57 protein-coding genes (2 of these 57 cut by a window edge) are annotated in these 55661 nt (G+C 63.2%); 18 read left to right on the forward strand and 39 right to left on the reverse strand.

The genetic code is table 11. The features are described 5' to 3' along the window. On the reverse strand, positions 1-402 hold the beginning of the coding sequence (locus tag JQ609_RS02230; protein WP_212271867.1) for a sulfatase-like hydrolase/transferase. Its footprint begins 1266 nt before the window's first position; the window shows 402 of its 1668 coding nt (coding positions 1-402); its start codon is at positions 400-402; its stop codon lies off the left edge, out of view. Between the two features lie 108 nt (positions 403-510). Here JQ609_RS02230 and JQ609_RS02235 point away from each other — a divergent pair, with 108 nt between their 5' ends. Then, positions 511-1326 (forward strand): bifunctional 2-polyprenyl-6-hydroxyphenol methylase/3-demethylubiquinol 3-O-methyltransferase UbiG, encoded by an 816-nt coding sequence (locus JQ609_RS02235; RefSeq protein WP_212271868.1) that lies wholly within the window; start codon positions 511-513, stop codon positions 1324-1326. Between the two features lie 34 nt (positions 1327-1360). Here the strand turns inward: JQ609_RS02235 and JQ609_RS02240 are convergent, their stop codons facing one another. From JQ609_RS02240 to JQ609_RS02260, 5 genes are all read right to left on the reverse strand, one after another. Beyond that, positions 1361-3274, reverse strand: a complete 1914-nt coding sequence (locus JQ609_RS02240) for a diguanylate cyclase (RefSeq protein ID WP_212271869.1) — start codon at positions 3272-3274, stop codon at positions 1361-1363. Positions 3275-3502: 228 nt separating this feature from the next. Further along, complete coding sequence (locus JQ609_RS02245; protein ID WP_212271870.1) at positions 3503-4786, reverse strand: cystathionine gamma-synthase family protein; 1284 nt, start codon at positions 4784-4786, stop codon at positions 3503-3505. Positions 4787-5041: 255 nt separating this feature from the next. Next, positions 5042-5230 carry a hypothetical protein gene (locus JQ609_RS02250; protein WP_212271871.1) on the reverse strand — a complete coding sequence of 63 codons (189 nt, stop codon included), beginning with the start codon at positions 5228-5230 and terminating at the stop codon, positions 5042-5044. 122 nt (positions 5231-5352) lie between these two features. Further along, complete coding sequence (locus tag JQ609_RS02255) at positions 5353-6117, reverse strand: hypothetical protein (RefSeq protein WP_212271872.1); 765 nt, start codon at positions 6115-6117, stop codon at positions 5353-5355. Between the two features lie 160 nt (positions 6118-6277). Next, positions 6278-7582 carry a sorbosone dehydrogenase family protein gene (locus JQ609_RS02260; protein ID WP_212271873.1) on the reverse strand — a complete coding sequence of 435 codons (1305 nt, stop codon included), beginning with the start codon at positions 7580-7582 and terminating at the stop codon, positions 6278-6280. A 310-nt stretch (positions 7583-7892) separates the two neighbouring features. Here JQ609_RS02260 and JQ609_RS02265 point away from each other — a divergent pair, with 310 nt between their 5' ends. Further along, positions 7893-8879, forward strand: a complete 987-nt coding sequence (locus tag JQ609_RS02265; protein ID WP_212207029.1) for a DUF808 domain-containing protein — start codon at positions 7893-7895, stop codon at positions 8877-8879. Positions 8880-8910: 31 nt separating this feature from the next. Here JQ609_RS02265 and JQ609_RS02270 read toward each other — a convergent pair whose 3' ends face one another. Both JQ609_RS02270 and JQ609_RS02275 read right to left on the reverse strand, forming a co-directional pair. Continuing rightward, complete coding sequence (locus JQ609_RS02270) at positions 8911-9987, reverse strand: HlyD family secretion protein (protein ID WP_212271874.1); 1077 nt, start codon at positions 9985-9987, stop codon at positions 8911-8913. After that, positions 9984-10502 (reverse strand): MarR family winged helix-turn-helix transcriptional regulator, encoded by a 519-nt coding sequence (locus tag JQ609_RS02275; protein ID WP_212271875.1) that lies wholly within the window; start codon positions 10500-10502, stop codon positions 9984-9986. The genes JQ609_RS02270 and JQ609_RS02275 overlap by 4 nt, the downstream gene beginning before the upstream one ends. A 44-nt stretch (positions 10503-10546) precedes the next feature. Here JQ609_RS02275 and JQ609_RS02280 point away from each other — a divergent pair, with 44 nt between their 5' ends. Together JQ609_RS02280 and JQ609_RS02285 are read left to right on the forward strand one after the other, a co-directional pair. Then, the gene (locus JQ609_RS02280) at positions 10547-12103 is read left to right on the forward strand and encodes a DHA2 family efflux MFS transporter permease subunit (RefSeq protein ID WP_212271876.1); all 1557 of its coding nucleotides are present in this window, start codon (positions 10547-10549) and stop codon (positions 12101-12103) included. Between the two features lie 232 nt (positions 12104-12335). Beyond that, entirely contained in the window at positions 12336-12479 is a 144-nt protein-coding gene (locus JQ609_RS02285; protein ID WP_212271877.1) for a hypothetical protein, read from the forward strand. Positions 12480-12575: 96 nt separating this feature from the next. Here the strand turns inward: JQ609_RS02285 and JQ609_RS02290 are convergent, their stop codons facing one another. Together JQ609_RS02290 and JQ609_RS02295 are read right to left on the reverse strand one after the other, a co-directional pair. Next, on the reverse strand, positions 12576-12779 hold the full coding sequence (locus JQ609_RS02290) for a hypothetical protein (RefSeq protein ID WP_212271878.1): 204 nt from the start codon (positions 12777-12779) through the stop codon (positions 12576-12578). A gap of 302 nt (positions 12780-13081) precedes the next feature. Then, a complete protein-coding gene (locus JQ609_RS02295; protein WP_192737943.1) occupies positions 13082-14644 on the reverse strand; it encodes a 2-isopropylmalate synthase in 1563 nt (520 codons plus the stop codon). Between the two features lie 781 nt (positions 14645-15425). Between JQ609_RS02295 and JQ609_RS02300 the strand changes: the two genes are divergently transcribed. Further along, positions 15426-15875, forward strand: coding sequence for an MgtC/SapB family protein (locus tag JQ609_RS02300; RefSeq protein ID WP_212207021.1), 450 nt, complete (start codon positions 15426-15428; stop codon positions 15873-15875). A 102-nt stretch (positions 15876-15977) separates the two neighbouring features. After that, positions 15978-16235 carry a hypothetical protein gene (locus tag JQ609_RS02305; protein WP_192737945.1) on the forward strand — a complete coding sequence of 86 codons (258 nt, stop codon included), beginning with the start codon at positions 15978-15980 and terminating at the stop codon, positions 16233-16235. Positions 16236-16272: 37 nt separating this feature from the next. Here JQ609_RS02305 and JQ609_RS02310 read toward each other — a convergent pair whose 3' ends face one another. Genes JQ609_RS02310 through JQ609_RS02335 form a run of 6 tightly spaced genes read right to left on the reverse strand, consistent with a single transcriptional unit; the run spans position 16273 to position 21898 of the window. Further along, positions 16273-17205 (reverse strand): polyphosphate kinase 2 family protein, encoded by a 933-nt coding sequence (locus tag JQ609_RS02310; RefSeq protein ID WP_212207020.1) that lies wholly within the window; start codon positions 17203-17205, stop codon positions 16273-16275. Next, on the reverse strand, positions 17202-18203 hold the full coding sequence (locus tag JQ609_RS02315) for a branched-chain amino acid ABC transporter permease (protein ID WP_312014663.1): 1002 nt from the start codon (positions 18201-18203) through the stop codon (positions 17202-17204). Before JQ609_RS02315 ends, JQ609_RS02310 begins: the two co-directional genes overlap by 4 nt. Then, positions 18200-19081 (reverse strand): branched-chain amino acid ABC transporter permease, encoded by an 882-nt coding sequence (locus JQ609_RS02320; RefSeq protein WP_192737948.1) that lies wholly within the window; start codon positions 19079-19081, stop codon positions 18200-18202. The genes JQ609_RS02315 and JQ609_RS02320 overlap by 4 nt, the downstream gene beginning before the upstream one ends. 13 nt (positions 19082-19094) lie before the next feature. Beyond that, a complete protein-coding gene (locus JQ609_RS02325; RefSeq protein WP_212000239.1) occupies positions 19095-19799 on the reverse strand; it encodes an ABC transporter ATP-binding protein in 705 nt (234 codons plus the stop codon). Positions 19800-19801: 2 nt separating this feature from the next. Further along, positions 19802-20569: an ABC transporter ATP-binding protein gene (locus JQ609_RS02330; protein WP_212207016.1), complete on the reverse strand. Its 768-nt coding sequence runs from the start codon at positions 20567-20569 to the stop codon at positions 19802-19804. Between the two features lie 18 nt (positions 20570-20587). After that, positions 20588-21898 carry an ABC transporter substrate-binding protein gene (locus JQ609_RS02335; protein WP_212271879.1) on the reverse strand — a complete coding sequence of 437 codons (1311 nt, stop codon included), beginning with the start codon at positions 21896-21898 and terminating at the stop codon, positions 20588-20590. A 256-nt stretch (positions 21899-22154) separates the two neighbouring features. On the opposite strand from JQ609_RS02335, the gene JQ609_RS02340 reads away from it, so the two are divergent. Beyond that, complete coding sequence (locus JQ609_RS02340; RefSeq protein ID WP_212271880.1) at positions 22155-22976, forward strand: FadR/GntR family transcriptional regulator; 822 nt, start codon at positions 22155-22157, stop codon at positions 22974-22976. Positions 22977-23001: 25 nt separating this feature from the next. Here the strand turns inward: JQ609_RS02340 and JQ609_RS02345 are convergent, their stop codons facing one another. Next, entirely contained in the window at positions 23002-23712 is a 711-nt protein-coding gene (locus JQ609_RS02345; RefSeq protein WP_212271881.1) for an NUDIX hydrolase, read from the reverse strand. 43 nt (positions 23713-23755) lie between these two features. After that, on the reverse strand, positions 23756-24784 hold the full coding sequence (locus JQ609_RS02350; protein WP_212271882.1) for an ABC transporter substrate-binding protein: 1029 nt from the start codon (positions 24782-24784) through the stop codon (positions 23756-23758). Positions 24785-24995: 211 nt separating this feature from the next. Between JQ609_RS02350 and JQ609_RS02355 the strand changes: the two genes are divergently transcribed. Further along, a complete protein-coding gene (locus JQ609_RS02355) occupies positions 24996-25445 on the forward strand; it encodes a cupin domain-containing protein (RefSeq protein WP_192737955.1) in 450 nt (149 codons plus the stop codon). A gap of 159 nt (positions 25446-25604) precedes the next feature. On the opposite strand, the gene JQ609_RS02360 is transcribed toward JQ609_RS02355, so the two are convergent. From JQ609_RS02360 to JQ609_RS02370, 3 genes are all read right to left on the reverse strand, one after another. Then, positions 25605-26906 (reverse strand): MFS transporter, encoded by a 1302-nt coding sequence (locus JQ609_RS02360; protein WP_249127565.1) that lies wholly within the window; start codon positions 26904-26906, stop codon positions 25605-25607. A gap of 78 nt (positions 26907-26984) precedes the next feature. Beyond that, complete coding sequence (locus JQ609_RS02365; protein WP_212207009.1) at positions 26985-27770, reverse strand: ABC transporter permease; 786 nt, start codon at positions 27768-27770, stop codon at positions 26985-26987. Beyond that, entirely contained in the window at positions 27770-28594 is an 825-nt protein-coding gene (locus tag JQ609_RS02370) for an ABC transporter ATP-binding protein (RefSeq protein WP_212207006.1), read from the reverse strand. The genes JQ609_RS02365 and JQ609_RS02370 overlap by 1 nt, the downstream gene beginning before the upstream one ends. A 239-nt stretch (positions 28595-28833) precedes the next feature. Between JQ609_RS02370 and JQ609_RS02375 the strand changes: the two genes are divergently transcribed. From JQ609_RS02375 to JQ609_RS02395, 5 genes are all read left to right on the forward strand, one after another. Next, on the forward strand, positions 28834-29973 hold the full coding sequence (locus tag JQ609_RS02375; protein WP_212271883.1) for a hypothetical protein: 1140 nt from the start codon (positions 28834-28836) through the stop codon (positions 29971-29973). A 142-nt stretch (positions 29974-30115) separates the two neighbouring features. Then, entirely contained in the window at positions 30116-30916 is an 801-nt protein-coding gene (locus JQ609_RS02380) for an ATP-binding cassette domain-containing protein (protein WP_212271884.1), read from the forward strand. Further along, positions 30913-32472 carry an ABC transporter permease/substrate-binding protein gene (locus JQ609_RS02385; RefSeq protein ID WP_212207003.1) on the forward strand — a complete coding sequence of 520 codons (1560 nt, stop codon included), beginning with the start codon at positions 30913-30915 and terminating at the stop codon, positions 32470-32472. The genes JQ609_RS02380 and JQ609_RS02385 overlap by 4 nt, the downstream gene beginning before the upstream one ends. A gap of 42 nt (positions 32473-32514) precedes the next feature. Beyond that, positions 32515-33402, forward strand: a complete 888-nt coding sequence (locus tag JQ609_RS02390; protein ID WP_212271885.1) for a dienelactone hydrolase family protein — start codon at positions 32515-32517, stop codon at positions 33400-33402. A gap of 17 nt (positions 33403-33419) precedes the next feature. Further along, positions 33420-34352 (forward strand): DUF1932 domain-containing protein, encoded by a 933-nt coding sequence (locus tag JQ609_RS02395; RefSeq protein WP_212271886.1) that lies wholly within the window; start codon positions 33420-33422, stop codon positions 34350-34352. Between the two features lie 184 nt (positions 34353-34536). Here the strand turns inward: JQ609_RS02395 and JQ609_RS02400 are convergent, their stop codons facing one another. Together JQ609_RS02400 and JQ609_RS02405 are read right to left on the reverse strand one after the other, a co-directional pair. After that, positions 34537-36204: a sulfatase-like hydrolase/transferase gene (locus tag JQ609_RS02400; protein ID WP_312014789.1), complete on the reverse strand. Its 1668-nt coding sequence runs from the start codon at positions 36202-36204 to the stop codon at positions 34537-34539. A gap of 101 nt (positions 36205-36305) precedes the next feature. Next, the gene (locus JQ609_RS02405) at positions 36306-38018 is read right to left on the reverse strand and encodes a sulfatase-like hydrolase/transferase (RefSeq protein WP_212271887.1); all 1713 of its coding nucleotides are present in this window, start codon (positions 38016-38018) and stop codon (positions 36306-36308) included. A gap of 589 nt (positions 38019-38607) precedes the next feature. On the opposite strand from JQ609_RS02405, the gene JQ609_RS02410 reads away from it, so the two are divergent. Continuing rightward, positions 38608-38802: a hypothetical protein gene (locus tag JQ609_RS02410; protein WP_212271888.1), complete on the forward strand. Its 195-nt coding sequence runs from the start codon at positions 38608-38610 to the stop codon at positions 38800-38802. A gap of 145 nt (positions 38803-38947) precedes the next feature. On the opposite strand, the gene JQ609_RS02415 is transcribed toward JQ609_RS02410, so the two are convergent. After that, positions 38948-39172, reverse strand: a complete 225-nt coding sequence (locus JQ609_RS02415) for a response regulator (protein ID WP_212271889.1) — start codon at positions 39170-39172, stop codon at positions 38948-38950. A gap of 283 nt (positions 39173-39455) precedes the next feature. On the opposite strand from JQ609_RS02415, the gene JQ609_RS02420 reads away from it, so the two are divergent. Next, on the forward strand, positions 39456-40151 hold the full coding sequence (locus JQ609_RS02420) for a Crp/Fnr family transcriptional regulator (RefSeq protein WP_212271890.1): 696 nt from the start codon (positions 39456-39458) through the stop codon (positions 40149-40151). A 30-nt stretch (positions 40152-40181) separates the two neighbouring features. Here the strand turns inward: JQ609_RS02420 and JQ609_RS02425 are convergent, their stop codons facing one another. The 3 genes from JQ609_RS02425 to JQ609_RS02435 all read right to left on the reverse strand — a co-directional run bounded on the left by JQ609_RS02425 (position 40182) and on the right by JQ609_RS02435 (position 41462). Further along, the gene (locus tag JQ609_RS02425) at positions 40182-40424 is read right to left on the reverse strand and encodes a hypothetical protein (RefSeq protein ID WP_212271891.1); all 243 of its coding nucleotides are present in this window, start codon (positions 40422-40424) and stop codon (positions 40182-40184) included. Between the two features lie 11 nt (positions 40425-40435). Then, positions 40436-40618: a hypothetical protein gene (locus JQ609_RS02430; protein ID WP_212271892.1), complete on the reverse strand. Its 183-nt coding sequence runs from the start codon at positions 40616-40618 to the stop codon at positions 40436-40438. A gap of 145 nt (positions 40619-40763) precedes the next feature. Further along, positions 40764-41462 carry a TetR/AcrR family transcriptional regulator gene (locus JQ609_RS02435; protein WP_212206996.1) on the reverse strand — a complete coding sequence of 233 codons (699 nt, stop codon included), beginning with the start codon at positions 41460-41462 and terminating at the stop codon, positions 40764-40766. A gap of 111 nt (positions 41463-41573) precedes the next feature. Here JQ609_RS02435 and JQ609_RS02440 point away from each other — a divergent pair, with 111 nt between their 5' ends. Then, positions 41574-42197: a ferric reductase-like transmembrane domain-containing protein gene (locus JQ609_RS02440; protein ID WP_212271893.1), complete on the forward strand. Its 624-nt coding sequence runs from the start codon at positions 41574-41576 to the stop codon at positions 42195-42197. A 33-nt stretch (positions 42198-42230) separates the two neighbouring features. Here JQ609_RS02440 and JQ609_RS02445 read toward each other — a convergent pair whose 3' ends face one another. Together JQ609_RS02445 and JQ609_RS02450 are read right to left on the reverse strand one after the other, a co-directional pair. Beyond that, a complete protein-coding gene (locus tag JQ609_RS02445) occupies positions 42231-42470 on the reverse strand; it encodes a hypothetical protein (RefSeq protein ID WP_212271894.1) in 240 nt (79 codons plus the stop codon). A gap of 7 nt (positions 42471-42477) precedes the next feature. Continuing rightward, positions 42478-43329: an SDR family oxidoreductase gene (locus JQ609_RS02450; protein ID WP_212271895.1), complete on the reverse strand. Its 852-nt coding sequence runs from the start codon at positions 43327-43329 to the stop codon at positions 42478-42480. A gap of 570 nt (positions 43330-43899) precedes the next feature. On the opposite strand from JQ609_RS02450, the gene JQ609_RS02455 reads away from it, so the two are divergent. Continuing rightward, the gene (locus JQ609_RS02455) at positions 43900-45039 is read left to right on the forward strand and encodes a DUF2336 domain-containing protein (RefSeq protein WP_212271896.1); all 1140 of its coding nucleotides are present in this window, start codon (positions 43900-43902) and stop codon (positions 45037-45039) included. A 148-nt stretch (positions 45040-45187) separates the two neighbouring features. Here the strand turns inward: JQ609_RS02455 and ilvC are convergent, their stop codons facing one another. From ilvC to miaA, 8 genes are all read right to left on the reverse strand, one after another. Beyond that, the gene (gene ilvC, locus JQ609_RS02460; protein WP_192737974.1) at positions 45188-46207 is read right to left on the reverse strand and encodes a ketol-acid reductoisomerase; all 1020 of its coding nucleotides are present in this window, start codon (positions 46205-46207) and stop codon (positions 45188-45190) included. Positions 46208-46353: 146 nt separating this feature from the next. Then, positions 46354-46956 (reverse strand): LysE family translocator, encoded by a 603-nt coding sequence (locus tag JQ609_RS02465; protein WP_212206991.1) that lies wholly within the window; start codon positions 46954-46956, stop codon positions 46354-46356. 7 nt (positions 46957-46963) lie between these two features. Further along, positions 46964-47854 carry an EamA family transporter gene (locus JQ609_RS02470; RefSeq protein WP_212271897.1) on the reverse strand — a complete coding sequence of 297 codons (891 nt, stop codon included), beginning with the start codon at positions 47852-47854 and terminating at the stop codon, positions 46964-46966. Between the two features lie 5 nt (positions 47855-47859). Next, positions 47860-48558 (reverse strand): class I SAM-dependent methyltransferase, encoded by a 699-nt coding sequence (locus JQ609_RS02475; protein ID WP_212206989.1) that lies wholly within the window; start codon positions 48556-48558, stop codon positions 47860-47862. 3 nt (positions 48559-48561) lie between these two features. Further along, positions 48562-49104: an acetolactate synthase small subunit gene (gene ilvN / locus JQ609_RS02480; RefSeq protein WP_192737977.1), complete on the reverse strand. Its 543-nt coding sequence runs from the start codon at positions 49102-49104 to the stop codon at positions 48562-48564. Between the two features lie 19 nt (positions 49105-49123). Beyond that, positions 49124-50110, reverse strand: a complete 987-nt coding sequence (locus tag JQ609_RS02485; protein WP_212271898.1) for a threonine dehydratase — start codon at positions 50108-50110, stop codon at positions 49124-49126. Positions 50111-50115: 5 nt separating this feature from the next. Beyond that, complete coding sequence (locus JQ609_RS02490) at positions 50116-51891, reverse strand: acetolactate synthase 3 large subunit (protein ID WP_212271899.1); 1776 nt, start codon at positions 51889-51891, stop codon at positions 50116-50118. Between the two features lie 406 nt (positions 51892-52297). Then, positions 52298-53227, reverse strand: coding sequence for a tRNA (adenosine(37)-N6)-dimethylallyltransferase MiaA (miaA, locus tag JQ609_RS02495; RefSeq protein WP_212272043.1), 930 nt, complete (start codon positions 53225-53227; stop codon positions 52298-52300). Here miaA and serB point away from each other — a divergent pair. Next, positions 53226-54119 (forward strand): phosphoserine phosphatase SerB, encoded by an 894-nt coding sequence (gene serB, locus JQ609_RS02500; protein WP_212271900.1) that lies wholly within the window; start codon positions 53226-53228, stop codon positions 54117-54119. The genes miaA and serB overlap by 2 nt on opposite strands. A 123-nt stretch (positions 54120-54242) precedes the next feature. Here the strand turns inward: serB and JQ609_RS02505 are convergent, their stop codons facing one another. Continuing rightward, the gene (locus JQ609_RS02505) at positions 54243-55433 is read right to left on the reverse strand and encodes an ABC transporter permease (protein ID WP_212206986.1); all 1191 of its coding nucleotides are present in this window, start codon (positions 55431-55433) and stop codon (positions 54243-54245) included. 2 nt (positions 55434-55435) lie between these two features. Further along, positions 55436-55661, reverse strand: the 3' portion of a protein-coding gene (locus JQ609_RS02510) for an ABC transporter permease (protein ID WP_212206985.1). Its footprint extends 935 nt past the window's final position; only the last 226 of its 1161 coding nucleotides appear in the window; its start codon lies off the right edge, out of view; the stop codon is at positions 55436-55438.

A 55661-nucleotide genomic window follows, 5' to 3' on the forward strand; every position in this document is an offset into this window, starting at 1 on the left:
AGCCACGCCGAAAAACAGGATCTGGAGTTCAAACGGTACTGGCGGTCCACGCACGTAAATCAGGGTCGCGACCGCGGCTAGCATCAGCGTGATGCTTCCGGCCAGCGCAGCCGTCAGTGCGAGTGGGTACTGCACCAATAAAAATGGAACGGTTCCCGCAAAAGCCAGCGGCAGATCGGTTGCAATGAGTTTGATCCCGCTGTGATCATGTTTGACTCTCGACGCTCCGAAAATTGCCGCCGCCGCGATGGATGACAACAGGATCGCGCGTTCCAGATCGCTAACGACAAACAGCAGCATTGCGGTGCACAAACACAGCCCGGCCGCAGCCAATGTAAGGTGCTCAAGGCTGCGTTCCGCAAACCAAAGAACGGCGAGAGCGATCAGGATGATCAGGGCCAATGACATCTCGATAGGATGCCAGAGGAATGAATCGACGTCCACGATGGCGAAAGCGTGCATTCGCGAAGGACATTGAAATCTGCTAGGGGTCATCAGGGTGGAGCAGACATGACCGATCCCTTCGACATCAATCGCCGGAACTGGGACGAGCGCACCGCCATTCATGCACGCGATACCACCGGTGACTACATGCTCGACCGGTTCCGGGCGGGCGAGGATGCGCTGAATGAGATCGAAGCGGCCGAGCTCGGTGACATCAGGGGAAAGCGCGTCCTGCATCTGCAGTGCCATATCGGTCGCGACACGCTGTGCCTGGTGCGGCGCGGCGCGACGGTAACCGGGCTGGATTTTTCTCCAGCCGCACTGGATGTGGCGCGGCGCCTCTCCGATGAGACCGGGCTGAAGGCGGACTTCGTCGAGGGGACCGTCGATCAGGCCCCTGCCCTGACGCCGGGCCCGTTCGATCTCGTCTTCACCACCTGGGGCACGATTTGCTGGCTGCCCGATATGAAGAAATGGGCAGAGACCATTGCGTCCGTACTGGCGCCGGGTGGCGAGCTCTATTTCGCGGACGCGCATCCCACCTTCACGGTGATGGAAGAATTCGACGGCAGGCTTGTTCCCACCTACGATTTTCAAACGCCTGCCGACCGGCCGCTGCAGTTCGCAAACGAGACCACCTACACCGGCGATCCCACGATCATGTCGCATCGATCGACCCGCGAGTGGATCCACTCGCTCTCGGCCGTGCTCGGCGGCCTGATCGATGCCGGACTGACGATTACGATGTTCAGGGAGCACGAAGTGTTGCCCTGGCGCGGTCTGCCAAGCCTGGTACCGGCATCGGAAAGACTGTGGCGGCTTGCCGATGGCGTGCCGCGGATGCCGTTGTCGTATTCGGTCAGGGCTAAAAAGGGTTCGTGAAGATTAGGGCCGCGCGGCCTCAGGCGCTCTTGTATCAGGCGCTTCTGGCATCAGGCCAGGCGACGACTTGTCCTGACATTACCAGCCGATCGCGCCCTCCATTCTTGGCTGAATAGAGCGCCCGATCCGCTGCGGCAATCAGGGCCGCGTGCTCGGTCATGCTCTGGGCCGGGACATTCGTCGCACCGCCGAGACTGACCGTAATGAGTTTGGAAGGCGGGTTGAGCGCGTGCAGCATGCCGAGTTCGAGAAGCGCTTCACGCACCCTTTCGCCGACCTGCATGCAGCCTTCCGAATCGGTGTTGGGCAGGAGCAGCACGAACTCTTCGCCGCCGTAGCGGGCTGCCAGATCTGCCGGCCTGCGAATTTGTGCGTCCAGGATCCGCGCCAGCGCGCGCAGGCAGGCGTCTCCGGCCTGGTGACCATAGTGATCATTGAATTTCTTGAAATGGTCGACGTCGATCAACAATAGCGATAACGGCGTGCCATCGCGCTTGGCGCGCGCCCATTCCTCCGACAGGCGTTCGTCGAAATGGCGGCGATTGGCCAGTCCTGTCAATCCATCGGAAGTGGCAAGCGCCTCTAGCTTGTGCTGCAAATCCTGTTGCTCGGTCATGTCGCGCGAGATTGCGACCACGCCGTCGATCTTGTCGGTCTCGGTCGCGCGAGTGACGCGCAGGGCGGTCTCGACCCAGATCTCATTCTTTTCGCGGTGACGGACGCGGTAGATGAGCCGCGCCTCTTCGGCCTCGCCGTTTTTCAATGCCGCGATGGCCTGCTCAACCCGCGGCCGGTCCTCGGCGTTGATCGCCGCAAGGGCCGGCGCGCCCAGCAACTTGGCCGGGTCCTGGCCAAAAACGCGGGCGCATGATGGCGAAACGTAGAGAATCCGCTCATCCAGCCCCACACGCATCACCACATCGCTGCACTGTTCGGCGAGCAGGCGAAAATCCGCCTCCTTGGCCGCAAGGGCTGCCGCCATGCGTTGCCGCTGCAGCAGGTAACGCACGAAGGCAAAGCCGGTCAGAGCGATCACCAGAGTGAGGCCTGCGACGACAGCCAGCCGTGTGAACGATTGCTGGCGCCATGGCGCCAGCACGTCGTCCTGCGCCTTGGTCGCCAGAACCAAGATGGGATATCGGCTGCTCAGCTGGTAGAAGCTCAACCGCTCAAGTCCGTCCAGCGGCGATTTAAAGTAATAGACGCTGGCACTGGGGCGGTCTTTCAGGTTCCGGAACAATGGCGCCTTGGACATATCGCGCCCGACATTGCTGCCGTCTTCGTCACGGCTGCGCGCCATCATGATGCCATCGGCACTCAACAGCGACACCGAGCCGTTCGGCCCGATGTCAAATCGCCGGTAGAATTGCGTGAAATAGGCCACGTCGATGCTGGTCAACACCACGCCGGCAAAACTGCCATCGGGATGATTGAAGCGACGGGACAGGGTGATGATCCACTGCCCTCCCGAACGGCTCTTGACAGGCCGGCCGATCAGCGTCCCGCGGTCGGTGGAGGCACGATGTTGTTGGAAATAGTCGCGATCGCTGTTGTTGAGACCGGCGAGATTGACGTCTTCGGTGGTTGCGAGCCAGCGACCGGTGTCATCATAGACGAAGATGCCGCGGATACGATGCCGGTTGTACTTGCGCGACTGGAGAAACGTCCGGATCTTTTCGACCGCTGCTGGATTGGTTCCGCCGGTCTCCATGCGGTCAACCATTCCGGTTAAAATGGTGTCAGCCAGGTCAAAACTATCTTCGGCATGCTGCGTCAGCGAACGGGCAAGATTCGCCATGTCCACTTCGGCATTCTTCAGGTCGACCTGCCGGGACTCCCATTCCCGCCAGCCGCTTAGCGCGAGAATTGCAACGCAAGCCAACGCCACAAATCCCGCCGCCCATAACGGGAGATGCGTTTTGCCAATTTCCCGGCGGCTGGTGGTCATCTGGGGTTGCTCCGATCCGAGCAAACTTCCATGGAGGGCTTAACGCCGCGTTGCCCCTGCAACAGCAACGGCGGAATGGGTGAGCGTTTTTCCCTCGTGCTGTATCGGATGTTAAGAAATGCGATCGTACTTCATTAACCATGGAGTTTGCTTTTGGGCGCGGCCCACAGCAACGCTGCCCAGAGGGAACGCCCCCGGGCACCAGGCGGGCGTCACGCGAGACGCCAGCTACGCCGCGTTCAAGGCCTGCGCGATATCGGCGATCAGATCGGACGGATGCTCGATGCCGATCGACAGCCGGATTGTCGAGTCGAGCACGCCGATTTTCTGGCGGATGTCGGCTGGAACACCGGAATGGGTCATGCTTGCCGGCAGGCTGGCCAGCGACTCGGTGCCGCCGAGACTGACCGCCAACTTGAAGATCTGCAGCGCGTTGAGGAATTTGAAGGCGGCGGCCTGGCCGCCGACGATGTCGAACGAGAACGTCGAACCCGCGCCGGTGCATTGCCCCGCGAACAGACGCCCGGCCGGCGAGTTCGCATCGTGATGGCCGAGGTAATGGACATGCGCCACCTTGGCGTGATCGCGCAGAAAATCCGCCACCAGCCGCGCGTTTGCGTCGGCCTTTTCCATGCGGATGCTCAAGGTCTCGAGTGACCTGGAAAGCATCCAGCAGGAATGCGGGTCGAGCTGGGTGCCGATCGCGCCGCGCAGCGCCTTGATGTCCTTCATCAGGGCTTTCGAGCCGAGCGCAGCACCCGCGATCAGGTCGGAATGGCCGCCGATATATTTGGTCAGCGAGTACAATGACAGATCCGCGCCGTGTTCGATCGGCCGCTGAAACACCGGCCCGAGCAGCGTATTGTCGCACGCGACGATCGGCGTGTGATCCTGCGCCTCGCCGATGTTCTCGGCGACGCGGCGGACCATCGCGATATCGACCAGGCCGTTGGTGGGGTTGGCCGGGGTCTCGATGAAGATCATCGAAACCCGTCCCTTGCGCATGGCGTCCTCCGCCGCCAACTGCACCGCGGCTTCGTCGATGCCGTCGGCAAACCCCACCGAGCCGATCGAGAGGCCCGCAAGCGTTTTCGTGAACAGGGTTTCCGTGCCACCGTAGAGCGGTTGCGAGTGCAGAATGACGTCACCGGGACGGACGAAGGCGAGGATCGCCGTCGAGATCGCCGACATGCCGGACGAGAACAGCGCGCATTTCTCGGTGCGCTCATAGACCGCAAGCCTGTCCTCGACGATCTCGCTGTTGGGATGATTGAACCGCGAATAGACCAGGCCGGCGCCCATCCCCTCGGGCGGCTCGCGCCGGCCCGAGACGAAATCGAAGAAATCCTGACCGTCTTCGGCGGTCCGAAACACGAAGGTCGAGGTCAGGAACACCGGCGGCTTGACGGCGCCTTCCGACAATTGCGGATCGTAGCCGTAGTTCAGCATCAAGGTTTCCGGATGCAGCATGTGGTTGCCGATGTGGGTCTTGGATGGAAACGGTTTCACCATGGCCTGCCTCGCTGGCTGCATTCAGAAACGTTCCCCTTTGTGGGGGGTCGTCGGCAAGCGCCGGTAGTGTTGGATATGACGGCATCCAACGACTCGGGTCACCGATCCGAGGAGCAGCCTAGCAACATCCGGGGCCGAATTCACTGCGTTCGAAACAGTTTCGGGGCAAGGCGATCACTGCGCCCGTGCGAGCTACTGTCGCAGCTGGGCCGCCAAACCGGCGCAAGGCAAGGAGTATCGTTCATCTCAGCCTGGTCAGCGCTCAGACCGCATATACGGGCTGCGCTCAGTCACATGCTTGAGTTCCGGCGCAGCGTCGATCGCCTGAGTCACGTGCTGCGCTACATTGGTTCGCTTCGTGCTGGCCGGATTGCCTGCGAACGCCCACATGATCACGCCAATTGCGAGCGTCGCGCCGCTTATCACCCCGATGTCTCGCTTCATTGCGATCTCCCGTTTAGTTTTCGGGTGTGCGCAAATCAAGCCAGCGGCTCGTGGTCGAAGTATGGCTAATGCAAGATTGGCCGGCCTATCGCGGCAATGTGATGGCTGAACCGCGGCAGCGCTCAGCTCTTGGTTGGCGTGGCCGCATCCGCAGACAATTTGCCGAGCATGGCGGTGAGTTCGTCATCGGCGCTGATGATCGTCTTGTTGCGGTCTCCCTCGCCCGGTGCAGGATCCACTGCAGTTGGCGGCTCGGCGGGTACGCCAATAGCTTCCTGTTTGGCCAGTTCGACCGGCGAGGCCGCGGAAGCAGGCAAGTTTTCGGAAAGGTTTAATGTCGCCTCCGGCAATAACTTCGGCGGGCGATCCGGCGGACGGGCTGCCGTTGAGGCACCAATCGGATTGGGCGGCCTGGCGTCGACAGCCAACCTGCCATTGCCACGCGGCGCAGCGCTCGTGCTCGCTCTTCCGATGATGCCCTCAACGATGGCGGGAAGGCGCTGCTTGTCGACGTCAGCCATGTATTCGCTGGCTAACTCGTCCACATACTGCTGGCCGTAATCGGCCAACACGGAGGTTATCCGCGCGAGATCGACATCGCTTTCAACAAGCTGGCGCCATGCCTGCCTGTCATAGGAAACCGCCGGTGGGCTTATCGGCTTCGGGGGTTCGTGAGAGACGACCGGTTCAGGAACCGGTGGCTGCGCCACGCGCTCATCGGCTGGCGCGCGGCTTAACGTTGCGACACTCACCCGCCGTCGCTTGTTCTCAGCCACCAGGAGTGACAGCAAGCCGACGCCCATCAGCAGGAACCCAACCGTCGCCCATACCAGCGTGACGCAAAGCAGAGCCCCGGCAATCAGCAATATCCACCCGGCAACGCGCACTAACAGGCCTTCTCCGCGACAAGGGCCAAATTCAATTGCTAAACACGAGCGCTAATTCTCAACACTTCCGGCAAGCTGCGCAACACAAGATTACCGCCACATCCGTGACGGCCGGGCGCTTTCGTTCGCCGATCCAGCCGTCGCGGCACTCTCAGTTCTGCTACGCGCCGGTGACGCGCCAGATCACGTCGCCGACATCGTCCGCCATCAGGAGCGACCGGCCGTCGGGACCGACCACCACCCCGACCGGTCGTCCATAGGATTCCTTCTCGTCGGGTGCGAGGAAGCCGGAGAGAATATCCCGCGCCGGCCCTGACGGACGCCCGTTCTCGAACGGCACAAAAACGAGCTTGTAACCGCTCAGCGTGCTGCGGTTCCATGAGCCGTGCTGGCCGATCGCCATGCCATCGGGAAAACCCGGCAGCGTGCCAGCGGGCACCCAGCAAAGACCGAGCGAGGCGGTGTGACCGCCGAGCGCGTAGTCGGGCGTGATCGCCTTGGCGACCATCGCCGCATCCTGCGGCACCCGATCGTCCACCGTCTGCCCCCAGTAGCAATACGGCCAGCCGTAGAAGCCGCCATCGCGCACCGAGGTCAGATAATCCGGCGGCGTCTCGTCGCCGAGGCCGTCGCGCTCGTTGACGACAGTCCAGAGCACGCCGCTCTGCGGCTCCCAGGCCATGCCCACCGCATTGCGCAGTCCGCCGGCAAAGATGCGGCTGGTGCCGCCGGCGAGATCGAGCTCATAGATCGCTGCCCGGCCCTCTTCCACTTCCATGCCGCTCTCGGCGATGTTGCTCTGCGAGCCGACCCCGGCATAGAGCTTCTTGCCATCCGGGCTCGGCAGCAGGCTCCGCGTCCAGTGTCCGCCCGGCTTGAAGGTGACGAGTTTGCGACCTGTTGCCGTAATGCGATCGGCGTTCGCCACATAGGGGAACGCCACGACGCCGTCAGTGTTGCCGACATAAAAGGTGTCGCCGACCAGCGCCATGCCGAACGGCTGGTTCAGCCCTTCCATGAAAACCCCGCGCTTCTCGGCGACGCCATCGCCATCCGCGTCGCGGAGCAGCGTGATGCGGTTCGCGCTTTCGCCAAGCGCCGCGGCCCGCCGCATCGTCGCCTGCATCGCATAGCCGAACACGTTTCTGACCGGACCTGCGACCTGGTTAGATTCCGCAATCAGGACGTCGCCATTGGGCATCACGTTGATCCAGCGCGGATGTTTCAGGCCGGTCGCAAATGCATTGACCTTGAGCCCCGGTGCTGCCGTCGGCTTCTGCCCGTCGTCCCAGCCCCTCGCCGACGGCATCTTGAGCGTTGGAATGGCGCCCTGCGGCTTCGCCTCCGGCACCACGGGCGCGCTGCCCCAGGCAGGCTTCGGTGCGTCGCCCTGCAATTTGCGCCAAAACAAGGCAGCCCCGCCGATCAGCGCGACGATGCGCGCAAAAATTGCAGAAAAACTCATGCTATTCCCCTTTGGATCGCGCGCACACTAGAACAAGATCGGTTCTGATCAAATCAGAACCGATCTTGCTCTAAATTCCTGTTTTGACGCGTTTTCTTGACGCGAACCGGTATCCACTTCGCTCGAAAACGCTATAGCCGACGTCTCCGCGCGTTGAAACCTCGTGCGCTGAACTGCAAGTCTGGATTGCGTCGAAAAAGCAGATCGTGAAAGTCAGCTTGATGCTGTAAAAGCCGATCCGCTGTCAAAGCTCAATCTGCGGAGGGTCACGCTCGGCGAGGAACCCGCGAATCATGAACGGGATTTATCGATGAGCGTCGGACTGATCGCCCTTCTCGACGATATCGCGGCGATCGCAAAGGTGGCAGCGGCTTCCCTCGACGATGTGGTCAGCCAGGCCGCCAGGGCGGGGGTCAAGGCGGCCGGTGTCGTCATCGACGATACCGCGGTGACGCCAGGTTACGTGATCGGATTCGCAGCCAAGCGCGAACTGCCGATCGTGGGCAAGATCGCGGCGGGATCGCTTCGCAACAAGCTCCTGATCCTGCTCCCCGCTGCGCTGGCGCTCAGCTACTTCCTGCCTTCGGCGATCACGCCGCTGCTGATGTTTGGCGGCGCCTATCTCTGCTACGAAGGCGTTGAAAAACTGTACGAAGCCGTCATGCCCCATCATGCGCACCAGCATGAGGCCGAGCTCGGCACGGTGGCGTTGCAGGCGCAGACGCTCGAGGACCAGAAAGTCGCGAGCGCCATCAAAACCGACTTCATCCTGTCGGCGGAGATCATGGCGATTACACTGGCGGCCCTGCCCGCTGGCAGCATCCTGAAGCAGGCCATCGTGCTGGCGGTTGTCGCAATCGGGATCACCGTCGCGGTGTATGGCGTGGTAGCGCTGATCGTGAAGGCCGACGACGCCGGTGTGGCGCTGGCGCAGAACGACAATGCCTCGGCCATTGGCAGTATCAGCCGCGGTCTGGGACATGCCCTCGTCCGGGGCATGCCCGTCTTCCTGATATTTCTCAGTGCGGTCGGCACCGCAGCCATGATCTGGGTCGGCGGCGGCATCATCTTGCACGGTATCGAGGCGTACGGACCGCCTTCGATCGGTCATGCCGTCCACGCCGCCACCGACGCTGCGGCCCACGCCCTGCCGGCGGTCGCCGGTTTGCTCAAATGGATCGTCGAGGCGGCCATCTCGGGCGTGATCGGACTGGTGGTCGGCGCGGCGTCAATCCCGGTCATCGGATATGCCGTGGCGCCCGCGTGGAAACAAGTGAAGCGGCTTCTGCCGGGCTGACAGCACGCGCTTCGGGTCTGGTGGCCGAAAACTAATCGGTCTTGACCGTCTCCTGCGCGGGGTTTGCGGCAACCGCCGGTCCCCCGCCGAGCAGCCTTGCGAGGCTGCGGGCGCGCCTTGTGTCGATGCTGACATAGGCGGTCATGCCGGCGCGCAGCGGCGGCTCGCCTGATCGTGCAACCAGCTGCAGCCGCACCGGCAGGCGCTGCACGACCTTGACCCAATTGCCCGAGGCATTCTGCGCCGGCAGGATCGCAAACTCCGCGCCGGTCGCCGGGCTGATGCTTTCCACCACGGCGTCCCAAGTGACGTCGGGATGCATATCCAGCACGACCTTGGCCTTCTGCCCCACCGTCACATAGGTCAGGTCGGTCTCCTTGAAGTTCGCCTCCAGCCAGGGCCTGCGGTCGGTGACCAGTGCGAACAGCGGCGTCTGCGCCTTGACCTGCTCGCCGAGCTGCAGCTTGAAATTGACGACCACACCCGCCTTCGGCGCCTTGATCTCGGTATAGGCAAGGTCGAGCGCGGCGCGGTCGCGCACCGCCAGTTTTTCACGCACGGCGGCGAACGCATCGGTCGGCCGGTCGGGCTTGCCGCCGAGGGCAGCTTCGACGCGCGCGATGCGCTGGTGCAGCACCGCGACGCGGTCCTCGCCTTCCTGCTCTTCGCTGTTGGTCTGCTCGACCTTCGCGGTCGAGGCGACGCCGCGTCCGGACAGCTCACGCTGGCGCCTGGCCAGCGTCTGGAGATACGACAGCTTGTTCTCCGCCTCCTTTGTCTCGGCCCGGATCTCGCGCAGGCTGGCCTTGAGCTGCTCGACGGCGGCGCGCGCGGAATCAATTTCCGCTTCGGCCTTGGCGAGCGCCAATTGGTAGGGCGTCGGATCGAGGCGAAGCAGCACGTCGCCGGCGGCGACGGCCGAATGATCGCGGATCCGCAACTCGGTGATGCGCCCCTGAACCTCGCTGGCGATCTGGGCGATGTCAGCCTTGACGAACGCGTTCTCGGTCGAGATGTGGCGGCCGCCCTGCAGCCAGAACGCCAGCGCGCCCACCAGGACCAACAGGGGCACGCCGACCAGCGCCAATCGCTTCATCCGCTTGGTCATGGCGCGACCCTGCCGTTGAGCCGCCCTGTCGCCATAGGAGCCCGCTTTCGCGGGGCGGTCGCCAACTCCCCCTCACCCTCGCCGTTGTCCGCCGACACCAGGGTTTTCTTGATGCGCTGCAACAAAGCCATCAGCTGTTTGCGTTCGGGCCCGGCGAGATCGGCGAGCCCGGCATCGACCGTATCCTCGGCGATGCGCCAGATCCGCTTGTGGACCCGCTCGGCCTCCTTGGTCAGATACACGCGCTTGACGCGGCGGTCGTCCGCTTGCGTGCGGCGCTCTACCCACCCATTGGCCACCAGCCGGTCGATCATGCGGCCGGCGGTGGCCTTCTCGACCTCCATCATCTCGGCCAGTTCGGAATGCGAGGCGCCAGGGCGCCGGTGCAGGCGGGTCAACACCAGCCATTGCGCCCGCGTGATGCCGAGGCGACGCACGCGGCGATCGAACTCGGTCCGCAACAGGCGGGCAACGTCCGAAATCACAACCCCAATATATTCGTCGGTATTCGGCATGGCGCTGTTGTAGCCGCCCTGAAATTAGTAAGCTAGGTTAGTATTTGACGTCAGCTGCCGCAAGGGACATCACCCTGAGTTCCACCAGCATGGAAGCCGAGGACCCCGCCGGGACCCTGTCCACGGCGCAGCGATATTTGACGCTGATGACGGTCGTGCTCGGCTCTTCGCTGTACGGCACGGCGTTGCTGACGACGTCGACCATCCTGCCGCAGATGCAGGGCGCGCTGTCGGCGACCCAGGACGAGGTCGCCTGGGTGATGACCTTCAACATCCTGGCGACCGCTGTCGTGACGCCGATGACCGGCTGGCTGGTGTCCCGCTTCGGCAGCAGGCGCGTGATGGTGTGGTCGGTCGGATGGTTCACGCTGGCGACGTTGCTCTGCGGCATGGCGCAATCGCTCGAGGGGCTGGTGCTGTGGCGCATCCTGCAGGGCGGCGCCGGGGCGCCGCTGGTACCGCTGTCGCAGTCGATCCTGTTCGCGACCTTCCCGCGCCACCAGCACTCCATGGTGATGTCGATCTTCGGCATGGCGGTCGCGGTCGCGCCGGTGTTCGGCCCGGTGTATGGCGGCTATCTCGCCGAGGCGCATAGCTGGCGCTGGTCGTTCTACATGCTGGTGCCGATCGGGATTGCCGCCACGGTCGGCATGGCCTGGACGCTGCCTTCAGACAACCAGTTGACCAAGGTCCGCTTCGACTGGACCGGTTTCATCGCGCTGGCAACGGCGCTGGCGGCCATTCAGCTGGTGCTCGCGCGCGGCGCACGGCTGGACTGGTTCGACTCGACCGAGATCGTGGTCGAATGCCTGATTGCGGGCATCGCGTTCTATGTTTTCCTCATTCACAGCCTTGGCGCCCGCAATCCGTTCGTGAACCTGAAACTCCTGACCGACCGCAATTATGCGATCGGGCTGGCGCTGGTGACGATCTACGGCATGCTGAACTTCACGCCGATGGTGCTGCTGCCGCCGCTGCTGCAGCAGCAGGCCGGTTATCCCGACGCCCTGGTCGGACAGGTGATCGGATCGCGCGGCCTCGGAATGCTGGTCGGCTTCATGATGGCCGGCTTGATGAACCGGCTCGATCCGCGTCTCACGATGGCCTTCGGCTTTGGCCTGCAGACCGTGGCCGGGCTGTGGATGCTGACCTTCGACCTCAACGTCACAATGGAGATCCTGGTCATCAACAGCATGATCCAGGGATTTGCCGTCGGCGTCGTCTGGGTGCCGATCACGGCGGTGGCGTTCGGCACGCTGGACGCCAAACATTACGCGGAAGCGTCCGCCATCTTCCATTTGCTGCGCAATATCGGATCGAGCTTCTTCATCTCGCTGTCGATCGCCGAAATCGTGCGCACGTCAGGGGCCAACTACAGCCGGATGACCGAGATGATCTCACCCTATAACCGGGCGTTGACGACACCGGGCCTGACCGGAGGCTGGAACTTCGACACCGTGCCGGGTCTTGCCAGGGTGGCAAAAGAGATCGGCCGCCAGTCGATGATGATCGGCTACCTGAATGCGTTCACGATGTACACGGTGACGTCGGGCCTCGCGGTCTTGTTCGTCCTGATGGTGCGGGGCCGCAAGACGGTTTGAGAGGCGGCTGATGCGATGCGACATCACCGGGTTCTTACGGACGCCGGCAGTCGCGTTTCCGTGATATGTGTTTCGCGGACCGGCCCTGATGAAATAATTCTCCTCATCAATGAAGCCATTTTAGTGATCTGACGAACTCTTCCTGAAATAATTGTCAGGTATACTGGCCCGTTACTGAAGAAGCGAATTTCACCAGACTAGCGGTGGCATCCTCAATGAAGTGGAGCACGCCATGCTTTCAGAAAAATTCTTTCTGCTGTTGGAAACCCTCCGGAGCGAGGCCGAGCGGAGCCCGACCTATTCGGACGGCAGCACAAGGGTGATCAGCACCTCGCCGCACGTCCCGGTCCAGCTGCCGAGCGCCAGCCGGAAGTAGCGCGGGCTTCAACAAGTCGCGCTTTCGTGACGCCCAAATGCACGACGCCGCACCCTGTTGGGTACGACGTCGCTTCGCGGCAACCGGACGAACCAATCAACCCACGTTCTTCGGACCGATCGGGAAGTCACCCTTCGGGCCCGGCTTCGGGTCGAGCGTTCCATCCACGATGCAGTAGCCGATTCCCAATGCAACGCCCAAGGCGATGAAGGGAAACCAGCCGCCGCTGACCTGGTCCAGCTTGGCATCCGACAACGGCGCAAGGCCGTCGGCGTTCAGACTTGCTTGCGTGTTGGCCATCATTGTCTCCTTCAATAGGCCGTCCATCCCCCGACGCCCATCCAAGGGATCGTCGAGGGTCGGCATCGAGGCTGGTCAAAACCGGATGTTTGCGCTGTGATTGGAGTCACGGTAGCAGCGCGCCACTGGCGCTCAACCCGAGCACAACGCAAAAACGCGGCGCCAAAGGCGCCGCGTTTGGTTTTTCATCGTCATTCCGGGGCGATGCGAAGCATCGAACCTCAGGTGCGCAATTGCGCACCGGGGAATCTCGAGATTCCGGGTTCGCTTCGCGCCCCGGAATGACGGCGCAATTAGCGCCGTCAGCTCGCCACGGCCGACGACGGCATGTCGCGCTCGCGCTTCATGACGATCTTGTTGAGCGCGCCGAGATAGGCTTTTGCCGAAGCCACCAGCGTATCCGGATCTGACCCCTTCGAGGTCATCGAGCGGCCTTCATGGGCGAGCCGAACGGAAACCTCGGCTTGCGCGTCGGTGCCCTCGGTGACGGCGTGGACCTGGTACAGCTCGAGCTTGGCCTCGTGCGGCACCAGCGCCTTAATGCAGTTGAACACCGCATCGACCGGACCGTTGCCTTCGGCTTCCTCGATCTTGATCTGGCCGCCGATGTCGAGCTTCATGGTGGCGCGCTGCGGCCCATGGGTGCCCGCGATGACCGTCAGCGACGTCAGCTTGATGCGGTCATGCGAGTTGGCGATTTCCTGGTCGACCAGCGCCTCGATGTCCTCGTCGTAGATGTCCTTCTTGCGGTCGGCCAGCGCCTTCATGCGCACGAACGCGTCTTCCAGCTGGTTGGCGCCGAGCTTGTAGCCCATCTCTTCCAGCTTGTGCACGAAGGCATGACGTCCGGAATGCTTGCCGAGCACCAGCGACGACTTCTTCAGACCGATCATCTCGGGGCGCATGATCTCGTAGGTCGAGGCGTCCTTCAGCACGCCGTCCTGATGGATGCCGCTTTCATGGGCGAACGCGTTACGGCCGACGATCGCCTTGTTGTACTGCACCGGGAACGAGGTCGCCGCCGACACCAGTTTCGAGGCCCGCGTCAGCATTGTGGTATCGATCTTGTTCCACCACGGAAACACGTCGTTGCGGACGTTCATCGCCATCACGACTTCTTCCAGCGCGGCGTTGCCGGCCCGCTCGCCGATGCCGTTGACGGTGCATTCGATCTGGCGCGCGCCGCCGGCGATGCCGGCCAGCGAATTCGCCACGGCCATGCCGAGGTCGTTGTGGCAGTGCACCGAGAACACCGCCTTGTCGGAATTCGGCACCCGCTCGATCAGCGTGCGCATGAAGCGGGTGTATTCCTCGGGCGTGGTGTAGCCGACGGTGTCGGGAATATTGACGGTGGTGGCGCCGGCCTTGATCACGGCCTCGACGATGCGGCAGAGGTAATCCATCTCGCTGCGGGTGGCATCCTCGGCCGACCATTCGACGTCGTCGATCTGGTTGCGGGCGCGGGTGACGTTGGCGATCGAGAGCTCCATCACCTGCTCGGGCGTCATGTTCAGCTTGACGCGCATGTGCAGCGGCGAGGTCGCGATCACGGTATGGACGCGGCCGCGGCGGGCGAATTTCACCGCTTCGGCGCAGCGGTCGATGTCCTTTGGATTGGCGCGCGACAGACCGGCGATGACCGAGTTCTTGGAGCGGCGGGCGATCTCGCTGACGGCCTGGAAATCGCCTTCGGAGGTGATCGGAAAACCGGCCTCGATGACGTCGACGCCCATGTCATCGAGCATCTCGGCGATCTCGATCTTTTCCTCGAATGTCATGGTGGCGCCGGGGCACTGCTCGCCGTCGCGCAAGGTGGTGTCGAATACGATTACGCGGTCCTTCTCGGACTTATTGGCTGTGGTCATCTGCAACTTCCTTTGGGTGGTGCGCCGTTTTTTGGGCGCCGAAGGGTTCCTTGGTCTCACGCAACCCCTGAGTGCCCAGGCGCAACCGCCCAGACGGCCCTCAGGGGCCGATAAGAAGCAGAAGCCCGCCAATAAGGAGGGTGGGCAAGGACGCAGCCGGAATCGCGGGAGCATGACCGGCCGCGGCCGATCCACCCTGAACTCCAACATTTTCGCTGCGAATCAGCATTGCCAGACCCTTGAGGAGGCGAAATCCTCGACCAAAACCATTGACGGTTTGTTGCCGGGACCACGTTCCAAGGCCGTTCTAGACGAGAATTATGGCCGGCGGCAATGCCTAAAGATGGTCAGGATGGGTGACCTAACGGGGTGAAAGCGTTGTCAGGGTAAACGGCGTCCTGCCGTCAGCCTCCCCGGACACGCAGCCGTGAGGCTCCTCCCTTCCCCGTCGTCGCGCCGGGTTGAAAGCCAGGCCGCGCGAACCATCTCTTGCCAGGGTGGAGATTTGTAAAATGGAGCGGCGCATGAGCCCTCGGTTTCTCCTGCTGACCTTGTTGGCGGCCTTTGGACTGGCGGTTCTGTTTGCAACGCTCACAACGGTCCGGCAGCTGCACATCCAAACGTCCGCGATCACGCAAGCGCAGCACCGGGGTTGAGCGGAGCGGATACGCGTTACGCTGATGTCACATTTGTTCCACCATCCCTGAGCGCTTAAAGCCGCATGGTGATGGGTGGATGCCGACTGTATGACCGGTGATCGGTTCATGGACGAGGCGCGCATTTGGACAGGTTTCAGATCGGGAGTCACTTTCTTGCGCTGGCCGCCGCCTTCGCGCTCGCGGCGCCGATCGGCTGGGATCGCGAGAAGCGCGCGCGCAGCGCCGGCTTAAGGACCTTTCCGCTCGTCGCTTTGGCCAGTTGCGGCTTCGTGCAGGCCAGCGAAAACCTGCTCGTGCACTCCCCCGACGGCATGGCGAAAGTCATCGAAGGGCTGATTACCGGCATCGGCTTCATCGGTGGCGGCGCGATTCTCAAACAGGGCAGTTCCGTTCACGGCACCGCGACCGCGGCAAGCCTGTGGGCGACCGGCGCGATCGGCGTTTCCGTCGGGCTCGGCAGTTATGACGTCGCCGTCACGGTTGCCATTTTTACCTTCCTGACGTTGCGCCTCCTGACGCTCGTCAAGGACGAGAGCGATGAAGGCGAAGGCGGCAAGCCCGATCGGACCTAACAGCTAACAGTGCTTTGTTGCGTTAGCCGCTGCCTCAACTTTTGCGTAAAGCCGGATTATGGACGTAAGCTGCCGGGTACCGATCCGACGGGAGGCTGTCTGATGCCAAAGAAGGGGGTTACGGGCCATGACGAGTGGGTGGTGACCCAGGCACTCGCCACGGCCTTGGTCGCGCTCGAACAGCTTCCGGAGAAGATTCAGCCGCGACCCCATATGGAGGATCTTCGCAAACTCCTGATTGCCGGCTGCGCCCCCGGTAGCGAGGGTCTGCATCTGGCTCAGGCGAAGTGCCGGTTGTTCCCACAAACCGACCCGGAGACGATCTACCGGGAGTATGGCCTGGAGGGCGGTCGGGATTGAGGGTCAGTAGGATGGGTAGAGCGGCGCGAAACCCATCCTACTTCTTCGCAACCTTCGCCCCGCCATTGCCTTCCGCCAGCAGCGCCTCACGCACCTGCTTGAACTCGCTGCGGTCGGCCTTGTCGACCTCGGGGAAACGCAAATCCAGCCTGTCGAGCGCGCTGACGATGGTCGAGCCGATCACGACGCGGGCGAACCATTTGTGGTCGGCCGGCACCACATGCCATGGCGCGTGGCGCGCCGATGTGTGACGGATCATATCCTGGTAGGCGGCGTGGTACTTTGCCCACAGCTTGCGCTCGGCAATATCGGCCACCGAGAACTTCCAGTTCTTGGCAGGCTCCTCGAGCCGGGCGAGAAAGCGCTCGCGCTGCTCTTCCTTGGAGATGTTGAGGAAGAACTTCAGAATCACCGTGCCGTTGCGCGCGAGGTAACGCTCCATGGCCGAGATATCCTCGAACCGTTCGCGCCAGATGTTCTTGGTCACCAGCTTCTTCGGAATCTTCTGCTTGCCGAGAATCTCGGTGTGCACGCGCACCACCAGGCATTCTTCGTAATAGGAGCGGTTGAAGATGCCGATCCGGCCGCGCTCGGGCAGCGCGATCATGCTGCGCCAGAGAAAATCGTGGTCGAGCTCCTTGGTCGATGGCTGCTTGAACGACGTGACCTCGCAGCCCTGCGGGTTGATGCCGTCGAACACGCTCTTGATCGCCGAGTCCTTGCCGGCGGCGTCCATGCCCTGAAACACCAGCAGGAGCGACCAATTGTCCTGCGCGTAAAGCTTTTCCTGAAACTCGCTCAGCCGCTTGCGATTGGCTTCGATGATGCTCTCGCCCTTTTCCTTGTCGAGACCGCCCTTCTCTCTGGTCTTGTGCGACTTCAGGTGAAACTCGTTTGTTCCGTCAATGCGGAACGGGGCAACGAAAGGCCTTAAGGCATCGCTCAGCGGCTGCTGGGGTTTCGTGCTCATGAGGCTGCGGGCTTCGCCACGGGTTTCGTCACGGCTTTCCTGGGTTGCGTCCTGAAACGATCGATGACGCTACCAAGAATGCCCTTGGGAAGGAATATGATGAACAGCACCAGCAGCACGCCGTAGACCAGATTGTCCCAGCCCACCGCCTTGGTCCCGAACCAGATGCGCAGAAATTCGGCAAGCAGGATCGTGATGATGGCGCCGACCGTCGGCCCGAACGACACGTAGACGCCGCCGACGATGACGGCGAACACCATCTGCAGCGACACCGCAATGCCGCTGACCGTGTCGGGCGATATGAACATCTGGTACTGGCAGTACAGCGCGCCCGCCAGCGCCGTCATCAGCGCGCTGATGATGGTGATCTTGAGCTTTTCGAAGGTGACGTTGACGCCGGCGGCGGCCGCCGCGTCCTCGTCGTCCGAGATCGCCTCCATGGCGTAGCGGCTCATGCTGCGGTCGACCCATTGCCAGATCAAAAGTCCGACCACCCAGACGAACAGCGCGATCAGATACCACGTCGTCTTGTCGTCAAACTGCAGCGCCAGCAACTGGCTGCCCTTGGTGCGGTTCGGCGTGTAGCCGAGCGAGCCGCCGGTGTAGTCGCGCGTCGCGGTGATGACCTGCAGCACGATGCCGGACAGCGCCAGCGTCACCAGCACAAAATAATGCCCGGTGATGCGGAAGCGGAAGCAGGGATAGGCGACGATGACCGCGAGCACGCCAGCCGCGACCATGCTGAGCGGGATGCCGATCCACGGCGAGACGCCGAGATGGTTCCAGAGCAGCGCCGTGACATAGGCGCCGACGCCCATGAAGCCGCCATGGCCGAGCGACACCAGGCCGAAGCGGCCCATGATCGACCACGAGGTGTAGGCGAACGACCAGATCAGGATCAGCACCAGGATGTGCAGATGATAGGGGTCGCGATAGACGAAGGGCAGCGCGATCAGCGCCGCCAGCCCAACGGCCCAGGTGATGGTTCGTGTGTTCACGAGCGCCTCGCGAAAAGCCCGGCGGGCCGGATGAACATCATGACGATGAAGAAGGCGAAGGCGAGCACATAGCCCCATTCGAGGTCGGAGAACAGGCCGCCGAGCGAAATGATCTCGGCGAACACGAACGCGGCGATGAAGCCGCCCACAAAGTTGCCGAGCCCGCCGAGCACGCAGATCAGGAAGGTGATCGGCCCGAACGACAGGCCGACAAAGGGATGCACGTCGTATTGCAGCACCAACAGGCAGGCAGCCAGCCCCGCGAGCGCGCCGCCCAGCGCCGAGGTGACGAGGTAGATGCGCTTGGTGTCGACGCCCATCAGCGACATGATCTGGCGGTCCTGCGAGATGGCGCGGATCGCGGTGCCGGTATAGGTGCGGGTCATGAAGAAATAGACGCTGACCATGCCGATCAGGGCTGCCGCAAACGACAACAGCCGCGAATAGCTGAAGTGCATCTCGCCGAGCGCCAGCACCGGCAGGCGGATGCCGAGATTGCGGAAGTCGATGCCGAAAGCGACGGTGGCAAAGCTCTGCAGGATGAACAGCACGCCGCCGGTGGCGAGCAGCTGATTGATCGGCGGCGCGGTCAGCAGCGGCGCGATCACGATGTAGTGCAATGCTGCTCCCAGCAGCGCCACCAGCAGGATGGTCAGCGGCGCCGCCGCCCAGTACGGCAGGCCGTAGAACTGGACCAGGTAGTACATGCCGTACATGCCGATCATGACCAGCTCGGCATAGCAGATCCAGGTCACGTCGATGACGCCGAAGATCAGATTGAGCCCGAGCGCCAATAGCGCCAGCACCCCGCCGAGCAGGATGCCGTTGACCACGGCCTCCAGCAGATAGATGTCGAAGATATCAAGAAATCCCTGCATCGCTTTGCCCGTCCTAAACGCCGAGATATGCCTGCTTGATGGTGTCGTTGTTCATCATCTCCGCCGAGGTGCCGGATGCGCGGATGCTACCGGCCTCGAGCAGATAGGCGCGGTCGACCACCTTTAGCACCTGCTGCACGTTCTGCTCGACGATCAACACCGTCAACCCGCTGGCGCGGATCCGCTTCACCAGTTCGAACACCTGCTGAACCACGACCGGCGCCAGACCCGCCGACGGCTCGTCGAGCAGCAGCAGTTTCGGGTTCGACATCAGCGCGCGGCCGATCGCGCACATCTGCTGTTCGCCGCCCGACATGGTACCCGCCATCTGGCTGCGGCGTTCCTTCATGCGCGGAAACAGGTCGAACACGAATTCCAGCCGCTCGGCATATTTGGCGCGGGCGCCTTCCATGTAGGCGCCCATCTTCAGATTGTCGTCGACCGTGAGCCGCGGAAACAGCCGGCGGTTTTCCGGCACATGGGCGATGCCGAGACTGACGATGCGATGCGCCGGCGTCGCCAGCACGTCGGTGCCTTCCATCGAGATCGAACCTCTGGTGGGCCGGATCAGGCCGGAGATCACCCGCATCAGCGTGGTCTTGCCGGCGCCGTTAGGGCCGATCACGCCGACCGCCTCGCCCGCCTTGACGTCGAGGCTGACGCCGAACAACGCCTGGAAAGTGCCGTAACCCGCATCGACCGATTTCAATTCGAGCATGCCTAGTCCCCTGCCCGCCGGCGCGCTTCCCCGGCCGCGGCCAGAGTCGAATCCGCATCGGTGCCGAGATAGACCTCGATCACGCGGGGATCGCTCGACACCGCACTCGGCAAGCCTTCGGAAATCTTCTCGCCATGATCGAGCACCATGACGCGATCCACCACCCGCATCAGCACGCCCATGATGTGCTCGACCCATATGATGGTGATGCCGAGTTCGTCGCGGATCTTGCGCAGCATGTCCGCCGCAGCATCCATCTCTTTCTCGTCGAGGCCGCCGAGGCTTTCGTCGGCGAGCAGAAGTTTCGGTCCGGTCGCCAGCGCTTTCGCCAGCTCGAGCTTCTTCAGGCCGGCGGCCCCGAGGCCGTCGACAGTGGCATGGCGATCGGTGGTCAGGCCGACCATATGAAGCGCCTTTTCGGCAGCCTCATTGGCCTTGGCGCGGCTGTGGCGGCCCTGGCCGTAGTAACCGGCCAGCGCCACGTTTTCGAAGATGCTGAGCCGGTGAAACGGCCGCGGGATCTGGAAGGTGCGGCCGATGCCACGGTTGATGATGCGATGCGGCGCGACGCCCGCGATCTCCGCGCCGTCGAACAGAATCGAGCCGGCGGTCGGGACCAGCGTGCCCGACAGCATGTTGAAGATCGTGCTCTTGCCGGAGCCGTTCGGCCCGATCAGGCCGAGAATCTCGCCCTGCTCGACCCGAAACGACACGTTGTTGACCGCGGTGAAGCCGCCGAAGCGCTTCACCAACCCGTTCACCGTCAGCACCCCAGATACTCCGCTAACCTACTGGCTGCTGAAGGTGGTGCCCTTCGGCAGGGGCAACACGGCCTCGCGTTGCGCCTGGCTCTTCGGCCACACCACATACGACTTGTCGTCGACATACTGGATCACCACCGGGAACGAGCGTTCGTTCTGGCCGGCCATCTGCTGGCCTTCGCCGTAAAACTTCACGCCGAAGCCGAGCATGGTGCCGCCTTCCGGCAAATCGACTTCGAGCGAGGCCTTGCGCAACGCCTCGGGATCGACGCCGCCATATTTCTTGATCGCGCGCGGCAGCACCTCGGTCATGAAGACGTAGGTGTTGGACGCGGCCATGCCGACATGGGCAGAACGGATGGCGACACCGGGCTTGGCCTTGTCGAACTCCTCACCGACCATCTTGATGATCGGCGGCAGCTTCGGATCCATCGACTTCTGGTTGGCAAGCCAGATCGAGATCGGGTCGGTGTTGAAGACGTAGTTGACGTCGCCGCCGAGCCCTTCCTTCAGCTTCTCATAGACGCCATAGCCCGCGCCATGACCGACCAGCGCGCCGAACTTCAGGCCCTGCTCGCGGGCCTGGCGCAGCAGCAGCGTGATGTCCGGGTTGTAGCCGGTGTGGAAGATCACGTCGGGCCGGCCGCGCTTCAACTTGGTGACGAGCGCGGAAAGATCCGGCGCGGTGGCGGCATAGCCTTCCTTCAGGACGACGTTGAAGCCGGCCTTTTTGGCGCCCGCCTCGTTACCCTTCGACACATCGACGCCATAGGCGCCGTCCTCATGGATGATCGCAACCCGCAGGTCTTTCGGCTCCTTGCCGAATTTCTCCTTGGAGTTCTGGGCGATGAAATCCATCGTCATCAGGCCGAACTGATCGCCGCTGGCCTGCGGACGGAAGACGTATTTGAAGTTCTTGTCGGCAAGCACCGCCGAGGAAATGCAGGTGGTGATCCACATGAACTTCTTCAGCTGCTCGACACGGGCGGCCACCGGCACGCACTGCGCCGACGAGAAGAAGCCGAGCAGCATGTCGACCTTTTCCTGCTCGACGAGGCGGATCGCCTCGTTGATGGCGACATCGGGCTTGCTCTGCGCGTCGGCGTAAACCGCCTCGATCTTGTAGCCTTCGACGCCGGTCTTGCTGAAATGGTCCAGCATGATCTTGGCGCCGGTGTATTGCAGCTCGGAACCGCCGCCGGCGAGCGGGCCGGTCAGGTCGTAGATCACGCCGATCTTGATCTTCTTTTCCTGGGCCTCGGCGCCAACCGCCATTCCCAGCACCGCGATTGCGGCGGACAGCCCGACAAACAGGCGCGCAACCTTATGCCCCGGCATCAAATCCTCCCTGTATATGGTGCGATGCACCTTTTTGTTTTTGCCTTGTCTTTTCTCGCCATCACACGGGTAGCGCCGCGTGATGTCAAGGCAATAACCGAGGTTACACTGTCGCGGCACCTCGGCACTCATACCAACTGCAACGCAACCGATGCGCGCAACCCCACAATCATCGGATGTTAAACATCGGATGATTGCTAGCATACATCACCCATGCTAGCAAATCGCAAATCCTCTAAGTCAAAAGGAGAAGGAGGTGACCAAGCGGGGGATCGCCGACAAGCGTGTCAAGCCGGGGCGCATTCGCAACGTGTTGACGACACTCGGCCGCGAAATTGCGCAGGATCGCATTCCGGTCGGAGCGGCCCTGCCGCCGGAGCCGGATCTCGAAACCCGCTTCGGCGTCGGGCGCGGCGTGGTGCGGGAGGCCATCAAGACGCTCGCCGCAAAAGGACTGGTCAGCGTCCGCCCTCGGCATGGCACCCACGTGCTGCCGCGCAGTGAATGGAGCCTGCTCGACCGCGACGTCTTGAGCTGGCTGGTCGGCAAGGACGAGCCGGGCCGCGATCTTCTGCTGGCAATCCAGGAAGTCCGCTCGATCATCGAGCCGGCGGCCGCCGCGCTCGCCGCCGAGCGCGCCACCAAGAACGACCGCTGGCGGATCAATGCGGCCTTGGCCGCGATGGAAACCGCGCAGGACCAGGCCAGCACCATCGCCGCGGACAAGGCGTTTCATCTCGCGATCCTCGACGCCACCCACAACCCGGTGCTGCAGGGCTTTCGCGGCGCCATCGACACCATCCTGAGCACGGTCTTCATTGTCGCGATAGGCAGCGCCGGCTGGTTCCGGGACAATCTGCCTAATCATGCCGCGGCCGCACGCGCGATCGAGAGCGGCGACGCCGAGAAGGCGCGGATCGCGATGGAGCGGGTGCTTGGCTACACCAAATTCAAACTGTCGAACCGCAAGGCGGCGACCGCCGCCGAGCGACGGTCGGCCGGCACAACCACAAGCGCTTCAGCAAAGAGAGTCATCGTCAAGAAAGCCAACAAAAAGAAAAAGCGCCATGCGTCGTAATATCAGCGCTCGACCCATGTCCTCGCTAAGCCGCAAACTGCGCTTCAATGAACGAGGTGACAAAGCGCGGCATCGCTGAGGTGAGATCGCGCGTTCCGCGCACCAGATGAATGGCCGACAATTCAGGCGATTGCTGCAAGGCGAGATTGGCCTCGATCCGGCTGCGCAATGCCTCGCCCGACATATCGACGTGCAACAGCCGGATCATTGCCAGCGCCGGGCCGGTGTAGACGCAATGCCAATCCGGATCGCTCCTGTATTCCCCCGGCCCAAGGCCGGTTTCTTCCTCGAGCTCGCGCGCCACGCTGCCGGATATGTCGAGCGCGCCATCCCTGACGTCGTCGAGGTCGGGCGTGCCTGACGGAAAATAGATTCGTCCGGCGTTGGAGGTGTGCCGGCCCATCTCGCCGAGCACGAACGCGCCGTCGGCGCAGCGCAGCGCGCCCATCCCAAAACCGTTGAACACGTCCCGGTCCGGAAAGCCCCAGTCACGCCAGGCCAGGAAGCTCGCGAAATCGGTCTCGAAATAGCCGGCCGTGAGGTGACTGCCGGCAAAGACCGGATGGCGCCCGAGCAGCACACGCCCGTTCCACAGTTGCGGAGTGTCGCGCTGCGCCTCTGCAAAATGCGCATCGATCTCCGCCCGCCGCGCGGCGGCGAACGGCCAGGACCAGGATTCGACCGGCAGATCGAGCGAGGTAACGCGATGAATGACCGGTGCCGTCGTGCCATTCATCGCCAGATCACTTCCAGCACTGCGTCACGCACGACTTCACGTGTTATTTGGTGCTCGATCCCGTCGTCTTCTTGACCTGATCGACATATTTGTTGGTGTAGGTCTTGGTGACGTCGATGTTGGCTTTTGCCACCTCGGGCGAGCCCTCGCTGAACACCGCCAGCACCGCATCCGCGCCCTTCGGGTCCATCTTGCCGTTCAACGAATACATCGGGATCGTGTTCTTCAGCGCCGCCAGATACAGCTCCTTGTTCTTGCCGACGATTTCTTCCGGCATTTTCGCCATGATCTCTTCCGGCGAATGGGAGTGAATCCAGGCCAGCGTGTTGACAATCGCCGTGGTCAAAGCCTGCACTTCCTTCTCGTGGGATTTGATCCATGCCGCCGTCGTGTAGAGCGAGCCGCCCGGATATTCGCCGCCGAACACTGCGAGCGTATCCTTTTGCGTACGGGTGTCGCTGAGGATCTTGAGGTCGGAATAGCTGCCCTGCAGCACCGTGACCGACGGATCCAGCATCACGGCCGCGTCGATCTGACCCTGCTGCATCGCCGCGACGGCGGTGGCGCCAAGGCCGACGCCGATGACAGAGGCGCTGGTCGGATCGAGGCCGTTTTTCTTGAGCAGATATTTCAGGAAGAAGTCGGTCGAGGACCCCGGCGCGCTGACGCCGACCTTCTTGCCGGCGAGATCCTTGATCGAGTTGATTTCCTTGTTGTGCGAGGGCGACACGACAAGCACCAGCCCCGGATAGCGGTCATAGACCACGAACGACACCAGCTCCTGCTTCTTGGCCGCCAGATTGACGCAATGGTCGAAATAGCCGGACACCACGTCGGCGCTGCCGCCGAGCACGGCCTTGAGTGCATCCGAGCCGCCCTTGAGATCGACCAGCTCGACGGCAAGGCCGGCCTTCTCGTATTCACCGAGCTGCCTGGCCAGCACCGTCGGCAGATAGCACAGGCAGGAGCCGCCGCCGATCGCGATGGTGACCTTGCTTTGCGCTGCGGCAAAGCCTGAGGTCAGGACCAGCGCCAGCAGCGCCCCGGCCAGCCGGCCAACAATTTTCTTCATGGTTTCCTCCGATGGGTTGCCGACAGGATAATGCAGTGCACAGGCCTTGAGAAGGCGGCTTTGGCAACAATGCGAGGGCCATTATTGCAATGCTGTTCCGCTCGCTGCGATTTATTCCATCGCAGATGCGTGGTTTTTCGTCGCGCTGGCGAATACCGCTGTCGCGGCGTAGCATCGCCTGACAAGAAAATACAACCGGGGAGGACTACCCATGAATCGCATCGCCATCACCTTGTCGATCGCCACCGCCTTTGCCGCCGGCTGCGGCGTCACGCATCTGCTGCGCCCTGCCCTTGCCGCCGAAAACATCACTGCGCAGGTCATCTCGACCGGCGATCTCGAAGGGGACAAGCTGTCTCCTCTCAACGCCGGCGGCATGCGCAACAAAATGCTGGTCTCCGCGGATGGCGTGACCATCGCGATCCAGGATGGCAGCCCGCCGAAGCATCTGCATGCCAACGCCAACGAGATTCAGTTCATCCTCGAAGGCACCGGAACGATCTGGCTTGGCGACAAGGAAGTAACGGTGAAGCCTGGCGACCTCGTCGTCATCCCCAAAGGCACCCCGCATGGCGGCACCAAGCCTGTCGGCCGCACCATCAAGGCGATCGCGATCAAGACCCCGCCGCAGGCGCCCGATGATACGAAGATTCTGAACTGACGGTATCACCGTCGTCCCGGCGAACGCCGGACCCATAGCCACCGACTTTCGTTTGGCGGAAGGCGTCAGCCAGATGTCCCTCAATCGAGAGATCACGCGGTATGGGTCCCCCGATGCGCAATTGCGCATCTGAGCTCAAGGCCGGGACGACGAGAGACCCTACCCCGGCGCCTCAACCGACCTGCTCGACCCGCGCTGGAGCACGATCACCGCCGCGATTAGCTGTAGCGCGATGCAGAGCGCAATCGGCGTCTCGTACCCACCGCTCCAGCTCTGAACGACGCCGAGAAAGGCGGGCCCCAATGAGCCAACGGTTCCGCTGATCGCATTCGACAGCCCCATGACGACGACAAAGCTCGCCGCACTGAACTCGCGGTGCATGATGAGCGGCGGCAGTGTGATGAGATTGCCGACCGAAAAGCCGAATACTGCGCAGGCAGCCAGTAGGATCGGAATCGCATCGAAATGCAGGATGCTCAGGAGTGCCGCCGCCTGACTGACGATCGAGATAGCGGTGACGCGCCGCGGATCGAACCGGTCGACGACCATGCCGAGGCCAAAGCGGCCGGCGATCGCCGTGAATGTCATCACCGAAACCGCCAGACCGGCATTGGCGCGGCCGATCTTCGGCTCGAGCATGGCGATCTGGTGCACGATAAATCCGATCTGGGCCACGAGCGCCAGTGCAAACGGGATCGAGATGGTCCAGAACGCGACGCGGCGGATAAGCGTTGCGCGCGAAATATCACTCGGGACAGAAGGCATTTCGGCACGCAGCGGATCAGCCAGACCTCCGGCCGATGGCGGGCCTATAAAGGCGAGCGTGACAGGTACGAGAACGGCGACCATGACCGCTGTTCCGGTCAGCATCGCGGCGGCAAAGCCGAACCGTTCGATCAAATATACCAGTGAGGGCGTCACGATGACGCCGCTAAAACTGGCGCCCGTGAAGGCCAGGCTGATGGCGAGACCGCGGCGGCGGACGAACCAGAGGCTTACGATGGTCGCGCTCACGATCGTCCCCATCCCGATCCATCCAAGCGACATCAGGGCGAAAGCGATATAGAGCTGCCACGGCGCGGTCGCGAACGCGAGCAGCGTCGTCGACGTCGCCAGCGCGGCAATTCCGAGCAAGACCAGCCGCCTGGCACCCAGCCGGGACACGAGTTCGTTGGTAAAGGTCGCGAATATGTTGGCAAGCAGGAGCGACAGCGTGCTCGCGCCCGAGATCAGGGCCGCCGGCCAGCCGTTCAGACGCTGCAGTTCGGCCAGGTAGACGCCATGACCGTAAAGGCCAAAGCCGAACAGAAACAGCGCCATGAGGAAACAGGCGAGCACGACACGCCAACCGGCATAGCGCAGCAAGGTCTCATCGGATTGGCCTGCGTCCTGTGCGGGGATCATTTGCTTTCGGGCGGTCGCGCCGATCAAGCCGCGCATGGGGCGGCGCGGCTTGATCATGCGTCAGTTTGCTCGCCGAAGGCGAGTAACAATTTAAGCAGACGTCTGTAGCAAGGCCGCGGCCTCCGACGGCGTCGATCAATCCCGCGCCACGGGCGCCGGCCGCCATACCAGGAGCCGTCGCTCGACCAGCGTCACGCCGAAATCGATCACGATCACGAAGGCCGACAGCACGAACATGCCGGCGAAGACAGCGCCGACGTCGAACACGCCCTCGGCCTGCTGGATCAGGTAGCCGAGGCCGGCCGCCGATCCCAGATACTCGCCGACAACGGCGCCGACCACCGCGAAACCGACCGCGGTATGCAGCGAGGAAAACATCCACGACAGCGCCGAGGGCCAATACACGTGCCGCGTCAACTGCCGTTCGCTCATGCCGAGCATGCGGCCGTTATCGAGTACGGTGGTGCTGACCTCCTTGACGCCCTGATAGACGTTGAAGAACACGATGAAGAACACCAGCGTCACGCCGAGCGCGACCTTGGACCAGATGCCGAGCCCGAGCCACAGCGCGAAGATCGGCGCCAGCACCACGCGCGGCAACGCGTTCATCATCTTGACATAGGGATCGAACACCGCGGCGACGCGGGGCTGGCGGGCGAACCAGAATCCGACCAGCACGCCGCCGACCGACCCGATCACGAAGGCCAGGACCGACTCCCACAGCGTGATCATCAGATGCTTCCAGATCACGCCGGTCGCGAACCATTTGTATATCTGGCTGGCGACATCGACCGGGGTCGAGAAGAAAAACGGCGGCAGCAACATGCGGCCGAACACCGGCACGGTGGCAAAGAACTGCCACAGCGAGAGCGCGACCACGGCGACCATCAATTGCCAGAACAGCAGCGTCAGGCGGGACATCAGGAGGCCTCCGCCGCTTGCGAAGACTGCGCGTAACCCTTCATCACTTCATCCTTCAGCACGCTCCAGATTTCCCGGTGCAACTCGTGGAACTGTTTCTCCATCCGCACTTCCGAGATGTCGCGCGGGCGCGGCAGGGTCACCTTCCAGTCGCCGATGATGCGCGCGCCGGGTCCCGCCGACATGATCACCACGCGGTCGGCCAGCGCGATCGCCTCTTCGAGATCGTGGGTCACGAACAACACCGCCTTGCGGTCGGCGGTCCATAGTTCCAGCAAGAGATTGCCCATGATCTGGCGGGTTTGGGCATCGAGCGGCCCGAACGGCTCGTCCATCAGCAGGATCTTGGGATCCCGGATCAGCACCTGCGCGAGCCCGACGCGCTTGCGCTGCCCGCCGGACAGCATATGAGGATAGCGGTTGCCGAACGCGCCGAGCCCGACCGACGTCAACCAGCCCTGGGCGCGCTCCAGCGCCATCGCCCGCGGCGCGCCCTTGATCTCGAGGCCAATGGCGACATTGTCGATCGCGGTCTTCCAGGGAAACAGCGCATCGGCCTGAAACAGATAGCCGGCGTCCCGATTGAGCCCGGTGAGCGGCTGGTCGAAAATCCGCACCGCGCCCGCGGCCGGCTTCAACAGGCCGGCAGCGACGTTGAGCAGCGTCGATTTCCCACATCCGGTGGGACCTACGATGGCGACGAACTCGCCATGCGCGACCGAAAGCCGGGCCTTTTCCACGGCCGTATAGACCCGTGCGTCGGCCAGGCGGAATGCCACCGTCGCCTCATCAAGCGCGACCGCCGTAGGCTGTACCGTATCCACTCCGTCCCCTCCCCAATTTGGGTCATGCCTTAGCGGTTACGAACGATAAGTTCAACGCGGTACCGCAACGTGGTAATGGAGCTTATTGCCATTGCTAGAGGCCGGGCCGCCACCCCGATCACGACCCGTTTTGCCGGCTTGACCGGTCTGCTTTGGTGAGCACCAATCGACAGACCCATCGCCATGCAACGAATTTGGGTATCTACTGATCTGTTCGGAATTCATACCGGAGACGTTCAATGAAGCGGGGGTTTCACCTCGTCGGATCGGCGCTACTGCTGGTCATCACGTGGGCCGTGATCTTTGAGATTGGGTTTCGGCTGCAGCAATATTTCGGTCCCCTGTACGATCTCGAAATGGCCAGCGTCAATTTGAACTGGCAATCCGACGTGGTGAACCATCAGCCCACACCGCAAGACCAGAATCTGTGCATCTACGGCGACTCGACCGGCTTCAGCTACAAGCGATCGTTTGACGCGAACGGCATCCGGATCACCGACGATACGGCACAGCAGGCCGAGTGCGAAAACCCGGTTTCGGTCCTGTTCCTCGGCGATTCCTTTATGGAAGGCTACGACGACAAGAACACGCTGCCGTATCACGTTGCAAAATACTTCAAGACAGAGCGCGGTACCTGCCTGAAGACCTACAATGCCGGATATACCTCGTATTCCCCGGCCATCTTCGTGCCGCAGGCCAAGAAGCTGCTGCCGGTGCTGCGTCCCGATTATATCGTGGTCGACGTGGACGAAACCGATCTGTACGACGACTTCGCCCGGTACCGCGGACTGATTGTCCGCAACGAACGCGGACAAAATGTCGGCGTCAAGGCTTCACCCATTGGACGCGAATGCAGTGTCGGCCTGATGGAGGCCCGCAAGCATCCCTTGTACCTGATGCGCTTTGCGGCGAGGCTTTGGCATTCCTTTGTCCATATGCCGGCGGTGGTCGAGAAGAACCGATCGGACTTCACCCTGTTTTCCTATTCCCAGGACCAGGACAGCGATCTCGAACGAAAATATGCAGCGCCGCTCGCAAGTTTCAGGACCAATCTGCAGGAGCTGGCTGAGGTGCTGAAGGATTACACTGGGGACGGCAGCCGCGTGCTGTTCATCTCTCATCCGCATCTCCAGCACCTCAGACCCGACGCCAAGGGCCGCCTGTGGAACAATCTCGTCAGCTCTTCGGTACAAAAGATTTGCGTCGCCAACAGCTTTCTTTTCTTCAATGCCACCGACGCACTGAAGAAGCGGTCCGGATCGCGCCCCGACCGCTTCTATTGGGGAGGTAACGATATGCATTTCAGTCATGAGGGACTGGCGGAATATTCCGCTGCCGTCGCAGCGTTTATGGCCTCGGCGATGATCCCGAAGGACTGACCGCGTCACCTCACGGGCCTGCCGGCCGACGGGCCATCGAATGGCGTTACCGCGTGCCGGCGGCAGAAAAAGGTTGGCACCCGGCTCACGATTGGCCGATTGTTCGGCTAGCGCCGTTTCCCTTGCAGAGAACCCACGCCGAATGCCCGCCTCGTCTCTCATCTCCTACGCGCATGTCGGCAAGACCTTCGACGGTGGCCGAGGCGCGAACCGCGTGGTGGCGGTCGACGACGTCTCGCTCGATGTCGCCGAGGGTGAGTTCCTGGCCATTGTCGGCGGCTCCGGGTCAGGCAAGACCACGCTGCTGCGGCTGGCCAACCGGCTGATCGACGCCGAAGAGGGCCACATCACGGTGGAAGGCCAAGACGTCCGCAATCTCGACCCGATCGGTCTGCGCCGGCGGATCGGCTACGTGTTCCAGAGCGGCGGACTGTTTCCGCATCTATCCGTCGCCGGCAATATCGGCATCACGCCAAAGCTGCTCGGCTGGCCTGCGGACGAAATCGCGGCGCGGGTCGACGAATTGGTCGATCTGGTGCGGCTCGACCGCGCGCAGCATCGCGACCGGCTGCCGCATGAATTGTCCGGCGGCCAGCGCCAGCGCGTCGGCGTGGCGCGGGCCCTTGCGGCGAAACCGCGCATCGTGCTGATGGACGAACCGTTCGGCGCGCTCGATCCCCTCACCCGGGACGCGCTCGGCGACGATTATCGCGAATTGCACCGCAGGCTCGGGCTGACCACGGTCATGATCACCCATGACATGACCGAGGCCATTCTGCTCGCCGACCGCATCGCTATCATGCGCGGCGGACGGCTTCTGGCCCAAGGCACGCCCGCCGAACTCTCTGATAGCGGCGACGCTTACGTCGGCGAGTTGCTGCGCACGCCGCGGCGGCAGGCGGAACGGCTCGGCGCGCTGCTGCCGCGGGATGGCGCGGCATGAACCTGTTCGCCGATCCGCGCTGGAGCGAGGCGCTCGGGCATCTGCCCGATTATCTCGGCAACCATGTCCGCGTCAGCTTGACCGCGCTGGCGTTGGGGCTCGCGGTCAGCCTGCCCCTCGCGATTGCGGCACGCAATCGTCGAGCACTGCGCGGCGCGCTGCTCGGGCTTGCCAGCATCGTGCAGACCGTGCCGGGGCTGGCGCTGCTGGCGCTGTTCTATCCGTTGCTGCTGGCGCTCGCGGCGGTGTCGCTGTCGTGGTTCGGATTTGGATTTTCCGCCTTCGGCTTCCTCCCCGCCGTGCTGGCGCTGGCGCTGTATTCGATGCTGCCGGTGCTGCGCAACACCATCACCGGCCTGCAGGGCGTCGATGCCGCGATCCTCGAAGCCGCACAGGGCGTCGGCATGACGCCGCGGCAGTCGCTGTTCACGGTGGAACTGCCGCTGGCATTGCCGGTCATGATGGCGGGCATCCGCACCGCGGCGGTCTGGGTGATCGGCACCGCGACGCTGTCGACGCCGATCGGCCAGACCAGCCTCGGCAACTACATCTTCGCGGGGTTGCAGACCCAGAACTGGGTGTTCGTGCTGTTCGGCTGCCTGTCGGCCGCAGTGCTCGCGCTGACCGTCGATCAATTGCTGGCGCTGATCGAGAACGGCTTGCGCAACCGGAGCCGCGTGCGCGCCATGCTTGGCGGCGCCGGCATCGCGGTGCTGGTCGCGGCGACGCTGGTGCCCGCCATGACGCGCTCGCAAACCAACTATGTCATCGGCGCCAAGACCTTTGCCGAACAGTATGTTCTGTCGGCGCTGATGGCGCAGCGGCTGAGGGCCGCCGGTCTCTCCGCCAGTTCGCGCGAAGGCCTCGGCTCGAACGTGATCTTCGGGGCGCTGGCCGCCAACGATATCGACCTCTATGTCGATTATTCCGGCACGCTGTGGGCCAATCAGTTCCAGCGCAGCGATATCAGGCCGCGCCAGGAGGTGCTCGACGAACTAAAGACCATGCTCGCCAAGCAGAACATCACGCTGCTCGGCGAACTCGGTTTTGAGAACGCCTATGCGCTGGTGATGCCGCGCAAACGGGCCGAGCAACTCGGCATCCGCAGCATCGCCGATCTGGCGCCGCACGCGGCCGGAATGTCGATGGCCGCGGACTACGAGTTCTTTTCAAGGCCGGAATGGGCCGGGCTGAAAAAGGCCTATGGGCTGTCGTTCCGCGCGCAGCGGCAGATGCAGCCAGACTTCATGTATGCGGCGGCAGCTTCCGGCGAAGTCGATGTAATCGCGGGTTACACCAGCGACGGACTGATCGCGAAATACGATCTGGTGGTGCTCGCCGATCCCAGGCACGCGATCCCGCCTTATGATGCGATGGTGCTGCTCGCCCCCAAGCGCGTCGGCGATGCGGCGTTGCGGGCAGCGCTGCAGCCGCTGCTCGGCAAGATCGATATCGCCGTGATGCGCGAGGCCAATCTGCGCGCCTCGGGCAACGACGCGACTTCATCGCCCGATGCGGTGGCGAAGTGGCTGTGGGAGAAGATCGGGACGAAATAGGTGACCTGCGCTAAGGTGTTCCGGCTCACATGGAACCGCGCCGTGAATTTTTCGCGCTCGCTCGTACTGCCTGCCGTGGGTATCGCTGCGATGTCGGTACTGATATCCGGAACGACCGTTGCCACCGCAGCATCCCTACCCGCGCGCGTCACCTTTGCTAGCGCCGACGGACGGACGACGCTGGTTGGTTATGTCTTCAGGCCGGAAGGGTCGCATGCGGCGCGCATGCCGGCGGTGGTGATGATGCATGGCCGCGCCGGCGTCTATTCCTCGGCCGCCAACGGCAAATACGACGCCTCGACGCTTTCCAAACGCAACCAGCAATGGGGACACATCTGGGCCCGGCAAGGCTATCTCTCCGTCCTGGTCGATGGTTTTGGTCCTCGCGGCTATCCAACCGGTTTTCCCCGTTTCAGCTACGATTCCCGGCCGGATGAATTGAATGAAATCACCATTCGCCCGCTCGACGCCTATGGCGCACTGGCTTACCTGCGGACACGCAACGACGTGATCGCCGATCGGGTCGCGCTGCAGGGCTGGTCCAACGGCGGCAGCGCCACACTCGCCACGATGTCAGCATCCGCGCCGGGTATCACAGCGCCGACGCCCGCAACCGGCTTCCGGGCCGCCCTGGCATTCTACCCCGGCTGCGGCCTGAAAGGGCAGTTCGCCGACGGCATCAAACCCTACGCGCCGGTGCGCGTGTTGCATGGATCGGCCGACGAGGAAGTCTCGCCGCGGCGCTGCGCCGATTTCGTCGCCAAGAGCCGCGCGATCGGCGGCGACATCCAGTTCCAGCTCTATCCCGATGCGGCGCATGGTTTCGACGATCCCAGTCCCTCGCGCCAGAGCGACGCCGCCAATGCGTCCGCGACCCGCGACGCGATCGCGCGCGCGATTGCGTTCTTTGCAGCCGTATTGAAGCCTTAGTCAGGAGAATGTCTCAAATGACCGTTGTATCGACCGACCCAAGACAGTGGAACGTAGGCCTCGTCGGCTATGGCGAGGTGGGTCGCATTCTCGCCGAGGACCTGCGCAAACAGGACGTGAAGGTCGCGGCCTACGATATCAAGCTGCGCAGCGATCAGACAGGCTCCGCCTTGCGCGATCATGCTTTCGCGCATGGCGTCGCGCTTGCGGCGTCCCATGCCGATCTCGCCGCGAGTGCCGATTTCATCGTTTCCGCCGTCACCGCGAGCCAGGCTGTCCCGGTCGCACAGGCTTGCGCGCCGGCCGTGAGGCGGGACGTCTGGTTCCTCGATTTCAATTCGGCATCGCCGGGCGCCAAGCAGCGCGCCGCCGGCCTGATCGACGGCAAGGGCGGCCGCTATGTCGAAGGCGCCGTGATGACCTCGATCCCGCCGTACCGCATCAAGGTGCCCTTGCTGCTCGGCGGCTCCGGTGCCGAGGCGCTCGCGCCGTTGCTGGAGCAACTCGGCTTCGACGCCAAGGTGGCAAGCCGGGAATTGGGCGTCGCGTCGGCGGTCAAGATGTGCCGCAGCGTGATGATCAAGGGCCTGGAAGCGATGGTGATCGAGAGTTTTACCACCGCGCGCGCCTATGGCGTCGAGGACGCGGTGCTGACGTCGCTCACAGAGACCTTTCCCGGCATCGACTGGGAAAAACAGGGCGCCTATTTCTTCCAGCGCGTGATCGAGCATGGCCGCCGCCGAAGCGAGGAGGTTCGCGAGGTGGCTGAAACCGTGCGCGAGGCCGGGCTCACGCCATGGTCGGCGGAAGGCACCGCCGAACGCCAGGCCTTTATCGCCGATCTCGCCGACGAAGGCCTGTTCGGCTCGAAAGGTACGGACGCGTTTGCCCGGAGCCCCGACTGGCGCGTGGAAGCCGACCGGATACTTGCCGCCGTGAAGAAGAAATGAACAGCGCTGCCACGAACGTGAGAAGTTTCGCCAGGGTCTCCGCGCCCCGGACGCAGCGCAGAGCGCTTGCGGTGCGCTGCAGAGCCGGGGCCCACGACTCTAATCGCGCTTATCGCCATGGGTCCCGGCTCTGCGGAGCAGCGTAAAGAACGCTGCACCGCGTCCGGGACACGGAGCGTTCAGATTACAGCCCCCGCACCAGCCCGGCGTCGATCAGCAGGCGGTTGAACCGCCTGGCTTCGGCGCCGTCCTTGCAGGCATAGAACACGCCCTTGCAGCGCACCATGATGCTCTTCTGCTCCCTGAACGACGGATCGAGCGGAACGCCGGCCGCGTCCTGGATGACGAGCGGAATGTAGGCGGCATCGAGGGTTGCGAGGGCCGACGACAGATCCGGCGGCTGGAAGTTGATTCCATCCAGCGCATAGTAGGTCGAGAAGTAGCGCGGATCCGCGCTCATCAGACGTTGCCCCAGCAGTTTCCGGTCGATGCCGGGCTCGAGCAGTTTCTGCGAGATTGCCGGTTGATGATCGCCGAAGCGCAGCACCAGGAACGACTGGTCCGGATAGTCGCGCGCCAGCCGTTCGGTGAAATCGCGGTAGTCCTTTGCCGTCATGCTCTGGCGGCGAATATACTCGTCGATCTCCGGCGTATTTCCCGGCGGCTTCCAGTCCGGCGTCAGATCGGGCCGGTAGACGCTGGTCCAGGGAAAATGATTGGCCGTGAGATACACGAACATGAAGACCGGCGACTGCGACGCTTGCTCGTCAGCAAACGCCTTCAAGGCCTGATCGAAGTAGAACTTGTCGGGCTGCATGTCCTCATCGACGCCCATGTCGGCCATGTCGATAAAGCGCTCGACGCCGACACCCTTCTGGAACGCCCGCGCGCTGAGGAAGTCGCCATAGGTCGGATAGAGCGAGACGGTCCTGTAGCCGCAGCGCTGCAGCGCTTGCGGCAGGCCACGCTCGATGCGGTTCGCGGTGATCCTCGTGACGTAGAACTTCAGATCGCCGAACGATTTCGCCGACATGCCGGTCAGCACATTGAACTCGGTGTACCAGGTCGGGCCGCCCGTCGCCTCCGCGATCATGGTCCGTCGCTTGCCGTCAGCGGACTTGAAGTAGTCGGAATAGCCTGGCGGAACCTTGACGCCGGGTGCTGCGGTGATGTCGAAACTCGACTCGTCGAGCAGCATGATGATGTGCGGGCGCTTGGCAGTGGTATCGCATTTTTCGTCTGGCGGCAGCGCCGGCCGGGCTGTGGCGTGCGCTCCCGGGGCCAGGCCAAGCGAACCGCTCGCCGGCGGATCGGCCTCGATCCATCCGGTCGAGGCCAGCCGCGACACCGCGACCACGCCCGAGCGCGCGAGGTTGGAAATATGATTGATGCCCTGGAACGGCTCCCAGGGCTGCTCGGGCGCAGCGACCGATATCGCCGACATCGACACGGTCGTGGCGGCAAGAACCGCCAGCACCGGGCCGCGAGCTGCACGAAGCGGATCGGCGCGCCAGATCGCCCACAGCAGTGGAACGGCAATCACCGCCGCCACGATCAGCTGCGTCCGCAGCTGTGGAAACACCGAGAGCAGGAACGAAAGCGTATCGCGATCGACGATCAGGAAATCGAGGAAGGTCAGAGATAGCTGCAGAATGTCGAACTTGAAGCGCGACAGCACGATCAGCAGCACCACCAAAACCAGCGCCAGCGCCGCGGCGACGCCGGGCCGCCGCAGCACCAGCAGCAACAGGCAATTCACAAAAACCCACGCCAGCAGCGCGAGCGTGATCCCAACGAATCCGTATTCCGTGCTGAACAGGACAGCCAGGGCCGCCAGATGCAACGCGGCCACCACGCCGACGCCGGCATAGAACCAGACCCCGCGCGATGCCGTATCGCCGGTCCGGCTTGCTGTAGGTTTGGCGGAGGCTGGAATGCTGCCCTCCCTTGTTGCTAGAGGTTTTTCACGTAACCGGCGTCGATCAGGAGCCGGTTGAAGCGTCGGGCTTCCGCGCCGCCCTTGCAAGCATAGAACACGCCCTTGCAGCGCAGCATGATGCTCTTCTGCTCCGAAAAGGAGGGATCGAGCGGGATGCCGGCGGCCTCCTGGACCACCAGCGGCAGATAGGCCGCGTCGACGGTCTCCATCACCGCAGGGCTCTTGACCGGTTCGAAGTTGATGGCATCGATCGCATAATAGGTGGTGAAATAGCGTGGATCGTAACTCTCGAATTTCTTGCCGGCGGCGGTCTCGTCAATCCCGGGATCGAGAACGTGCGACGAGAATTCGGGCTGATGGTCGCCATAGCGCACGATCAGGAATGGCTGCGCCGGGAATTTCTTCTTCAAGCCGGCGACGAACGCCGAATAGTCGTTGGCGCTCATGGTCTGCCGCCGCACATATTCATCGACCGCGGGCGCGTTGCCGGGCTTCGACCAGGATGGCGTCAGGTCCGCACGAAACGGCGTCTCCCATGGGAAATGATTGGCGGCGAGATAGACGAAAATGAACTGCGGGTTCAATGCTGCGTTCTGCGACAGCAGGTTCAGCGCCTTGTCATAGAAGAAGCTGTCGGGCTCGATGCCCTTGGCGCCGAGATCGCGTGCATCGTAGAATTTCTGGATGCCGGTGGTGGTGTGGAAGCCGCGGGCGCTCATGAACGCGCCGTGGGCGGGATAGAGCGAGGTCGTGCTGTAACCGCAGCGGCGCAGCGCCAGCGGCAAGCCGCGCTCGACGCGACCCGCTGCGATGCGGGTCACGAAGTAGGAAAAGCGGCCGAACGAGCGCGACGAAAGCCCGGCCAGCACATTGTATTCGGTGAACCAGCTCGCCCCGCCGCTGCTTTCGGCCACAAACTTGCGCGCCTTGCCGTCGAAGGAGTCGAAATGGCTGCCGTAGCCCGCCGGAACCTTGACGCCCTGTGCCTGGCGAATGTCGAAGCTCGACTCATCATGGACCATGATGATGTGCGGCCGCCGCCCCGCCGGGGCGCATGAATCCACCAGCGGCAGCTTGAGGCGACCGGCGGCGACGGCATCGGACTCCATGAAGCCGTAGTTGACGAAATCCGAGACCGCGGTAACTCCGGAACGGGCGAATTTGGACAGATAGCCGTCGGGATAGTAGCCGCGCCAGGCATCGTCCGGCCAGGCAAAGGCGTATCCGGTGAGCGCGGCAAGGCAGGCGAGCATTCCCGCCAGCGCCGGCAACCGGCGAATCCGGAACGGATCGAGCCACCACAGCGCATACATCAGCGGGATCGTCACAAGGCCCGCCGAGATCACCGACCAGCGCAGGTTAGGAAAGATCGTAAACAGGAATGCCGCACTGTCGCGATCGATCACCATCAGATCGACGAAGTTCGCGGTCATTTGCACCACGTCGTGCTTGAGGCGCGACAGCAGCACCAGCACCACCACCAGAGTCAGCGACAGCGCGCCCGACAGCGCGGGCCGGCGCAGCAGGGCGATGAGCAGCAAGTTCAGGATGCCCCACGACAGCGCGAAGCACAGGCGCGAGCCGAAATCGGCCTCGGTCTGCAGCATGATCGCCAGCGCGGCCATATGCGGTGCGGCGACGGCCAACAGCCGCCAAATGCCGATCGCGGCAATGCCGGCGGTAACCGCAGCGGTGGCAGAGGAACCTGGGTTTGGCGCGGGCGCCATGGGCGGGACGCAACACTACCCGGCACAATGCAAATGCCTTGGCTGGCGACGGCCAGGAGACGCACGACGCAGCCGGAACCTGGATCGTGTCATGAAAACGTAGTGTAAACGTCATGAACACGCAATGAATTTGCCGTTGCGACACAAAGCTTTAGTGAATCGTCGGCCTCGCCACTGACTTCAGGCCAGCTCCTACCAAAGGCGGAGGACCGTCACGGGCGAAACCTGATTTTCGTGACTTTTTGGTCAGATATCAGACAGACAACCGTTTCTGGACGGCGGTATTTTTGGGCATGCCGAGGACCAGAGCTGATCCAGAGCTATTGCCGATCCACCGTCCGCGCTGCCCTGACTGCCAAACGCGGATGCTGACGGTTGCCGTGTCGGCGGGACCGGAAGGTTTCGAGCATCGAAATTATCAATGCCCGAAGTGTGCCCCATGCCGAAACCAGGATCGAGGCGATCGACCCGTTGGATACGACGGCCGTGGATGGGACAGTTCGCGAGCCGGGACGGTTGCCCCCGCAGGAAGCCGCGCCAGGCCCGGTCTTCGATAATCCGACCAAGACCCAGCCGAAGCGTTAGATCCATGGCCAGACCGATCAAGAATCCCCGCCCCAAGCTCGATCTCGAAACCGAAGCGCTGGCCGCGCTTGAAGCAGCCCGCACCATGGCCCCCGGCCCGGAGCGCACCGAAGCGATGAAACGCGCCGGCATTCTGCAAAACGCCGTGGACATACAGGGCATGCTGTTTGCGAAGCGGGGCCGGCCACCGAAGACCTGAGCCAAGCCAGACCGTCAGCCACGGAAAACGTCAGCCCGCCCCGAAGAAAAACAGGATCGCGAAGAATATCGAGACGGCGATCACGACGGTCCACGCCGAGGCGCCCGCGACCCGGATCGCGATCTCCGTCAAGCTCAGGTCTTCGTCAAACCGGCGGCCGGACATTGGTCGTCAGCCGCGCAACGGCTTCCGATTTCAGCGGGTCGGCAACCGTCATGGTCTCGATCGCGTTGCATTTCGGGCATTCGAAAGTCCGCTCCTCCGACCCGTCAGGCAGAGGCGCTAATCGGGCCAGCATCATCCGGGTGAGGCACCTGCCGCAGCACGGCCGTTCGATCGAGGAAAGGGGGACGTCCGGCACTTTGGACATGATCCTTCCTTCATGCATATCTCCGCCGGCTGAGTTTGATAGGGCCCTGCTCGTCCCGGCGCGCCAAGCGGCATCCTAAAGGGAGGTTCCCGAGCCCGTTGTAATCCTGTCCGGATCGTTCGCCGAATGAGCTCGGGCGTCTGTCCGCTATCCGACATAGTGGGATTATTTCCTTACTATGTCCGGTAGTTGACGTACCGTCCGGCAATTATCGGGTATCCCGCGAAGGCACCGATAGCTGAGAGTAGTTCGCGCTCCCGCTTGTCAGCAGGGAGCGCATTTCATGAACAATCAATTGCTCAGCTTTTTCCCGCCGTCCGACATGAAACTTCTCGGTCCGCATTTGAAGGCCGCACAATTCGACCAGCACCGGGTGTTGTTCGAGGCGGACCAGCGAATCCGCCATGTCTACTTTCCGACCAGCGCCGTGGTGTCGCTCGTGATCACGCTTTCGACCGGCGAAATGGTCGAAGCGGCCATGATCGGCAAGGACGGTGTGGTGGGTGCTTCCGCAGCGCTTGACGGGAAGATCGCGGTGAGCCGCGGCGTCATTCAGCTCAGCGGTGAAATTGTCGTATGCGACATCGAAGCCCTGAAATCGGTCGCCATGCAAAGCCCGAAACTGCTTGCTCTGCTCATGCGGCACGAACAAACGGTCTACGCCCAGGCCCAGCAATCCGCGGCATGTTTTGCCACGCACCAGGTGGAAGGGCGGTTCTGCCGCTGGTTGCTGCGCGCGAGAGATTTGTCCGATAGTGACTACCTGCCGTTCACGCAGGAATATCTCGGTGAGATGCTGGGTGTCAGACGAACGAGTGTGACCGCGGTGGCCAGGACATTGCAGGAGACGGGTCTGATCAAATATGCCCGCGGCAAGATCCAGATCGTGGATGCAGTAGCACTGCAGGCGAGTGCCTGCGAATGCTACGGTTCGGTCAAGACGCATTACGAAAGGCTGCTCGGGCCTCTCAAGAAGTAACCGGCGGACTGATGCGTTGCGGATGCCGCTCTATTGGTTGCATGGCTTCAGCGTCTTGACCGCGGTTTCCGCCTCGGCTCGCGTTTTGTAGATCGTGTCGCTGGCCACCGTGATGTTGGGTGTGTCGGTGCGAGGGGTCTTGTCGACCACCGTGCAGGTCTTCGTCAGCGAGTTCAGAACGATGTAGAATGCGGGGCCGTTTCGCGCCGGCTGGGCGAGACCGGCACCGTTCAGGGTCAGCACGAAGACAGCGCAGAACAGGCTTCGTTTCATGGCAGCCTCCGTTAGCCGCTTCCCAAGCGAACAAGGCTCAGGACGAGCACCAGCAGAATCGCGCCGATAAGCCCGCCAAAGAAGATCCACTTCCTCAGCGGCGTATTGAGGATCACCTCGGCGCCCCGCGCCTTGTCGGCGGGATAGGCTTCTTTTGGCGGTGGTGCGGGTTGCGCAGAACCTTCTCTGACCACGGGCGTCCTCCCGGTTCAGGATGCAGTCTTTAAATTGTGCAGCAGCGAACGGTGGCGGAACGCCTTGCCGCGCCTTGTCAACGCCCGGCGAGATTGCCGGTTCCGGCTTGCTGCGTGACGTGCGGCGGAAAGCTCCTCAAACGCATCAAGCGGATTTGCTGGGAACTTTGGCGATACCTTCGATGAAGAGGTCTAGGATAGCTTCCGCGGTTCGCTCGGCATCCGCGCCGGCGACGCCCCAGCGCGGAAAATGACCGTCGATATTCATCCGGGCGAAGCCATAGACCAGCGCCCGGCCGGCGATCTGCACCTGTTTCAGGTCCGCCGAGCGCAATTGCCCCTGTGCAAACGCCTCCGCCAGCGTGCGTTCGGCAAGGTCGATCAGTTCGGCATTGTCCTGCGAGACGCCGGCCGTCTTGTCATGATCAAAAAAACGGCGGCTGGAAATGATCTCGAAATGGGTCGGGTTCTTCATCGCCCAGCGCAGGTAAGCAAGCCCCAGGCAGCGGAACCGGCCCAAAGGATTGTTGGCCGGTGCCTCGGCCAGCGCCGCTTCGATCTCGGCCCGGAACCTGCGCTGCGCCTCCTCGGCGACCGCGTTCATCAGGGCGTCGCGGCTGGGAAAATGCCGGAACGGCGCCCCCGGCGACACCCCGGCGCGGCGGGCGGCCTCGCGGACACTGACCGCGTCAGGACCGCCCTCGCCGACCAGTTGCAGCGCGGCGTCGATCAGGACCCGGCGCAGATCGCCATGATGATAGGGCTTTGGCGCCGGCGCGCGCGCCGCGGGGCGGCGCGGCCTAGCCGGCAGTTTGGCGGACGGAGGCTTGGCCGAGGAACGCATCGTCTCTCCTAACATCACCCCCTTGTGAATGTAAGCATCGATTACACGGATTGACGATGCGTGACGCGCATATGTAACTGGTGATTACATTTACTTGCAGGGGAGCGCGCGATGTCGGAAAGTCGTCAAAACTGGTTCGAAGGCTGGCGGCTGTTGGCCGTGCTGGGGCTGACCCTGCTCGCGCTTAGCGTCTGGATCGCCGGCATGCGGCAATTCGAGGTCGATGGCGTGCGCATGGTGATCCGCTTCACGGCGCGGACCTCACTGCTGCTCTTTTGTCTCGCCTTCAGCGCCGCCGCGCTGGCGCGGCTCTGGCCCAATGCCTGGACGCGATGGCAGCGCCGCAACCGCCGTTACCTCGGCGTGACCTTCGCTGCCTCGCACGGCATTCATGCGATTGCGATCGCCGCCTTCGCAATGATGGATCCCGCGGGCTATGCGGCCGCGACCTCGCCCGCCTCCTACATTTTCGGTGGCATCGGCTATGCCGTCATCATCGCGATGACGGCAACGTCATTCGATCGGTCAGCCAAGGCCCTCGGCGCGAGCGCCTGGCGCAGGCTGCATCTGATCGGCGGTTATTATCTGCTGTTTCAGTTCGCGGTCTCGTTCGGCAAGCGAATTCCCGACATGCCGCTATACGCGCTATTCCTGATCCCGCTGCTGGCGGTGTTTGCCTTGCGGATGATCAGCATGGCCGCAGCGCGAACGCCGCGCACGGTGCAGGCGGGATGACGGCCGCACCGCCTGCGCGCTTGTACGGCGATATCAGATCAGATGAAACGTGCGGCCCAATCGGCGATGAATCGTGATCACGGCGCGATCGACGTCGCTGATCAGGCTGTCGCCGAGCGCGACGCTCGGGATTTCCCAGTTGCGGCCGCCGCGGACGCCCGGCACCGGTTGAAGACCGGTGATGCGCGCCGTTTCGCATCCCGGTTGATCGCCAAGCGCCTCGTTGACGAGTTCGGTCAGTTCCGCGTTGGTCTTGCCGATTGATTCTGTCACCGCGTCGTCATGCCTGCGGCGTCAGGCCGAGGCGCCTGGCGATGATCTTGTCGACGGTACGCTTGGGCAGCAGCGCCGCCGCCAGCACCTGAAGCGGATCGGGCACGATCGAATAGCGGACCTTGGGATTTGGCAGCGTCAGCGCGTCGAAGATCTTCGCGGCGATTTTCTCCGCGGGCAATCCGATCGAACCAAGCTGCAGCAAGTAGGCGCGGACCTTCTGCAGCGACGGAAAGAACGGCGAGTTCGTGTAACCGGATATGTCGACTTCCTCGGCCTTGCTCCAGATCGGCGTTTTTACCGCGCCGGGCGCGATGATGATGACGTCGATCCCGAACAGCATCAATTCGCGGCGCAGGCTCTCCGACAGTCCCTCGATCGCGTGCTTGGAGGCGGCATAGGCCGACGTCATCGGGGCGCCATTTTTCCCCGAGACCGAGGAGATCATGACGACGCGCCCCTTTGGTCCCTTCAGTGCCGGATCGGCGCCGAGCAGCGGGCCGAACGCCTGCGTCGCGATAACCGGCCCGATCACATTGACCTCCATCTGGCGGCGGAATTCGTCGGCCGCGAGTTCAAGCACGGGACCCGCCACCGCGATGCCGGCATTGTTGACGAGGCCCGCGAGCGTTTCGCCATTCAATTGGGTGCGCACCTCGCGCGCGGCGGCCAGCACCGCGGCCTCGTCGGTGACGTCGAACCGAAGCGGCGCGAAATTGTCGCCGAACTCAGCCCTGAGGCGGTCCGCGTCGGCCTGCTTGCGCACACTGCCGAACACGCGAAAGCCACGATCGAGCAGCAGTTTCGCGGCAGCCCAGCCGATCCCGGTGGATGCACCGGTAATGACGACGGATCTCATGATTGTCTCCCCTCCGTGAGGCGGGGTTGATGTAATCCGGATCGAGAGAAGTGCAATGCGCGGCGGCGGCGGCCAAAATTCCCGTCACGCCGGGGTGCGTGCGCTCCGTTCTTGCAGGAGGGGTTGAGGAACGCAGTCCGGCAGCGTTAACAGAATTCATCGTGAAAAAATCCTTAGCGCCGCGCGCGCATGGACCGCCTGCTCGACGGCGGACCAGGGCTTGATGGCCTGTTGTCGGAGCGCTTCGCCTGCGCGTTTTTCCGCAGAGGCCTGGGGAGGATAGCCGCCGGTGAAAACACCGGAAACGGCGCAAATCATGCGGATGTCGGCGGTTAGGCGCTGATCACGGCGCAATATAACGGCATGCAGCGTCGCGTGCGTGGTAAAGCAATCAGGAATGCAAAGCGGACAATGTTCTGCGGCGAATTCGCGACAATGGTTGCGAATTTCGCAATTGCCTGTTTTCAGCGCTGTCGTTCCGCATTTCTACGGGCTTTCGCCTTAACGCTCGCGAAAGACCGCGCTCGCCATTGTGCGTGCTGAAGTTGAAACAACAAACAGGCCGCCACAATGGCGCAACAGCCGGCTCACTCGATTATCGCCGAACTCGAAGATGCCGTAAGGGGTGGATCGCCAGCCCGGCGCGTCGAAACCCTGCGTCAGGTCACCGATCTCTTCCTCAATGACGGCGAACGCCTCAGCGAAGACCAGGTCAAGGTGTTTGACGACGTGCTCTGCCTCTTGATCGCTCGCGTCGAGACACGGGCGAGAACCGAGCTCAGCAAGCGGCTGGCACCGCTCGACTATGCGCCGTTCGAGGTCATTCAATACCTCGCATGGGACGATGAAATCGCGGTCGCTGGCGAGGTGCTCACCCATTCCAGCCGCATCAGCGTCGAAGCGCTGGTCGAGATCGCCAGCAGCAAGGGGCAGGACCATCTGCTCGCAATTTCGGCGCGCGACAATTTGCCGGAGGCTGTCACCGACGTGATCGTCGATCGCGGCCAAACCAAGGTCATTCGCAGGCTGGCGAAGAACGCAACCGCGCGGTTCTCCGAAGCCGGCTATTCCGGCATGGTGGCCCATTCCGAATCTGACGACGAACTGGTCGAGATCCTCGGCCTGCGCCTCGATCTTCCCGTCAAGTTCCTGCGCGACCTGCTGCGCCGCGCCAAGGACGCCGTTCGCACCCGGCTGTTGGCCCTTGCGCCCCCCGCGCTCCAGGAAGAGATCCGGCGGGTGATCGAAGACATCGTGCGCGAGGGACCTCCGTCCGGACGCGACTTTCGCGTGGCCGAAGAACTGGTCAGGCTGATGATGGAATTGAAAGAGCTGGACGACGCGGCGGTCTATGGTTTCGCCGAGAGCAAAAAATTCGACGAGGTCATGGTCTCGCTCGCGGTCCTCAACGACGTGCCGGCCGAAATGATGGCCCGCTTGATCGAAGGGCCCCGCTCCGACCTCATCCTGATTCCCTGCCGGTCAGCCCGGCTGAACTGGCCGACGGTCGAGAGCATCCTGCGCAACCGCCCGGTGAAGCTGAAGATCGACGATCAGACGCTGGCCGTTGCCGAGCGGGACTACAGGAAACTGTCGATGGAAACCGCCCAGCGCACCGTGCGCTTCTGGCAGTTGCACAACCGGATCGAGAAGCAGCCGCACGATGCCCAATCTGGTGCGGCGCGTGCCCGAGGCGACGCCGGTCTGTAGGGTGGGCAAAGGCGCTCTTGCGCCGTGCCCACCATCTAAACCGAAATCCTAATGGTGGGTACGCTTCGCTTTGCCCACCCTACGATCCCATGAATGAAAAAGGGCCGCGCAATGCGCGGCCCGATTCCATTCCGATCCAACAGATCGATCAGTTCTTCGTCTTGTCGACCAGCGCGCCCTTCTTGATCCACGGCATCATGTCGCGGAGCTTGGCGCCGACTTCCTCGATCGGATGCTCGGCGAGCTTGGCGCGGGTGGCCTTGAACGAGGTCTGGTTGACCTTGTTCTCCAGCATCCAGTCGCGGGCGAACTTGCCGCCCTGGATGTCGGCCAGCACGCGCTTCATCTCGGCCTTGGTTTCGGCGGTCACGATGCGCGGGCCGGTGACGTATTCGCCGTATTCGGCGGTGTTGGAGATCGAGTAGTTCATGTTGGCGATGCCGCCTTCATAGATCAGGTCGACGATCAGCTTCACTTCGTGCAGGCACTCGAAATAGGCCATCTCCGGCGCGTAGCCGGCTTCCACCAGCGTCTCGTAGCCGCCCTTGATCAGTTCGACCAGGCCGCCGCAGAGCACCACCTGCTCACCGAACAAATCGGTCTCGCACTCTTCCTTGAACGTGGTCTCGATGATGCCGGCGCGGCCGCCGCCGATCGCCGAGGCGTAGCTGAGGCCGAGGTCATGGGCATTGCCGGAAACGTCCTTTGAAATCGCGATCAGGCAGGGCACGCCGCCGCCGCGCTGATATTCCGAGCGCACGGTATGGCCGGGGCCCTTCGGCGCGATCATCAGCACGTCGAGATCGGCGCGCGGGTCGAGCAGGTTGAAATGCACGTTGAGGCCGTGCGCGAACACCAGCGCCGCACCCTTCTTCATGTTGTCGTGCAGATGCTCGCGGTAGATGTCGCCCTGCAGTTCGTCGGGGGTGAGCATCATGACGAGGTCGGCCCATTTGGCGGCTTCGGCGACTTCCATCACCTTGAAGCCAGCGGCCTCCGCCTTCTTGGCCGAAGCCGAGCCCTTGCGCAGCGCAATGGCGACTTCCTTGACGCCGGAATCCTTCAAGTTCAGCGCATGGGCGTGGCCCTGGCTGCCGTAGCCGACGATGACGACTTTCTTGCCCTTGATCAGGTTCAGGTCGGCATCACGATCGTAGTAAACTCGCATAGTCGTTTCCTCATCGGTGGCCAGAATGGGCCGGTTAATCAGGCATTTGGGTTAAGATGGAGCGCCGGTCGCCCGCGAATTTCCGGCGTTGTCTAGAGCATTTTCCGCTTCAGGGGAAACCCGTTTCTGCATGGCGCGGTGCGGCATCATGCGTCCATGAAGACCGGGTAGAGCGAGGCCAGCAGCAGCAACGCCATCACGATATTGAAGGCCCGCACGGCCCTCGGCGAGGTCAGGACCGGCCGCAGCGCGCTGCCGAACAGGGCCCAGGCGGTGCACGAAAGCACCCCCAGCAACAGGCTCAGGACGACCTGGATCGCGATGTTCCAGGGATAGGCCGCGATCGCCGCATAGGCCGTGATGGTGCCGATCACCATGACCCAGCCCTTGGCGTTGACCCATTGGAACATGGCCGCGCCCCAGAAGGTCATCGGCCCGCGGCGGTTGTCCTGGTCGGCCGAAACCGGACCGGACATCGCGATCGCGGCGGCAAGATAGATCAGGTAAACGACGCCGGCATATTTCAGGATCGTCTGCAGCACCGGATAGGCGATGAAAATGGTGCCAAGGCCAAGCCCGACCGCGCCGACCATGAAGGCAAAGCCGACCGTGATCCCGGCGATATGCGGGATGGTCGGGCGGAACCCGTAAGTCAGCCCCGAGGAAAGCAGCATGATGTTGTTCGGGCCCGGCGTGAAGAACATCACGGTGGCGAACAGCACGAAGGCGATCAGCAGCGAATGTGACATGGTGGCCTCACGCGATCTTTGGCAGAACTGTTTTTGATGAGGTTTGCGAACGTTTCGCCAAAAGCATGATGGCGATGCCGCCGACCACGGTGATCATGCCGGCAAGCCGCAGCGGCCCAAAGGTTTCGCCGAACACGACACTGGAAGCGGCGGATCCCACGAACGGCACCAGCAGCGCGAACGGCACCACCTGTGCTGCGGGATAATCGCGCAGCAGCCGGCCCCACAGCCAGTAGGCGACGCTGGTGGAGATCAAGCCGAGCGCCAGCACGCAGACGAGTCCGGTCAGCGACATGTGCGAGAGCGCCTGCCAGGTCGGCTGCGGTCCGTTGCTGACCAGCGTCAGCGCGGACAGCGGAATGGCGGCGGCGAGGCACAGCCACGCGAACAGGTCGAACATCCGCACATCCTGCGCCCGCCGCAGCAGTAGATTGCCGGCCGCAAAGCTGAGCGGCGAGATCATCAGAATGGCGAACGCCGCGATGCTGAAATCATAGCCGACGGTGCCGCAGATCATCAAAAGACCAAGCGTGGCGATCGCGATGCCGATGGTCTGCGTGCGTGACGGCAGTTCGCTGAACAGCAGCGCCGCAAAGCCGATGGTGAACAGCGCCTGGCTTTGCACGATCACGCTGGACAAGCCGACCGGCACGCCATCGGCGATGGCAAACGCCTGGGACAGGAACTGGCCGAGAAACAGCGTAAAACTGATCGCGATCAACAATGGCCAGGACACATCGGGCTTCTTCACGAACAGGCACGGCAGTGCGGCGATCGCAAAGCGCAGCGTCGTCATCAGCTCCGGCGAAAATTCGTTGAGCGCGATCCGGCTTGCGACAAAGGCAAGCCCCCAGATCACCGCTACCAGGACGGCGATGCAGACATCAGCCGGTTTCATTTTTTCTAGCTCTGTTGGTGGTCCGGCTTCGGTTTGCGTAAAAGATAAGTGCCGTGCAGCGGCGCGTGGTAATCGACCGATTCCAGCGTGAAGCCAACATCGGTCAGCATGCGTTCGATCACCCAGCCGAAGGTCGAATATTCATCGCGCATATGGGTGACCACGCTCTCGCGCTCGAAATCGTGGTTCTTGATCGAGAAATCCGCCCACGCCTCGACGTCGCGATCGACGCCGTCGGGCATGCTGACAAAGACGATGTCGCGCAGGTAGAAATTCGCGCCGGGCTTCAGCGCGGCATGGATCCGCGCCAGCGCCACCGCCTTCCAGAAATCCGGCAGATGATGCAGCGTGAACTCGCTGACGATCAGGTCGTAGGAATTCGGCTGGTAGGCGAAGCTCAACATGCCCGCCGGCTGGGTGCGGACCGCGACCTTGCGGTCGCGCGCCTGGATGTTGGCGAGCGCCAGCATTGCCGGCGAGATGTCGATGGCATCGACCTCGGCGCCCATCAGCGCCGCTTCGACGGCCAATACGCCGTTGCCGCAGCCGATATCGGCCACCCGCCAGCCGCTTTGGACGCCAAGCATGGTCAGCGCCGCGCGGGCGCGGATGTCGCTGTCGTCATGCCGGTCGTAGATCGAGGCGACCGCGGAATCGAGCCCGAGTTGCCGCCGTTGATTGTAATACCAGTCGCGCGCCAGCATGGTTCACATCCCCTCAGGCCCGCGTCCGATCGCGGCAACGCCGGTGCGCGACACTTCGACAAGGCCGATCGGTCGCATCAGGTCGATGAATTGACTGACCTTGGCGGAATTGCCGGTGATCTCGAACACGAAGCTTTCGGTGGTCGCGTCGATCACGCGGGCGCGGAACGCGTCAGCCAGCCGCAGCGCCTCGACGCGGTTGTCGCCGCCGCCGCGCACCTTGACCATGGCGAGCTCGCGCTCGATCGAGCGGCCGGTCAGCGTCATGTCGACGACGCGATAGACCGGAACCATGCGGTCGAGCTGGTGCTTGATCTGCTCGATCACCATCGGCGTGCCCGTCGTGACAATGGTGATGCGGGAGAGATGTTTCTGGCTCTCGGTCTCGGAGACGGTGAGGCTTTCGATGTTGTAGCCGCGGCCGGAGAACAGCCCGATCACGCGCGCGAGCACGCCCGGCTCGTTCTGCACGAGCACCGAGAGCGTGTGCGACTCGGTCGGATCGTGGCGCTCTTCGAGGAAGTAGGCGGATGCGGGCTGGTTCATTGTCGTTCCCAAATCTTGGCTACGCCAGTGCCTTGGCGGCGGTGACATTTTCGTTGCGGGCGACCCATTTCCAGAACAGATCGAAATCGATATTGCCGCCGGACAGGATCAGCCCGACCCGCTTGCCGCGGAGCTTCGGTTTCTCCTGCAGGGCTGCAGCAAGCGCGGCAGCGCCGGCGCCCTCGGCGAGATTGTGGGTATCGGTCCAGTAGGCCCGCACCGCATCGGCAATTTCGTCGTCGGTCACCTGCACGATGTGCGAGGCGCCGTCGCGAATGATCGCCAGCGCCTCGGCGTCGGGGACGCGGGTCGCCATGCCGTCAGCCAGCGTGTTGCTGCTGTTGGTCTTCACAATAGTGCCGGCCGCGAACGACAGCGCATAGGACGGCGCCTCCGTCGACTGCACGCCGACGATGTCAGTCTTTAGCCCGAGCAGATCACGGGCCAGGATGCAGCCGCAGATGCCGGAGCCCTGCCCGATCGGCACATAGAGCACATCGATATCATCAGCAGCGCGCAGCAATTCCAGCGCGTAGGTGGCAACGCCCATCACGAGGTCGCGGTGGAACGACGGCACCAGCTCGAGGCCCTCGCGTTCGGCGTGACGCTCGCATTCCTCGCGGGCCGACTGAAAATCCTCGCCATGCTCGACGAGGTTGGCGCCGAGAGCGCGCATCGACTGGTTTTTCTCGAGCGAATTGCCATGCGGCACATAGATCGTCGCCGGCACGCCGAAACGGCGCGCGGCGAAGGCGAGACTCTGGCCGTGATTGCCGCGGGTCGCCGAGATAATTCCTGAAGTCTGCGCCCGCTCGCGCTGCAGCCGCTCGACATAGACCAGCCCGCCCCGCACCTTGAAGGCGCCGATCGGGGTGTGGTTCTCGTGCTTGACGACCACGTCAGCCCCGAGCCGCTGCGCCAGCAGCGGCCACGCATGCGCCGGCGTCGGCGGCATCGCTGCCCCGACGATCCTGTGCGCGCGCTCGAGTTGCCCCAGATCAAACATCGCCGTCACACCAGCGCCTTGCCGCCGGCGAAGGCGGCCGCGGTCGCTTCGTCGGTCGCTTCCGCCGGCAACAGCATTTCATTGTGCGCCTTGCCTGACGGAATCATCGGGAAGCAATTTTCCAGCGCCGCGACGCGGCAATCGAACAGCACCGGGCGCTTGATCGAGATCATTTCCTTGAGCGCACCGTCGAGATCGCCGGGCTTGATCGCCTGCAGGCCGACGCAGCCGAACGCGTCCGCGAGCTTGACGAAATCCGGCAGCGCCTCCGAATAGGAATGCGACAGCCGGTTGCCGTGCAGCAGCTGCTGCCACTGCCGCACCATGCCCATGTACTGGTTGTTCAGAATGAAGATCTTGATCGGCAGTTCAAACTGTACCGCCGTCGACATCTCCTGCATCGTCATCTGCACCGAGGCATCGCCCGCGATATCGATCACGAGGCTGTCGGGATGCGCGACCTGGACGCCGAGCGCGGCCGGCAGCCCGTAGCCCATGGTGCCGAGGCCACCCGAGGTCATCCAGCGGTGCGGCTCTTCGAAGCCGAAGAACTGCGCCGCCCACATCTGGTGCTGACCGACTTCGGTCGTGATGTAGGTGTCGTGCCCGCGCGTCGCCTCGAACAGCCGCTCGATGGCGTACTGCGGCAGGATGACTTCGCTGTTCTTCCGGTAGGCGAGCGAATTGCGCGCCCGCCATACGGCGATCTCCTGCCACCACGCCTTGATATCAGGTTTTTTCGCTTCCGCCTTGAACACCTGCAACAGGTCGCCGAGCACGTTGCCGCAGTCGCCGATGATCGGCACGTCGACGTGGATGTTCTTGTTGATCGAGGACGGATCGATGTCGATGTGGATCTTCTTCGAGCCTGGCGAGAACGCGTCGGTGCGGCCGGTGATGCGGTCGTCGAAGCGCGCGCCGACGCACAGCATGACGTCGCAATCATGCATCGCCATGTTGGATTCATAGGTACCGTGCATGCCGAGCATGCCGAGCCAATTCTTGCCGCTCGCGGGATAGGCGCCGAGCCCCATCAGGGTCGACGTGATCGGAAAGCCGGTGACTTCGACCAGTTCGCGCAGCAATTTCGAGGCTTCGCGTCCGGAATTAATGACGCCGCCGCCGCTATAGATCACCGGGCGCCTTGCGCCGGCGAGCAGCGCCACGGCCTTGCGGATCTGCGTCGCATCACCCTTGACCCGCGGCGTGTAGGAAACATGCACGTCGGACTTGCGCGGCGGATGATAGGTGCCGGTCGCGAACTGCACGTCCTTTGGCACGTCGACCACGACGGGACCGGGACGGCCGGTCGTGGCGACGTAGAACGCCTCGTGCAGCACTTTCGCGAGATCGTTGACGTCGCGCACCAGCCAATTGTGCTTGGTGCAGGGCCGCGTGATCCCGACGGTGTCGCATTCCTGGAACGCATCATTGCCGATCAAATGCGTCGGCACCTGCCCGGTGATGCAGACCAGCGGAATCGAATCCATCAGCGCGTCCGTCAGCGGCGTCACCATATTGGTGGCGCCGGGGCCGGAAGTCACCAGCACGACGCCCGGCTTGCCGGTCGAGCGCGCATAGCCTTCGGCGGCGTGGCCGGCGCCCTGCTCGTGCCGCACCAGGATGTGCTCGACCTCGCTCTGCTGGAAGATCTCGTCATAGATCGGAAGCACCGCACCGCCGGGATAGCCGAACAAATGCTGGACGCCATGATCGATGAGCGCGCGCACGATCATCGCGGCACCGGTCATCTGGTTCGGATCGTGGCTCTTGTCGGTCATGACGTTTTCCTTGGCTTGCTCCGGATGCGCTGTGTCTGCGCGGCTTCGTCGGCTTGGATTTGGGAAATAAAAAAGGGCCCCAGAGGCCCTATGCACACCGCCTGCAACTGGATGGCCTCAGCCATCCCGGGCGGTGCGCCAGGGTACGACTACGATAAGGAGTTTGGTAATAATATTACGCATCAGACGGCCCAGACTTCCCGAAGATTACGCGGGTTATAGCGACCGGACCCCGGAAGTCAAGGGAAGGACGCTTTCAGCCCGATTAAGGCAGTGTAACGGGGTTCCGGCCGTTCGGCGAGTGCGAATTTGCTGTTCCCTGCCATGCAAACCACTCCTCGTCATCCAGGTCTTGCCTCCTTGCGGCAAAGACGTGGGTGGCCCGGGCAAGCCCGGCCATGACGACCTAGACAGGGATCTGGTCGACCCACCCCCGCGCCGCCCCTGGCGCCACCCACTCAAATTCCGGCAATTGGTGCCGGAACCAGGTAAACTGCCGCTTGGCGTAGTGGCGGGTGTCGGCGCGGCCGGTCTCGGCGGCCTCCGCTTGGCTGATCTCGCCCCTCAAATGCCGGATCAGCGCCGGCACGCCATGGGCCTTCATCGCCGGCAGCAGCGGGTCGAGGTGTCGGGCGGCGAGCGCGGCCACCTCCTCCAATGCGCCTGCTGCCAGCATCGCATCGAACCGCGCATCGATCCGGGCATAGAGCAGGTCGCGCTCGGGCGCCAGAAACACCGCGTGAAACGCGCCTTGCGGCAGCAGCGGCGGCAGGCCTTCGCGGTGCCAGTCGGTCAGCGCGCGGCCGGTCGCCTCGACCACCTCGAGTGCCCGTGCGATGCGGGCGCGGTCGCGCGGCTTCAGGCGTTCCGCCGTTACCGGATCGCGGTGCGCCAGTTCGGCGTGCAGCGCTTCGACGCCATCGCGCTCCAGCCGCGCGCGCACGCTGTCACGCACTTCGGCCGGGATCGGCGGCACCGCCGACAGGCCGCGCGTCAGCGCCTTGAAATAGAGGCCGGAACCGCCGACGAAGATCGGCAGCCGTTTTGCGGATTGTGCTTCCGACAGCATTTTGGCGGCGTCCGCGACCCACGCGCCGGCGGAAAAATTCACGGCGGCATCAACATGGCCATAGAGCCAATGCGGCGCCTGCGCCTCTTCGGCGGGCGTCGGGCGGGCCGTGATGACACGGAGATCGCGATAGACCTGCATGGAATCGGTGTTGATGACGACGCCGCCGGTTTTTTGCGCCAGCTCAAGGGCCAGCGCCGACTTGCCGCTGGCGGTCGGCCCTGCGATAAGCACGGCCTTATTCCCCAAACGCGAATTCGCCTGCATGTCCCTCGTCGCCACGCTCATCTGCAATCCCGTCAACCCCGCGCTCGACTCCACCATCGTCGACGGCGCGCTGGCCGTCCTGCCCTCGCCCGGCACGGCCCAATGGCTGTTCGACGAAGTCGCGGTCGATATCCCCTTCACGGGCAGCGAGGATATCAAGGCGATCGAAGCGCGCCTGCGCCAGGCGCGCGGCGACCTGCCGATCGACATTGTGGTGCAGCCTGCCGCCTTCCGGCGCAAGAAGCTTTTTCTCGCCGACATGGATTCCACCATGATCGGCCAGGAGTGTATCGACGAACTGGCCGATTTTGCCGGACTGAAGGCGCACGTCGCCGCCATTACCGAGCGCGCGATGCGCGGCGAAATCGAGTTCGAGCCGGCGCTGCGCGAGCGCGTCGCGCTGCTGAAAGACATGCCGGTCGGCGTGGTCGATGAAGTGCTGAAAAAGCGCATCACGGCGACGCCGGGCGGCCGCGAACTGGTCATGACCATGCGCGCCAACGGCGCCTACACCTGCCTGATCTCGGGCGGCTTTACGCTGTTCACCCATGCGGTCGCCGCGATGATCGGATTCCAGGAAAACCGCGCCAACGAATTGGAGGTATCGGGCGGCAAGCTCACGGGCGAAGTCATCGAGCCGATCCTGGGCCGCGCCACCAAACTCGCGACGCTGGTCGAACTCACCGAGTCCTTTGATCTCGACGACATCGACACGCTGGTGACCGGCGACGGCGCCAACGATCTCGGCATGATCGAGGCCGCCGGCCTCGGCGTCGCCTATCACGCCAAGCCGGCGGTGGCGGCGGCCGCCGCGGCCCGGATCGATCACGGCGATCTCACGGCATTGCTGTATGCGCAGGGCTATCGGCGCGATGAATTCGTGACGGCGTGAACCACCGACGCACCTGGACACAAAGCATTTAATTGCTTGTTCGTGACGACCCGCTCGCGCTGGTGCGGCGGCTCGACACAAAATCGCGAAAACAACCCCATGCAAAGTAAGAATGGGGCTGCCCTAGTGCGCGTACAGGCCTTCGACGATCGGCAATCGCGCGGCCCGCAGGGCCGGAAACAGTCCGCCGATCAGGCCCACGATCAGCGCCAGCCCAACCCCCTCGGCGATCAGCCGGGGACTGAGCTTGAAGTCGAACACCACCTGGGTGAAGTTCCCGCCAAGGGTGGACGCCGTGACGCCGTCGAAAATCAGATAAGTGGCGGCGGCGCCGAGCAAGCCGCCTATGACGGCGAGCACCAGCGATTCGGCGAGCGTCCCGACGAACGCAGGAAAACCACCGAAGCCGATGGCGCGCAGCGTTGCGATTTCCGTCGCGCGGCTGGCAACCGACGAATACATCGTGTTGAGCGCGCCGGCGACCGCGCCCAGCGCCATCGCGATCGCCAGCGGCCAGCCAAGTTTCTGAATCAAATCGGAGGTCTGCGAGGCCTGTTCCGCAAAGTAAGCTGCTTCGGATTTGACATCGAGCTTCAGCCGCGGATCGTTGTCGCTATAGGTTTTGAGCTCATTGAGGGCGGCCGGCCCGGTGAGGCGCGCGCGCACGATCTGGACGATATTGTTGCGATTGAACAGGCTCTGCACCACGTTGAGATCGGCCCAAATCTCGGATTCGAACACGCTGCCGCCGGCGTCGAACACGCCGACCACGGTCCAGCGCGTGGCGCCGAAAGCCACGGTGCTGCCGAGGTCGAATCCCTCGAATTCCCGCAGCAGGGCCTTGCCGACCACCACCTCGTTGCTGCCCCGGTTGAACATGCGGCCTGCGGTGACGGTGATGCCGTTGCGCAGCGCGGCGCCCTGTTCCCCGATCCCGCGCAGCGGCAAGTTGGCCTTGGTCCCGGTCGAGCGTTTGATGCCGTCGACCACCAGATAGAGCTCCGGCGAGATCAGGGGCTTGCCGTCGCTGCCGCGCGCGATGCCGGGACCGTCCTCGATCAGCCGTACCTGATCGCGGCTCACGGTACTGTTGATTTCGGCCTGCGAGCCGGCCCGCAGCACGATTGCGATGTCATCGGCTCCGGATCCCGCGATGGTGCGCTGGAACCCGTTGGCCATCGCCAGGAACGCGAGCAGGACGATCACCACCAACGCGATCGCGATCACCGTCGAGAGCGAGAGCCAGCGCCGCTGCGCTATGCTCCTGAGGTTGATGGCTGTGACGGCGGCCACCTGAAGCCAGAGCGAACGCATGTCTATCCCCGTCCAAGCGCGGTTGCAATTTTGAGCCGCATGGCGTTGAGCGCCGGAATGATCCCCGTGATCAGCCCGAGCGCAATCATCAACGCCAGGCCCTGCATGATGATGGTCGGCGACACGGCAAAAGCGGGCGCGATGTTGGAGAGGCTCGAGCGCAGGGCCATGGCGATCAGCGCCGCAATCGCCAGCCCGGGAATTCCGCCGAGCAGCGCCAGCAATACG

The sequence above is a fragment of the Bradyrhizobium sp. AUGA SZCCT0169 genome (assembly GCF_018130085.1).
GTDB lineage: Bacteria > Pseudomonadota > Alphaproteobacteria > Rhizobiales > Xanthobacteraceae > Bradyrhizobium.

Excerpts from the sequence above, each read along its gene's own strand:
- JQ609_RS02435 (WP_212206996.1), bottom strand. The coding sequence starts at position 41,462 with ATGCGTTCCTCGGCCAAGCCTCCGTCCGCCAAACTGCCGGCTAGGCCG.
- JQ609_RS02270 (WP_212271874.1), bottom strand. The coding sequence starts at position 9,987 with ATGACCAAGCGGATGAAGCGATTGGCGCTGGTCGGCGTGCCCCTGTTG.
- miaA (WP_212272043.1), bottom strand. The coding sequence starts at position 53,227 with ATGCAGGCGAATTCGCGTTTGGGGAATAAGGCCGTGCTTATCGCAGGG.
- JQ609_RS02360 (WP_249127565.1), bottom strand. The coding sequence starts at position 26,906 with ATGATCAAGCCGCGCCGCCCCATGCGCGGCTTGATCGGCGCGACCGCC.
- JQ609_RS02415 (WP_212271889.1), bottom strand. The coding sequence starts at position 39,172 with ATGTCCAAAGTGCCGGACGTCCCCCTTTCCTCGATCGAACGGCCGTGC.
- serB (WP_212271900.1), top strand. The coding sequence starts at position 53,226 with ATGTCCCTCGTCGCCACGCTCATCTGCAATCCCGTCAACCCCGCGCTC.
- ilvN (WP_192737977.1), bottom strand. The coding sequence starts at position 49,104 with ATGAACCAGCCCGCATCCGCCTACTTCCTCGAAGAGCGCCACGATCCG.
- JQ609_RS02455 (WP_212271896.1), top strand. The coding sequence starts at position 43,900 with ATGGCGCAACAGCCGGCTCACTCGATTATCGCCGAACTCGAAGATGCC.
- JQ609_RS02260 (WP_212271873.1), bottom strand. The coding sequence starts at position 7,582 with ATGAGTTTTTCTGCAATTTTTGCGCGCATCGTCGCGCTGATCGGCGGG.
- JQ609_RS02485 (WP_212271898.1), bottom strand. The coding sequence starts at position 50,110 with ATGTTTGATCTGGGGCAACTCGAGCGCGCGCACAGGATCGTCGGGGCA.
- JQ609_RS02490 (WP_212271899.1), bottom strand. The coding sequence starts at position 51,891 with ATGACCGACAAGAGCCACGATCCGAACCAGATGACCGGTGCCGCGATG.
- JQ609_RS02325 (WP_212000239.1), bottom strand. The coding sequence starts at position 19,799 with ATGCTCGAATTGAAATCGGTCGATGCGGGTTACGGCACTTTCCAGGCG.
- JQ609_RS02285 (WP_212271877.1), top strand. The coding sequence starts at position 12,336 with ATGCTTTCAGAAAAATTCTTTCTGCTGTTGGAAACCCTCCGGAGCGAG.
- JQ609_RS02305 (WP_192737945.1), top strand. The coding sequence starts at position 15,978 with ATGCCAAAGAAGGGGGTTACGGGCCATGACGAGTGGGTGGTGACCCAG.
- JQ609_RS02275 (WP_212271875.1), bottom strand. The coding sequence starts at position 10,502 with ATGCCGAATACCGACGAATATATTGGGGTTGTGATTTCGGACGTTGCC.
- JQ609_RS02465 (WP_212206991.1), bottom strand. The coding sequence starts at position 46,956 with ATGTCACATTCGCTGCTGATCGCCTTCGTGCTGTTCGCCACCGTGATG.
- JQ609_RS02410 (WP_212271888.1), top strand. The coding sequence starts at position 38,608 with ATGGCCAGACCGATCAAGAATCCCCGCCCCAAGCTCGATCTCGAAACC.
- JQ609_RS02355 (WP_192737955.1), top strand. The coding sequence starts at position 24,996 with ATGAATCGCATCGCCATCACCTTGTCGATCGCCACCGCCTTTGCCGCC.
- JQ609_RS02365 (WP_212207009.1), bottom strand. The coding sequence starts at position 27,770 with ATGTCCCGCCTGACGCTGCTGTTCTGGCAATTGATGGTCGCCGTGGTC.
- JQ609_RS02505 (WP_212206986.1), bottom strand. The coding sequence starts at position 55,433 with ATGCGTTCGCTCTGGCTTCAGGTGGCCGCCGTCACAGCCATCAACCTC.
- JQ609_RS02475 (WP_212206989.1), bottom strand. The coding sequence starts at position 48,558 with ATGCTGGCGCGCGACTGGTATTACAATCAACGGCGGCAACTCGGGCTC.
- JQ609_RS02240 (WP_212271869.1), bottom strand. The coding sequence starts at position 3,274 with ATGACCACCAGCCGCCGGGAAATTGGCAAAACGCATCTCCCGTTATGG.
- JQ609_RS02265 (WP_212207029.1), top strand. The coding sequence starts at position 7,893 with ATGAGCGTCGGACTGATCGCCCTTCTCGACGATATCGCGGCGATCGCA.
- JQ609_RS02375 (WP_212271883.1), top strand. The coding sequence starts at position 28,834 with ATGAAGCGGGGGTTTCACCTCGTCGGATCGGCGCTACTGCTGGTCATC.
- JQ609_RS02310 (WP_212207020.1), bottom strand. The coding sequence starts at position 17,205 with ATGAGCACGAAACCCCAGCAGCCGCTGAGCGATGCCTTAAGGCCTTTC.
- JQ609_RS02420 (WP_212271890.1), top strand. The coding sequence starts at position 39,456 with ATGAACAATCAATTGCTCAGCTTTTTCCCGCCGTCCGACATGAAACTT.
- JQ609_RS02290 (WP_212271878.1), bottom strand. The coding sequence starts at position 12,779 with ATGGCCAACACGCAAGCAAGTCTGAACGCCGACGGCCTTGCGCCGTTG.
- JQ609_RS02405 (WP_212271887.1), bottom strand. The coding sequence starts at position 38,018 with ATGGCGCCCGCGCCAAACCCAGGTTCCTCTGCCACCGCTGCGGTTACC.
- JQ609_RS02320 (WP_192737948.1), bottom strand. The coding sequence starts at position 19,081 with ATGCAGGGATTTCTTGATATCTTCGACATCTATCTGCTGGAGGCCGTG.
- ilvC (WP_192737974.1), bottom strand. The coding sequence starts at position 46,207 with ATGCGAGTTTACTACGATCGTGATGCCGACCTGAACCTGATCAAGGGC.
- JQ609_RS02385 (WP_212207003.1), top strand. The coding sequence starts at position 30,913 with ATGAACCTGTTCGCCGATCCGCGCTGGAGCGAGGCGCTCGGGCATCTG.
- JQ609_RS02295 (WP_192737943.1), bottom strand. The coding sequence starts at position 14,644 with ATGACCACAGCCAATAAGTCCGAGAAGGACCGCGTAATCGTATTCGAC.
- JQ609_RS02470 (WP_212271897.1), bottom strand. The coding sequence starts at position 47,854 with ATGAAACCGGCTGATGTCTGCATCGCCGTCCTGGTAGCGGTGATCTGG.
- JQ609_RS02440 (WP_212271893.1), top strand. The coding sequence starts at position 41,574 with ATGTCGGAAAGTCGTCAAAACTGGTTCGAAGGCTGGCGGCTGTTGGCC.
- JQ609_RS02345 (WP_212271881.1), bottom strand. The coding sequence starts at position 23,712 with ATGAATGGCACGACGGCACCGGTCATTCATCGCGTTACCTCGCTCGAT.
- JQ609_RS02335 (WP_212271879.1), bottom strand. The coding sequence starts at position 21,898 with ATGCCGGGGCATAAGGTTGCGCGCCTGTTTGTCGGGCTGTCCGCCGCA.
- JQ609_RS02250 (WP_212271871.1), bottom strand. The coding sequence starts at position 5,230 with ATGAAGCGAGACATCGGGGTGATAAGCGGCGCGACGCTCGCAATTGGC.
- JQ609_RS02380 (WP_212271884.1), top strand. The coding sequence starts at position 30,116 with ATGCCCGCCTCGTCTCTCATCTCCTACGCGCATGTCGGCAAGACCTTC.
- JQ609_RS02425 (WP_212271891.1), bottom strand. The coding sequence starts at position 40,424 with ATGAAACGAAGCCTGTTCTGCGCTGTCTTCGTGCTGACCCTGAACGGT.
- JQ609_RS02450 (WP_212271895.1), bottom strand. The coding sequence starts at position 43,329 with ATGAGATCCGTCGTCATTACCGGTGCATCCACCGGGATCGGCTGGGCT.
- JQ609_RS02395 (WP_212271886.1), top strand. The coding sequence starts at position 33,420 with ATGACCGTTGTATCGACCGACCCAAGACAGTGGAACGTAGGCCTCGTC.
- JQ609_RS02235 (WP_212271868.1), top strand. The coding sequence starts at position 511 with ATGACCGATCCCTTCGACATCAATCGCCGGAACTGGGACGAGCGCACC.
- JQ609_RS02245 (WP_212271870.1), bottom strand. The coding sequence starts at position 4,786 with ATGGTGAAACCGTTTCCATCCAAGACCCACATCGGCAACCACATGCTG.
- JQ609_RS02350 (WP_212271882.1), bottom strand. The coding sequence starts at position 24,784 with ATGAAGAAAATTGTTGGCCGGCTGGCCGGGGCGCTGCTGGCGCTGGTC.